Raw genomic sequence first — 55,089 nt, 5'->3', positions numbered from 1 at the left:
TCCAGGTGATGCGCATGTCGGATGTCACTGGTGCCCCTCGGCGAGGAAGGCCCGGACTTCGGCCGCGAGAGAAGTCATCTGCTCGCCGGCCTCCAGCCAGGTGGTCACCGAGGCGCCCCAGCCGCCTGCGGCCTGAGGCCATGGCCGCACGGCCCAGGTCAGCCCGACGTGGCCGCCGGACCGGAAGACCGCCGACACCGTCAGGTCGCGGTCGTGGGTATGCCAGCTCCGTTCGCCGGCCCATCCTCGGTAGTCGGCGGCGAGCTCGTCCAGGAAGATGGTGAGATCGCTGTCCCAGATCCAGGCGACGACCTCGTTGACGCGAGCGGTCAGACCGGGGGCCTGCAGCTCGACGGCATAGTGCACGGAGTCTGCGTCGAAGCTGAACCGGTCGCAGAACGTCACGCCGACGGACGCGTTGTCCTGGCAGCGGATGGTCACGTCGGCCTCATCGTCAGTGCCGACGTCTGGTGTGGTCATGGGCGGAACGCTAGGTCAGCAGCCCGTTCGACGTCACTTGGATTCGCTGTCGGTGGGATGGAGAACGGCTGCGGCGATTGCACGGACGCGCTCCATAGTGATGCCGGTCCGCTGTTCGATTGCGAGAGGGTGGTCGGTCGGCTCCAGCTCGATGAAGGGACGCTGTCCGATGGGGCGGGTGTGGACGCGGGTCTTCAAGTTGATGGTGCTGGGCGAGTAGAGGAAGAGGTCGGTGGACAGCCACCCGAAGTACGGTTCCTCGGTTTCCCGTCCCGCGGTGTCCCAAAGGTCTGCGGATCGGGAGAAGTTGTCCCGGCTGAGGGAGACCCATGCGGCCCAGGAGAACACCTCGTCGCTGCCGATGATCGGTATCTCGACCAGACCCTTGACGAAGTAGTGCTGTGCCTGGATCACGCACTGATCCGATGAGAGAAGGCAGTCCGCAGAGTCGGCGAAGCTCGGTTCCCAGACGTATGGGGCGACAGCCGAGTAGTTCATCGGTAGCTCGGCGTGGTGGCTGCCGCAGCCTGAGCAGGCGAATCCGAGGTTGTTGGTCATGAGCGGAGCCTAATTCGGCTCCGATGCAGCTGTCGTCAGTCCCGTCTCAGTGAGGGCAGAGGCAGTTCACCGTGCGTGTGCTGGGGAACGCTTCAAGATCCTTCGGATGAGAAGGGGAGGGAACTGGTCGTGCGGGTGGGTGGTTACGAGTCCGTCGAGGCTGGCCTCATGGTGGCGGACGGCCTCGTCGACCCGTTGGGCAAGCCGCACGATCTCTTCTTGGAGCCAGGGGATGGCGGTTGTCCTCAGCTGCCGCTCCGCGGGTAGTCGCCTGTCGAACTCTCTGCGGAAGCGCTGAACCTCTCCCGGGCTTCCGAGCGCTTGTTTTCGCCAGTAGAACGAGGCGAAGAGAATGGCGACCTGTACGACCTTGAGCTGCCCCGAGTCTCGTAGAGTCCGGTGATCTTGTTTCAGGCGGACTGCGGGGCCTGCTCCTGGCTTCGCCAGAAGGCTTGCTCGTACTCGGCCGGCGGTACGTAGTCGAGGGCGGAGTGGAGGCGTTCTTCGTTGTACCACGTGACCCACTGGAAGATCGCCCGCTCGACTTGGTCGACGTCCTTCCAGGGGCCCTGCATCTCGATGAGCTCGGCCTTGAAGGTGCCGTTCAGGGCCTCGGCCATCGCGTTGTCATAGCTGTCCGCGACGGAGCCGACCGACGCGGAGGCGCCGATGTCGGCGAGCCGGTCGGTGTACCGAATCGATACGTATTGCGACCCGCGGTCGCTGTGATGAATGAGGCCGGAGTCCTTCTTGATCCTCCGTCTCCACAACGCCATCTCCAGTGTGTCCAAGGGGAGTTCGGTCCGCATGTGGTTCGCGACCTGCCAGCCGACGATCATCCGCGAGTACACGTCCAGGACGAACGCCACGTATGCCCACCCGGACCAGGTGCGCACATACGTCATGTCCGCCACCCACAGCTGGTCGGGGCGGGATGCGGTGAAATCGCGGTCGACCAGGTCCGGCGGGCGGGGCGCCGACGGCTCCGGCACGGTGGTCCTGCGGCGTTGACCACGGATGACGCCCTCCAGGCCCAGCTCGCGCATCAGCCGTTCGGCGGTGCAGCGGGCCACGTCGACGCCCTTACGCCTGAGCGCGCGGGTGATCCGGCGGGCGCCATAGGTGCCGCCCGACTCGGCGTGGACCTGCTCGATCAGGGGCATGAGCTGCTCGTCCCGCAGTCGGCGGGCCGATTTCGGCCGCTTCTTGCGGGCGTAGTAGGCCGACTCGGACCAGCCGAGCACCCGGCATACGGGCCCGACCCCGAAGCCGCTGTCCTTCAGGCTGTCGATCACCTGGTCGGCCTCGTCCGGGGACGGTCGAGCTCCTGGGCAAAAAGCGCACTCGCCGCTTTGAGGATCTCGTTCGCCCGCCTCAACTCCGCTACTTCTTTGCGGAGTTGTTTCAGCTCCTCACGCTCGACGCTGGTCAGCCGGTCGTCGCGCTCGCCGCTGTCCGCCTCGGCTTGGCGGACCCAGCCGCGCAGGGCTTCCTTGTGGATGCCCAGGTCCTTGGCGACGTGCGCAATCGGACGGCCCGTCGTGCGGACCTCTCGGACGGCCCGCTCACGGAGCTCGTCCGGGTATTTACGTGGTGCTGGCACTGCTCGTGGTTCTCCTTCGGGCCAGGATCATAAGCCTGGCTTCAGGGACTCCACGAGACCGGGGTCAGCTCACAGAATGACTTGAGGCGCTCGTCGTGCGGGGTGAGACTGGCGATCTTTCCGAGTTGCTGGTCGATCCGCCCTCGTGTGATCAGAACTGCCGGTGTGTGCGTGGCGCGAAGTCCGGCGCGTCGGATACTTTCCGGGCCGTCCTCGGCGGTGGCGCGGGCCTGAATGCAGAAATGTGACAGGAGGCGCAGGGTGTTGGACTGCTCCTCAGTCGAGAGGCCCTCGAACCACTCGATTCCCTGTGGCATCGGCCGAAGCTCTTGGGCGAGTTCGTTGAGAATGATGTACGGATCAGCCATTCTCACAACCTCGTTGCGCTCGATTCACAGACTTTCCCGGTCATCCAAGCAGACCCTGGGGTGCCTAGAAAGGCAGTTCGTCGGCTTCCAACGGCTCTGAGTACCCACGTACCCAGTGTCCGGGGAGGGTGGCGCAGAGCGACTCCAGGTCGGCGAACGTACTTCCCCGAACGTGCAGCCAGCTGTGGTCACTCAGTCCGTCGAGTCGCAAGAGCTTCCCCGGCGCGGAAAACCAGCACACGGGTGACTCTTCCTTCCCCGTCCACATCGGGTACTCGGGAAACTCCACCGGCGCGAACCGACTAGGCAGCTCTCGAATCAGGCTGGCGGGAAGTTCGCAGGCGTTGTAGAGCCGTCCTTCGCTGCCAAGCAGCGTCTCGCTGAGTACGAGCTCGACACAGGCCAGGGAGACCCGCTCCAGGTAGCGGACCCAACCATCCCGTGACTGGACGAACACCGGCGGATCGTCCTGACCGAGGTCCCGCAGCCGCACTCCCCAGAAAGCGCATCCCTGGTTCTCGCTGCGGAAGACGAGCACTCCACCGAACTCGTCGTGTACGAACAGCTCGGAAGGGCGAAGCAGCGGGTCCTGGTTGCCGGTGAGGTCGTGACGCGTACCGAGAAGCGAATACGCCTCGCGCAACGCGGTCGGCAGCGCGAGCCCCAGCATTTCCTCGGCTCGCTCCAGCTCCTCCGCTCGCGTACCCGCGCCGTCGGCGAGCGGCTCAGCCCATGCTGCGGCAAAGTCCCGAACGAAGGCCCAGGCTCCCGCCCTGTCGGGTATCCCGCCGCGCAGAGCTTGAGCCACATCGAACGCGTCAACCATGCGGTGGACCGTACAGGCCGGCCAGCTTCTCCCGGACTCCGCCAGGTCGTTTGCCAGAACCACTGGGACTCGCCACATCTACTGAGAACGGACAGGAGTGGAGGGGGCCGGGTGCTGCCGTACGGGTGGCGTGGCGCACTCTTGCAAGCAGATGCTTGCAATAGTTAGCGCTGCGCGGCATGGTGGACGTATGGCATCGCTCAACGTCGGCAACCTCGGTGAGTATCTGCGCGAACAGCGGCGCAACGCGCAGCTGTCGCTCAGGCAGCTCGCCGACGCCGCCGGGGTGTCCAATCCGTATCTGAGCCAGATCGAGCGCGGGCTGCGCAAGCCGAGCGCGGAGGTGCTGCAGCAGGTCGCCAAGGCGCTGCGGATCTCTGCCGAGACGCTGTACGTGCGGGCCGGGATCCTCGACGCCGAACGGGACAGGGACGAGGTGGAGACGCGCGCCGTCATCCTCGCCGATCCCACGCTGAACGAGCGGCAGAAGCAGGTGCTGCTCCAGGTCTACGAGTCGTTCCGCAAGGAGAACGGCTTCGAGGCCGGCAGGCCCGGCGCGACGCGGGACGGTGACCGCGCCGACGGCGGAGACCTCGGCGATCTCGGCGGCCCCGGAGACCTCGGCGGTCTCGGCGGCACAAGAGACGGCGACGGCAGCGGCGACGGCGCCGCACGCGACCCCCGCGTTGCCGACGACGGCGACGCCGACCCGCAGCAGCGATCCGCCGGTTGAGCGGGCGGACGCGGCGGGACCCTCGAACCCTCACAGAAAGCCACCGGGAGGACCAGCACCATGGCCATCACCGACGACCTGCGCAAGACCCTCACCGACCCGCGGCCGCTCTACTTCGCCGCCGGCACCGCCGACCTGGCTTTCCAGCAGGCCAAGAAGGTGCCCGGCCTGGTCGAGCACCTGCGCGCCGAGGCGCCGGCCCGTATCGAGGCCGTTCGCAACACCGACCCCAAGGCCGTCCAGGAGAAGGCCACCGCCCGCGTCAGGGAGACGCAGGAGAACGTCCAGAGCAAGGTCAACGAGTTCATCGGCTCCCTCGACTCCGACCTGAAGAAGCTGGGTGAGACCGCCCAGGACCTCGCCCTGCGCGGTGTCGGCGTGGCCGCCGAGTACGCCGTGAAGGCCCGTGAGGCCTACGAGAAGGTCGCCGAGCACGGCGAGCAGGCCGTGCGGACCTGGCGGGGCGAGGCGGCCGAGGAGATCGAGGAGCTGGCCATCGCCGTCGAGCCGGACAGCAAGTCCGCCGAGGCCAAGCAGGACAAGCCGGCCGCGGCGTCGACCGGGGCCGGGTCCGCCCCGGCGAGCAAGCCGGTGGCGAAGAAGGCTCCGGCCGCTCGCAAGGCGACCCCGGCGAAGAAGACGACGCCGCCGGTCAAGTGACACCGCATGGCGGACCGTCCGCGGTCGCGCCGCGTGACACGAACGGGTGATCAGTAACGGGTCGGGCACTCCTGGGGTGCCCGGCCCGTTCTTCGGGTAGCGGGCAGGCGGTTGCGGGTACGGTGGCCGCGTAGGGACTAGCCGATACGGGTGGTGGACGTTGTGCTGATGCAGGGATTCGTCGGGTTCATGTGGCTGCTGAGCATGGCCCTGATCCTTTTCAGCGGCTTCGCTCTGATCGACGCCGCCACCCGCCGTGAGGACGCCTACCGCGCGGCCGACAAGCAGACCAAGCCGTTCTGGCTGATCATCCTCGGGCTCGCCTTCGTGGTGAACCTGATCTTCAACATCCTGTCGTTCCTGCCGATCATCGGCCTCATCGCGACGATCGTGTACATGGTCGACGTACGTCCGGCCCTGCGCGGCCTCCCGGGCGGCGGCCGCGCCCGCCGCGGTTCCAGCAGCGACGGCCCGTACGGGCCGTACAACGGCGGACGGTGAGCAGCCGCCGACGGTAGACACGGGCGCCGACGCTCAGGCCGAGGTGCCCCCCGACCACCTCGCCGTGCGGCACTCAGCCCTGCGGCGCCGCCGGTGCCTTCAGTACCGCCAACGCCGATGGCGCCTTCGGTACCGCCAACGCCGATGGCGCCTTCGGTACCGCCAACGCCGATGGCGCCTTCGGTACCTCCCGGGTGCTGCTTCCGGTGCCGCTGCTGCCTCCGGTACCGCCAAGCGCCGCTACGGCATCCGGTCCAGCAGCAGCACGGCCACATCGTCGGTCAGCTCGCCGCCGTTGAGCTCGCGGACCTCGTGGACAGCCGCCCGCAGCAGCTGTTCGCCGCGCAGCCCCTCCGCCAGCTGGCGGCTGATCATCTCCACCATGCCGTCCTGGCCGAGCCGCTCGCCGCCCTCGCCGATCCGTCCCTCGATCAGGCCGTCGGTGTAGAGCATCAGGCTCCACTCCCGGCCCAGCTCCACCTGCATCCGCGGCCAGCGGGCGCCCGGCAGCAGGCCGAGGGCGGGGCCGTTGTTGTCGTACGGCAGCAGGCGCGGCGCGCGGCTGGGCCGGGCGATCAGTGGCGCCGGGTGCCCGGCCAGGCACAGGCCCGCCCGGCGGCCGTCCGGCGCGATGTCGACCGTGCACAGGGTCGCGAAGATCTCGTCGTCGGACCGTTCGTGCTCCAGCACCTGCTGGAGGGTGTTCAGCAGCTCGTCGCCGCACAGGCCCGCCAGCGTCAGCGCGCGCCACGCGATGCGCAGCTCCACGCCGAGCGCCGCCTCGTCGGGCCCGTGCCCGCAGACGTCGCCGATCATGGCGTGCACGGTGCCGTCCGGGGTGCGCACGACGTCGTAGAAGTCGCCGCCGAGCAGGGCACGCGAGCGGCCGGGGCGGTAGCGGGCGGCGAAGCGCAACGGGGAGCCGTGCAGGAGCGGCGTGGGCAGCAGGCCGCGCTCCAGCCGGCGGTTCTCCTGGGCGCGCAGCCGGCCCTCGGCGAGTCGCCGCTCGGCCGTGTCGGAACGTTTCCGCTCCACGGCGTAACGGATGGCGCGGCTCAGCAGCCGGCCGTCCAGCTCGTCGCGGAACAGGTAGTCCTGGGCGCCCACGCGCACGGCCTCGGCGCCGCGCTCGGCGTCCCCGGACGCGGTGAGGGCGAGGACGGCGTGCCGTGGCGCGAGCTCCAGCACGTGCCGCAGGACGGACAGCTCGTCGTCGCTGTCGTCGGCCCGGCCGGGGGCGGGCAGCGCGAGGTCCAGCAGGATGCAGTGGACGTCGTCGGTCAGCAGCCGCTCGGCCTCGGTGAGGTTGCGCGCGGTGCGGATCCGGATCGGCTTGCCGGCCTGGTCGAGCAGTTCGGGCACGATCGGGGAGCCGCCGGGATCGTCCTCGATCAGCAGCAGCGTGAGGTTGGTGTCGGTGGCAGTGCCGGTGGTGGACGTCTGGGCCTTCTCTTCCCTGTGCGCTTCCCTGCGCGGAGCCTCAGTACCGGGATCACCGGACGCACCGGAGAGGCCGCGGACTGCGGGCGCGGCCGGCGCCTGACCACTCTCCACGGCCGGGATCGCTCTCTGCCGCGGTACGGGTACGGGCATTGTCCTGGGTTCCTTCCCTCCCCCCGAGGGCATGGCGGGTGCGAGGGACCTCGCCCCACCGACCGGGACCTTAGCGGGTGTCGGCGCCGCAGCGGAATGGTGTGAGGCACGCCGCTCGGTGATCGGCCACTGTCATATGCCGCGTTAGGTAACGCAGTTGGACAGGACGCCGCTCGGTACGGAATGACGAAGGTCACGTCCTCGGCGGGTTTGGCGAAGAAGGTGCGTGGGGTGGGTCACGTGGCCCACGTCACCGCGGTTGCGCGGATGGTGCGGTGAGCGTTTCTCAGCCCGTTGCCGGGCGTACGACGCCGAGGATCGGCATCGAACCCGCGCCCGCGATCGTGATCGTCCGCCCCGGCCGCGGGGCGTGCACCATCGCGCCGTCGCCGACGTACATCCCGACGTGGCTGGCGTCGTCGAAGTAGATGATGAGGTCACCGGGGCGCATGTCCTCGACCGGGACGCGCCTCAGCTGCTTCCACTGTTCCTGCGAGGTGCGCGGGATGGCGCTGCCGGCCGCCGCCCAGGCCTGCGAGGTCAGCCCGGAGCAGTCGTACGCCTTCGGGCCCTCGGCGCCCCACTCGTACGGCTTGCCGATCTGTCCGGTCGCGAAGCTGACGGCCTTCTTGCCCCCTGCGGTGGCCGCGCCGTCGAGCTCGTCGAGGATGCCGGAGCCCAGCCAGGCATTCTGTGCCCGCTGGGCGGCCTCCCTCTCCAGCCTGGCCAGGCGCTCCTTCTCCTCCTTCTCCAGCTGGGACTCCAGCTTCTCCGCCGCCGCGATCCGCTTCTCGATCTGCTTCTGGGCGGCGGCCTTCGCCTTGCGGTTGGCCTCCAGCTTCTTCCACTGGGTGGAGGCGTCCCGCGCGTACTGCTCCAAGTCCTGCTGGGTGCGGGTCATTTCCGCCAGCAGATGCCGGGTGGCGCGCTCGCCCTGGCGGACGCGGCCGGTGCCGTCGAGGAACTCGCCGGGGTCGTCGCTGAGCATCAGATGGGCCTCGGGCGGGAGGCCGCCGGTGCGGTACTGGGCGGCCGCGGCGGCGCCGGCGCGCCGCCGCAACTCGGCGAGTTTCTCGCGTCCTTCGGTGATCCGCTTCGCCAGCGCGACGATCTCGGCGGACTGGTGCTCGGCCTTCTCCTCCGCGGCGTTGTAGGCGTCGGTGGCCGAGGCGGCCTCGCGGTAGAGCGTGTCGAGTTGCTCGCGGACGGCTTCCAGCTCCTCGTTCGTGGCGGGAGCCGAGCCGGGCGTGCCCGGGGTCGTGGAGGGGGTGGGGGTGGGTGCGGGCGCCGCGAACGCCGTGCCGGGCGCCGCCAGAACGGTGACCGCGCAGACCACGGTCACGGCCGCCGCGATCAGACCGCGCTTGCCCCTGGCCATACCCCTGCCCCCCAGCTGATTGCCCGTCAGTAACATCGCACGCCCGGGTGATCGTGCCACGCCGTGGCGCAAAACGACAGAGGCAGTGACTCCCTCCCCCATTCCGGCCGTCGTACGGCGATCCCCCCGCCTTTGTGACGAACGACTCACCGAGATCGTTCCCCGCTCACCGGCTTCCCGGGGAAACCAGGGGCGAACGGCGAACGTCCCGGTCACCAACGCAGTTGGGCGTGCCGCCTGTGCGGCCGACTGTGTCACCTGAGCCGCATGTGCCATATGTGCCGCCTGTGTCGGCGGCTTGTCTCCTGAGCCACATGTGGCACGTGTGCCACCTGTGTCGGCGGCTTGTCGCCCGAGCCACGTGTGCCGCGTGTGCCGCCCGCGCCATGCTTGCCGCGTGCCGCCTGTGCCGCCTGTGCCGCCTGTGCCGCCTGTGCCGCCTGTGCCGCCTGTGCCGCCTGTGCCGTCGCGCCGCCCGCGTCGTTCACGCGCCCGGTGCCAACGCCTCCCACCGCAGCGTCACTTCGCCCTGCCGCCACCGTGTCGGGCCGTCCGTCACCGGCCAGTCGGCCGTCAGGTCCCGTACGGCCCGCATCCAGCGCTGGCGGGCGCCGTAGGACGCGTAGGGCGCGGCGGCGGCCCAGGCGCGGTCGAAGTCGCGCAGGAAGGCATGCACCGCCTCGCCGGGGACGTTGCGGTGGATCAGCGCCTTGGGCAGGCGTTCCGCCAGGTCCGAGGGCCGTGCCAGCGAGCCCAGCCGGGTCGCGAAGGTCACCGTGCGCGGGCCCTCCGGGCCGAGTGCGACCCACACGTGCCGCCGCCCGATCTCGTCGCAGGTCCCCTCGACCAGCAGTCCGCCCCGCGAGCCCCGTGCCGGATCGGCCGGCGCGAGCCGCGCGCACAGCCGCTCCCACACGCCGGCCACCTCCGCCTCGTCGTACTGCCGCAGCACGTTGGCGGCGCGGATGAGGTGGGGCCGCCGGGGGAGCGGAACCTCGAAGCCGCCGTGCCGGAAGGTGAGCCCCTCACGCGCGTACGGCTGCGCGGCGGCCACGCGCGCGGGTTCGATCTCGACGCCGACCACGCGCGCGTGCGGCACGGTCGCGCGCAGGCGGTTGAGCAGTTCGACGGCGGTCCAGGGGGCGGCGCCGTACCCGAGGTCGACGGCGACCGGGTCGGCGGCGCGGCGCAGCTCGCGGCCGTGCACGGCCGTGATCCAGCGGTCCATGCGCCGCAGCCGGTTCGGATGGGTCGTCCCGCGCGTCACCGATCCCACGACGGGAGTCCTCCCGCTCGGGCGAGGCCGAGCGTGCGGGAGGGGCGTTGCGCGGGCTGTCATACGTACGAGGGTAGGGGCGCCCGGCGCGTGCCCGGAGCGCGCTCCCCACCCTTGTCTCACGCGCGACCCTCGAACGGTTGAGCGGACGACGGTAATGATTCGGCAAAGAACCGTCCGCCGGAAATGGAACACGCCGCTCCGGCGTTCCAGCTCCCGAGGGTTCTGCGCCCTCGGACAAGGCATGCCCGCGGCAGGGAGGAACGGCACGTGAGCCAATACGTCAGCAGGCTCGGTCGCCGTTCCCCGGCGGCCCCCTCGCGGCTCCGCCTGGTCCACCGCCGCCCGCGCCGCGTCGCCATGCTCTCCGTGCACACCTCCCCGCTGCACCAGCCCGGCACCGGCGACGCCGGCGGCATGAACGTCTACATCGTGGAGCTCGCCCAGCGCCTCGCCGCGCTCAACATCGAGGTCGAGATCTTCACCCGGGCCACCACCGCCGCCCTCCCGCCCGCCGTGGAGCTCGCCCCCGGCGTCCTCGTCCGGCACGTCGACGCGGGCCCCTACGAGGGCCTCGCCAAGGAGGATCTCCCGGCGCAGCTGTGCGCCTTCACGCACGGGGTGATGCAGGCCTGGGCCGGCCACCGTCCCGGCTACTACGACCTCGTCCACTCGCACTACTGGCTCTCCGGCCACGTCGGCTGGCTCGCCGCCCAGCGCTGGGGCGTGCCCCTGGTGCACGCCATGCACACCATGGCCAAGGTCAAGAACGCCAACCTGGCCGACGGCGACACCCCCGAGCCCGTCGCCCGGGTGATCGGCGAGACGCAGATCGTCGCCGCGGCGAACCGGCTGATCGCCAACACCGCCGAGGAGGCCGACGAACTGGTCCGGCACTACGCCGCCGACCGCGCCAAGGTCGCCGTCGTGCATCCCGGCGTCAACCTGGACCGCTTCCACCCGGCCGACGGCCGCGCCGCCGCCCGCGCCCGCCTGGGCCTGCCGCAGGACGCGCTGATCCCCCTCTTCGCGGGCCGCATACAGCCCCTGAAGGCCCCCGACGTGCTGCTGCGCGCGGTCGCCGTCCTGCTCGCCGAGCGCCCCGGCCTGCGCTCCCGGCTGGTCGTCCCGGTCGTCGGCGGCCCCAGCGGCAGCGGCCTCGCCAAGCCGGAGGGGCTGCAGAAGCTGGCCGCGCGGCTGGGGATCGCCGATGTGGTGCGGTTCCGCCCGCCCGTCGGCCAGGACCAGCTCGCGGACTGGTTCCGGGCCGCGTCCGTGCTGGTCATGCCGTCGTACAGCGAGTCGTTCGGCCTCGTCGCCATCGAGGCGCAGGCGGCCGGGACGCCGGTGCTGGCCGCCGCGGTCGGCGGTCTCCCGGTCGCCGTGCGGGACGGACGGACCGGTTTCCTCGTCCAGGGGCACGATCCGGCGGAGTACGCGCGCGTACTCGGCGCCTTCGCCGACGACCCGCAGCTGTCCACCCGGCTGGGCACGGCCGCCGCCCACCACGCCCGCTCCTTCGGCTGGGACGCCTCGGCCGCCGCCACCGCGGAGGTCTACACGGCGGCCCTGCACTCCCACCGCCGCCGCTCCCGGGTCCACCACGGCTGACGTACGCTGCCGCCATGGGCGATGCAGAGCAGCGGGCCGCGCAGGTCATCGAGGACGTGTTCAAGGACGCGGAGCTGGAGTGGGAGAGCCCTGCACCCGGCCACTACGTCGTCAAACTCCCCGGCACCCGCAAACTGTCGACGACGGTCTCCCTGATCGTCGGCCGCCACTCCCTGTCGCTGAACGCCTTCGTGATCCGCCACCCCGACGAGAACGAGCCCGCCGTCCACCGCCGGCTGCTGGAGCGCAACCTCAAGCTGTACGGGGTGAGTTACGCCGTGGACCCGCTTGGCGACATCTACGTCACCGGCAGGCTCCCGCTCGCCGCCGTCACCCCGGACGAGGTCGACCGGCTGCTCGGCCAGATCCTCGAGGCCGCCGACGGCGCCTTCAACACCCTTCTGGAGATGGGGTTCGCCTCCGCGATCCGCAAGGAGTACGAGTGGCGCGTCGCGCGCGGCGAGTCGACCCGCAACCTGGACGCCTTCGCCCACCTGATTCAGCGTGAGGGGCCCGAGGGCGGCACCCCGTCCCGGTAGCGTCCGGGCGTCACCCCCACCAACCGCCGGAAGTGGCGGGTGAGATGGGCCTGGTCGTAGAACCCGGCCGCGGCCGCCGCCTCGGCCGGGCGGACGCCGGACAGCAGCAGCCGCCGGGCGCGTTCGACGCGCCGGGAGTTCAGGTACTGGTGCGGTGCGATGCCGTAGGCCCCGCTGAACGCCCGTACCAGGTGGGCGGGATGGGCCTGGAGCAGCGCGCCGGCCTCGTCCAGCGCCAGGCCGTGGACGACCCGCTCGTCGAGGAGTTCGCGCAGCCGGCGGGCGAGGGCGGGATCGGGGCGCGGGCCGGTGGCGGCGAGGCGTGGACGCAGATGGGCGCGCAGCCGGTCCCCGATGAGCGTCAGCCGGCTCTCGGCCTCCAGCTCGTCACCGGGGGCGGCGAGCGCCCCGTGCACCTGCCCGACGCGCCGCCGCAGCACCGGATCGCGCAGGTCGGGTGCGTCGACTGCGGGCCCGATCAGGTCGTCGGAGAGCAGCGCGCCGTCCAGGTACAGCACCCGTTTGCGGAAGCCGTGCGGGGTGGCGGCGGAGCCGTTGTGGGGGACGTGCGGCGGCAGCAGGGTCACCGTGTCGTGCGGGGTGCCGTGCTCGTGCCGGTCCAGGTCGTAGCGCACGGCGCCGTCGTCGACGATGAGCAGCGTCCACGCCTCGTGGACGTGCATCGGATACGCGTACTCGGTGAAGTGGGCGTGGAAGACCTCGACGACGCCCGGGACGGACGGCCGCCAGGCGGAGACCTCCCGCTGCTGGGCCATGCAAAGAACGTACAAGACGCGCGCGCACGGCCGTCGGGACGCTGGTCCCATGAACGATTCCGCACCTGTCCGCGTCGACCGCTTCGACACCAAGATCGCCGTGCTGCTCCGGGAGGACCTGGAGACCTGGCAGCGGCTGAACGTCACCGCCTTCCTGGTCAGCGGCCTCGGCCGGGAGGTCCCCGAGGTGATCGGGGAGCCGTACGAGGACGCCGACGGCGTGCCCTACCTGCCGATGTTCCGCCAGCCGGTGCTGGTCTTCGAGGGCACGAAGGAGACGCTGACCGCGGCCCACGCGCGCGTGCTCTCCCGTGCCCTGCCGCGCGCGGTGTTCACCTCGGACCTGTTCGCGACGGGCAACGACCGCGACAACCGGGCGGCGGTACGGGCCGTGCGGACGGGTGAGCTGGACCTGGTGGGCCTTGCGGTCCACGGCCCGCGCAACGCCGTGGACAAGGCCCTCAAGGGGGCGCGGATGCACCCGTGAGGGGGTCGGCGGCGCTCAGGCAGCGCGTCGTGAGGGGCCGGCGTCGCTCAGGCCGCGCTCGAGGGCTCCGGCGTCCCTGAGGCGGCTTGGGAGGTGTTCCGGCGTCCCTCCAGGCGGCTTGGGAGGTGTTCCGGCGTCCTTCCAGGCGGCTTGGGAGGTGTTCCGGCGCCCTGCAGAACGGCAGGCGGCGCGCAGGCGGCAGCCGGCAGCCGGCAGACGGCGCTTGGGGCACTCGGGCGGCGTTCGGGCTCGGTCTGAGTGTTCCCGCGTCGCTCAGACGGCGTCTGCGGCACTCGGGCGGCGCTCGGGTGGCGGCCTGACGAATCCGGCGTCGTTCAGGCGGCGCTTGAGGGGCCCGGTGTCGATCAGGCCGTGGTGACCTCGGGTGTCGCGGGGGTCGGCGTGCCGGAGGCGGTCGGTTCCCGCTTCGGCAGGCGGCGCATCAGGACGCCGTAGCCGATCGCCGCCGCCGTGCCGATCACCGCGCACAGCCCCCACAGCCACTGCGCCCCGAACCGGTCGATGACGATGCCGGACATCAGGGGCGCGACCAGGCCGGCGACGGACCAGGACAGGGTGTGCATGCCCTGGTAGCGGCCGCGGCCGTGCTCCGGGGAGAGGGCGACGACGAGGCCGGTCTGGGTGGGCGCCTGAACGATCTCGGCGAGGGTCCAGACGCAGACGGTGAGGGCGAACAGACCGACCGAACCGGCGAAGGCGGTGAGGCCGAAGCCGTACCCGGCGAGCACCGACGAGACGATCAGCAGCCGCCGGGGATCGCGGTGCTCGATGAAGCGGGTGACCGGGATCTGCAGCGCGACGATCAGGACGCCGTTGACGGCGATGGCCAGGCCGTAGTCCGCGGGCGTCAGGCCGGCCTCGCCCATGGCGATCGGCAGGCCCACGGCGCCCTGCTGGAAGATCAGCGCGACCAGGAAAGACAGCCCGACGACGCCCATGAAGCGCCCGTCGCGCAGGACGGTGCCGAGGGAGACCGCCTCCGTCCCCTTTGCCGCCTCCGTCCGGACGGGCCGGGACTCCGGCAGCTTCACGAAGACGACGATCGCGCAGGCCAGCGTCATGCCCGCCTCGATCAGGAAGCCGGCGCGGTAACTGACCTCGGCGATGAAACCGGCGGCGGTGGAGGAGATCGCGAAGCCCAGATTGATCGCCCAGTAGTTCAGGGAGAAGGCGCGGACGCGGTCCTCGGGGCGAACGATGTCGGCCATCATCGCCTGCACGGCGGGTCGCGAGGCGCTGGAGGCGGCGCCCACCAGGAAGGCGACGGCGGCGATGGCCGCCGGGTGCTGCACGAACCCGAGCAGCGCCACGGCCACCGCCGTGGACGCCTGGGCGATGAGCAGCGTCGGCCGCCGCCCGAGCCGGTCGGCCATCACGCCGCCGCCGATGGACAGGACGACGCCGCCGAGGCCGTACAGCGCCGCGACCAGTCCGGCGTACGAGGCGGAGTGGCCGCGGTCGAGCGTCAGGTACATGGCCATGAAGGTGGCCACGAACCCGCCGAGCCGGTTGATCAGCGTGCTGGTCCACAGCCACCAGAACTCGCGGGGGAGGCCGGAGACGCTCTCCCGGACGGCATGTCTCAAGGTGGCTGGTGACATCGCGGATCCCCCACAGTGGTAAGCGGCTCAAGCGGCGCCCACAACTTACGAACGGGGTCCTCGGACCCGCCACTCAATTGACGGGCAGCGTCAATCGTGACGGGTTCGTCGTGCTGCGCGCCGTCCGCTCGAAGCGGCTCGCGAACGGGTACTTCCGCTCCAGGAAGGCGTGGATGGCCGCGTGCGCGGCCGCCCGGTCCGCCGGGGCGGTGTCCACGTCGTTGAGGCAGAAGAAGTCGACGTCCTCACCGGCCTCCAGACGGGCCAGCCGCCGCCGCATGTCGGGGGTGCCCAGCTGCACGTAGCGGAAGCGGTAGTCGGCGGGGACGGCCCGGCCGGTCGCGATCGCCCAGTGGTGGTGCAGCGTGGACGCCGGGGCGACGTCGGTGATGGAGCGGAAGCGCGAGTAGGAGGTCCGTTGCAGCTCCTCGATGCCCAGGCTCTCCATCTCCCGCATCACCGACAGCAGTTGCGGGTGCGGGGTGTGCAGCGACTTGTGCGTGATCTGCCGGCCGTGGAAGCGCCGGATCACCTCGCGGGTGTTCTTCCCGGCGGAGTTCGGGGCCGGCTCCATCGGGTGCGGGTCGCCGACGCCGAGCTTCAGCGGGGACAGCGGGATCCGGGCGATGCCGTTGCCGTGGAAGAAGTGCTCGGCCCCCACGGGCCGGTTGATGAAGACGTCGTCGTTGAAGTAGAGGTAGCGCTCCGACAGGCCCGGGATGTGGTGCAGCCGGCTCTCGATGGCGTGCGAGTTGAAGACGGGGAGGGCGTCGGCCGGGAGGATGTCCCGGTGGTCGACCACCGTCAGTCCCTCCGCCTCCGGATCCAGCCAGGCGGGGACCTGCGAGTCGGTCACGAGGTAGACGTGCCGGACGAAACCGGCGTACATCTCCAACGAGCGCAGCGCGTACCGCAGTTCGTCATGGCTGGTGTAGCGGGAGGCGCCGGTCTCGCGCGGTGCGATGACGTTGTCGGAGGCCGTCTGGTGGGCGCGGCGCTTCGCCGCCATCGCCGGGTCCTCCCCGTCGACCCAGGTGTAGACGGCGTCGACGGGGAAGCACACCTCGTCGACGCCCGGCTCGGCGAACGGGGCGAACGTCGGCACGGTGCGGCCCCGGCCCTGCGCCACGGCCGGCCGCTGCGCCGACACCGGAAGCACCTCCGAGACGGGGTTGCTCCGCGGCGCGACGAGCGCCGTCGGGAAGACGTCCGGCAGCTGGACGCCGGGCACGGTGAGATGGCCGGGGTCCGTGGCCAGGTCCCGGCCGTGCCGCCAGAACTCGATGTCGCAGCCCGTCTCCAGACCGCCGAGCACCTGGCCCGCCGGGCCGAGCCGCACCTCGCCGGTGCGCAGCACCGAGGCCCGCCGCAGGGCCCGCGGCAGCCGTCCGTCGGCCCACAGCACCGCCCGGGTCACGGCGCCGTCCGGACCCACCGCGCCGACGTACCCGGCGGTGCCCGCGAAGTGCCGGGCGGCCTGCGCGAGGACCGTGCCGCGGTGCGCCTCCGCGACGCCGATCACCTGCCGCGGAGCGCCCGTCCCGGGCCCGGTGGGCACCAGGAAGTACGGGACGCCGGCCGCGTCCATCAGCGCGCAGACCTGCTCCAGATCGGTGGCGGCGGCATTGGCCGCCGTGTATCCGGTGACCGTACGCCCGTACAGGCGCGCCGGTCCGCAGGTGACCCGGCGCAGCCCGGGAACGGCGGCCCGCAGCCTCCGACGGGCCCTGGACGCGCTCAGCGCCCAGAGCCGGGCCGACAGCCAGAGCCCAAGACGCAGCACGAGGTTCCTCGCGGCCCGTAGCCCGGGGAGCGCCGCGAGGCGGTGACGGATGTCCATGGCCGTGGCCTGTCAGCTCTGGTTCTCGGAGGGAACGGTCTGCTTCCCGGTCTGCTGCGCCGGCGTCCCGGACTGCTGCGGCACCGGCTTCTGGGCCTGCTTCTCGGTGTGCTCCCCGGCCTGCCCCGCGGTCGGCTCCTGGGCCTGCTCCGCGTTCGGCTTCTCGGCCTGCTTCTCGTACGGGCTGGGGAACGGGAAGTAGTTCTCCAGGAACTGGTGCATCCGGACGCTGACCTGCTCGCGCTCCTGCGGCGGCACGTCGACGTCGTTCAGGCAGAAGAAGTCGAAGCGGCGGTTGTCGCGCAGATCGGCCAGGCGCTGGTCGGCGTCGGGGCGGCTGATGTTGACGTACCGGAAGCCGAACCGGCCCGGCACGCCCCGGCCCGTCATCAGCGCGTACTGGTAGAGCAGCGGGGCCGTCAAGGCGACGTCCGTCGGCGAGCGGAAGCGGGACGCCGTGGTGCGGGCGATGTCCTCCGCGAACAGCTCCTCCAGCGCCAGCAGCGTCTCGCGCTGCTGCGGCAGCGGCGTGTGCATGAAGTTGTTCGTCGTCATCCGCCCGAACATCTCCAGCAGCAGCCGGCGGACGTTCTTGCTGGCGGAGTTGGTGGCCGTCTCGTCGGCGTGCGGCTTGCCGATGCCGATCTTCAGCGGGGACACCGGGATCTTCATCAGGCCGCTGCCGTGGAAGAAGTGCTCGGGGGTGATCCGGCGGCCGACGAACACGTCGTCGTTGAAGTACAGGTAGTGGTCCGACAGGCCGGGGATGTGGTGCAGCCGGGTCTCGATCGCGTGCGAGTTGAAGACGGGCAGGACACCCTCGGGGAAGATGTCGCGGTGGTCGACGACCGTGATCCCCTCGGCCTCGTCGTCGAGCCAGTGCGGCTTCTGGCCGTCGGTGACGATGTAGATGTGCCGGATGAAGTCGGCGTACATCGCCAGCGAGCGCAGCGAGTACTTCAGCTCGTCGTGGCTGGTGTACCGGGAGGCGTTGATCTCCTTGTCCAGGATCTCGGCCGTGCCGCGCTCCTGGTACTGGGCCCGCTTCGCCCGCATCGCCGGCTCCTCGCCGTCGACCCAGGTGTAGACGACGTCCACGGGGAAGGTGACGCGACTCACGGTCGGCAGGGTCAGCGGGGCGAAGCTCGGCAGCTCCCGGTCGCCGACCCGGACCGTGGCGGGCTCCTGCTCGGAGGCGGGCAGGACGTCCGTGACGCCGTTGTTGCGCGGCGCGATCAGGGACTCCCGGAAGACCTCCTCGGACGCCTGCGGCTGCACCTTCGCCAGCCGCTGCTCGCCGTCCTCGGTGGCGAGCAGCTCGGCCCCGTCCTCCCAGAACTCCACGTCACAGGCCAGCTCAGGCCCGGCCAGCAGCTGACCGGCGGGACCGAGGTGGTTCTCCCCGATCCGCAGCACGGGCGCCCTGCGCAGCCCGGCCGGCAGCACGCCGTCCAGGAACATCGCGGGGTGCTTGAGCTGCCCGCCGGGCACCGGCCGACCGATGAACACGGCCTTTCCGGCGTTCATCTCCTCCAGGGCGGTGAGGAACCGCTCCCGGTCGGCGGCCTTCATACCCACCGTGTGACGGGTACGGGAGACCGGCACGAGGAAGTACGAGATCCCCTCCCGCTCCAGCGCGGCGACCACCAGGTCGAGATTGGCGGCGGCCGCCTCGGCAGCGGTGAACCGGGTCACGACCCGGCCGTAGAGCCGCTGGCCGCGCACCGCCACCGGGCGCAGTACCGGGTCGCTGACCGCTGCTCTGCGGCGCCGCCGCATGGTACGCAGCTGCCACACCTGCTCGGCGGCCTTCCGCTCGACTCGCGGTTTGATCCGCCGCGCAAAGGAACGCACGGTCACGTTCAGAGCTCCTCTTCGTGTGCCCCCACACCAGTCCTGCGATTAACAGACGGACCGGCGTGTTGAAAGGTTGCGTAGGAGTTAACCAAAAATTCAGCCGAAAAGTGGAAGCGGTGCGGGGGTGCTTCCGACCACAGCGGGTCCGGTCGACGGCTGCCCGACGGGCCGCTCGGGCCGCTCCGGGCTTAGGTAGGCTCGAAGCCATGGCCGACGCACCGTACAAGCTGATCCTCCTCCGCCACGGCGAGAGCGAGTGGAACGAGAAGAACCTGTTCACCGGCTGGGTGGACGTCAACCTCACCGCGAAGGGCGAGAAGGAGGCGACGCGCGGCGGCGAGCTGCTCAAGGACGCCGGCCTGCTGCCCGACGTGGTCCACACGTCCCTCCAGAAGCGTGCCATCCGCACGGCGCAGCTGGCCCTGGAGGCCGCCGACCGCCTCTGGATCCCGGTCCACCGTTCGTGGCGCCTGAACGAGCGGCACTACGGCGCCCTGCAGGGCAAGGACAAGGCGCAGACGCTCGCCGAGTTCGGCGAGGAGCAGTTCATGCTGTGGCGCCGGTCCTACGACACCCCGCCGCCCGCGCTCGACCGCGACGCCGAGTACTCGCAGTTCTCCGACCCGCGCTACGCGACCCTCCCGCCGGAGCTGCGGCCGCAGACGGAGTGCCTGAAGGACGTCGTCAACCGCATGCTGCCGTACTGGTTCGACAGCATCGTCCCCGACCTCCTCGCCGGCCGCACGGTCCTGATCGCCGCCCACGGCAACTCGCTGCGCGCCCTGGTCAAGCACCTGGACGGCGTCTCGGACGCGGACATCGCGGGTCTGAACATCCCGACGGGCATCCCGCTGTCCTACGAACTGGACGCCGACTTCAAGCCGGTCAACCCGGGCGGCACGTACCTCGACCCGGACGCGGCCGCGGCGGCCATCGAGGCGGTCAAGAACCAGGGCAAGAAGAAGTAGGCCTGATGCATCAGGCCTCCTACCAGGGATTTCTCCGCTGCTAGGGGGCCTGATGTCGTGTCTGGGCCGTGGTGGGGCCGTGACGCTAGATGCTCCGCCTCTTCCAGACGCGGACGCTCACTCGGAACGTGACGAGGAAGGCCCCGATGGCGACGGCCCACTCGGGAGCTCCCACCCAGATGCCGAGGGAACTGCCGGCGCCCCCGATCAACGCGAACGAAGGTTCGCGGGGGGTGATGTCGATGGTTACGCCGAAGCGTGGCACCATGGTGTTCTCCATGGGTTCCTCCTAGTTGTCGCAACGAAAAGGCACTAATGGAGATCGAAGGCCACCCATTGCCCTGGGTGGCCTTCTCGCTTCCCCACTAGCGATCTGGACGATATGGCACCGCTGTCATGTCGTGCAAATTACTGCACAGTTGCGGAACTGATGCCTCCGTATCGGCGTCTGGTCGGTCGATAGGCTTAAGCCGTCGAGCCTTCTGCTGAACCTTGTTTCCCGCCCGCCCTGTTTCCTTAAATCCGGTCGCCTATGCCGGGCTGCAGAGGTAGCCAGGTGCCCGGCCGGGCGGGTGGTCGGCCGGGCGGCCGGCCGGGCGGGCGGGAGGGCAGGTGGGTGGCCACCCACCCGGCCGGGCGGGTACGGTCGAGAATTGTGTGGCGCGACTTCGTCGAGTCGGACCAATGTTCACGGATGGTGAATTCAAATGCTGTGGTCCGCGAATTGTGTGGCGCGACTTCGTCGAGTCGGACCAATGTTCACGGATGGTGAATTCAAATGCTGTGGTCCGCGAATTGTGTGGCGCAACTTTGCCGAGCCGGACCAAAGTTCACGGACCAAAGTTCACGGACCAAAGTTCACGGACCATGTTCACGGATGAGATCCGAGGCGCAGGGGTCTGCAGGTCAAGCGAAGACGGCCGCAATCGCCTTGCGGGTGCGCTCCTGGCTGGACGGCATGAGGTGCGCGTACACGCGGAGCGTCAGGCCGGGGTCCGAGTGGCCGAGGTACTCGGCGAGGGCCTTGATGTTCTCCCCCGCGTCCAGGAGCACCGAGGCGTAGAAGTGGCGGAGGGCGTGCATGCCGTTCTCGCGAGACTCCGCGTAGGGCTCACCGGGCTTCCGGTCGGGGATCACACCAGCGCTCGCGAGTGCTGACTTCCACGCCTCCTCGTTGAGTGACGTACGCCATACATGTCCGCCGCGCGGTCCCGTAAAGAGCAGCCGCTTGGTCACGGGCGGACCGTCCGCCACCTTCCATGGCAACGTGATCTTGACGGGCGGGAACCGCGTCATGTGAACGCGGAGGGCATCCGCGACTGGCCGGGGGAGCGGGACGTCCCGGAGCTTGCCGCCCTTGGGAGGGGCGAACACGGCCTTGCTGCGGCTGAGCTTCAGTTGCTGGACCACGTGGAGCGTGTCCGACTCGAAGTCGATCGCGTCGACGGCCACGCCCAGGATCTCGCCCTGGCGCAGCCCGCAGCCGCCGCCCAGGTCGACCATGGCTTGGTAGCGCTCGGGCATGGCGGCCCGGACGGCGAAGACCCGCTCGGGCGTCCAGGGCACGATCCGCTTGCTGTCGACGGTCGGCGGACGGACGGACCGGGCCGCACACGGGTTGCGGGGAAGGTGGCCGTCGTCCACCGCCGCGCTGAGGCCGCGCGCACGTTGGAGTAGATCGTCCGGGCGTACGACCCGCGGATGCCGTTCTCCTGCAACTGTCGCACCCAGTCGCGGATGTGCGCCGGCTGGAAGGAGCCGAGCGGGCGCGAGCCGAGGTAGGGGAAGGCGTGCAGCCGCAGCTGCGACTCCATCGAGGCCTGGGTGTTCGGGTCGGCGCCCTGCGTGGTGACCCAGTGTTCGGCGTACTGCTGGAAGGTGATCCGAGCGGCGCGCGGGTCGATGTACTGCCCGCGCGCCATGTCCGCCTCGATGTGCGCCAGCCACTGATCGGCGAGCCGCTTCTGACGGTCGGGGAAGCTCTTGGACTTCTCCGTGCCGTCCGGGCCGACGTAGCGGGCGCGGTAGCGGAGGCCGGACCCGTAGCGCTCGGTCTTGACCTTGCGCACCTTCCCGTCCGGGCCAGTCTCGGTCCGGTACCAGCGATCTTGAATGTGCCCGGCCATCAGGCGGCAGCCCCTTCCCGCAGGGACTCGACCCAGGCTTGGACGTCCGCAGGGTCGTAGCGCAGGTGCCGACCGACCCGGAAGCCACGAGGACCGGTGCGCTTGCGGCGCCACTGGTAGACCGTCTCGACGCTGGGCAGGTCGAACATCGCCACCAGGTCGTCAGGAGTCAGGTACCGCGACGGCAGACCACGCGGCTCGGAGGCCGCTTCCGCGACAGCGAGGCGACGGCTACCCATGGGTGGGCTCTCCTTCCGTTCCGGGGGCGGGTTCGAGTGTTTCCGCGAGCCAGGCTTCGGCGCCGGTGAGGCCGGTTCCGGCGTAGACCCAGTGGGCGAGGACGAGGGTCGTGTCCGGGTCGGTCTCGGCCGCTTCCAGAGCTTGTGCGCGGCGCCATTCGGCGCGGGCGTCGCGGAGGGCGCCGAGGGTGGTGGAGTAGCGGCGGGACTTGGTGGAGAAGTGGCCGCGGAAGCCGAGCATGTGGGCCCAGGCGCGCAGGCGGAGGTGTTCGAGGTCCTTACGCGCGCCGAGGGTCCAGGCGGTGCGGATGAGGCGGCGGGCGTGGTCGTTGATGTCGAGCTGGGCGAGTTCGGCGAGGAACCTCAACGGCCGGTCCAGAGCTCCCGTCGCCGTCTCGGCGCCCTTGGTGGCGTACTTGGCGATGTACGCGGCGACGGCCCGTTCGGTCAGTTCCTGGCCGCCGTCGAAGTCGGCCGAGCGGATGGTGCGGACGTCGAGCTGTCGGCCGAAGGCGAAGGCGTGGGCGCGGCCGTCGATGAACGGGCCGTCCACGCGGGTGGCGGCAGCGGCGGCCCGGATGGCGTCGGTCAGCAGCTCGGCGGTGGCCCAGGCGGGCGGCGGGGTGTTGCCGCCCTCGGGGCCGTCGATGCGGATGACGGCGTGGAAGTGGACGGCCCCGCGCTTCTGGTACTCGGCGACCTTGGCGAAGGACACCCGGGCGTGCTCGCGAAAGTCCCGCTGGGTGAGTCCGGCGCGCTTGGCGACCTCCCGGCGCAGGTAGATGGAGAAGCGCCGCCACAGCGGACCGGCGTGCGCGTTCCAGAGCACGGCCGCTTCGTAGTCGTAGGTGTCCGGGTCGAGCGGGGTGGCGAGGGCGGGGTCGTCCTGGTCGTGGAGTGTGCCGCAGCGGCAGCGGCGGACCGCTCCGGCCGGGCCGGTGGGGCGGTTGTGGACCGGGCCGAAGCTGGGAGCCGTGAAGGTGGCGAAGACGCGCGGGTGGGCGGCGACGCGTTCGGGGACGCCCTTGCCGCCGCGCAGTCCGGAGGTGATCAGGTGGAAGGTGTCGCGGCGGTACACCTCGGCGCAGGCCGCGCACCGGGTGGTGCGGCGGTTGTTGCAGCGGACCAGGAGGTGACCGGCCGGGAGGCTGGAGGAGTCGAGGTGGTGGAGGACGTTGCCGATCTCGCCGGTGCGGGTGTTCACGGCGTACTCGGTGCGGTGGCCGTCGAGGCGGATCGGGTGCGTGCAGCCGCCGAGACCGGCGAGTTGGCGCAGGAGGGCGGGCATGGTGCCGAGGGCGGCCAGTTCGCCGAGTTCCTGGAGCGGGGGCGGAGTGGCGCGGGTGATGATGGCTTTCTCCTTCTGGTTCGGCTGGAGGGAGACGGTCCCCGGGGCGGCGGATGCTTGGCGGTATCGAGGCCGCCCCGGGGGTCCGGTGCGTCAGCGGCGGTGCTGGTCGCGGAGCAGCGAGCGCAGGACCACGGCGGCGACGGCCACGGAGACGGCCGTGACGGCGACGGCGGCCAGGAGCGCGGTCAGCACGACGCCGCCGACGAGGACGGCCGCGACCGCTCCGGTGCTGATGGAGATCTGAGGGGCCGGCCGCCGCGCGGGAGCCTGGTCGGCCACGGTGTGGTTGTGCGCGGGCGGCGGCGTCGGGCTGTCGGGGTACTTGGGCAGGAACACGGCGAAGCTCTCCTTGCCTACTCGTCTAGTCATATGAGCCGTTGACGATGTCCACGCCGGAGCGCGTGCCGGACTCGATGGCGGGGGCCAGGAAGGTGTCCGAGAGCCAGAAGCCGAAGAGGGCGATCAGGACGACGATCCACGTGCGGACGCCGAGGAACTTGACCGCTCCCCAGGCGAAGAAGCCGAGGAGGACGACGAGCGGGAGGCTGACGGTCACGGTGTGCGGGTCCTTTCAGCGGATGGGGCAACGGTGGGTTCGGGCGGCCAGCTCGGCGGCGGCGCGGCTGTCGTAGTCGGCGGAGAAGCCGCAGCGCGGGGCCGTGCAGGCGGCGGTGTGCTTCTCCCGGCCGCGGCCGTCGTAGGACGTGCCGACCTGGACGGGTCCGATGCGGGTGACGGAGCGGAAGCGCTTTGGTGCGGGCATGGATGTCAGTCCTCCTGCCGCTCGCTTGGGTCAGAGAATTCGCGCAGGATCCGAACGGCTTCCCCGGGGTCCGACGTGCGGTCGGCAGCTTCTTCGGCGAGGAGCCGAGCGAGCGCCCGCCGACCGCTTACGGCCATCTCGCGGGCCGCTTCGAGGTAGTCGGCGGCCGTGTTGAAGCAGAGAGGCATGGTTCTCCTTTGTCGGTCAGGTGAGCTGGGCGGCGATGGCGTCGGCCATGGGCGGAGGGACGCCGAGGCGGGCGCGCAGGGTCGGGGTGTCGATGGCCGTTCCGGTGCGGGCGTGGTGCTCGGCGGCGACTTTGCGGGCGTGCTCGACCAGGGCGGCCGGGACGGCGACCGGCGGCGAGATCGGAGGTGGAGCCGGTGCCGACTCGATTGCCGGAGGCGCCGGGGGTTCCGGTGCGGGATCGGGCGCGTCCTCCTGGTCCCCGATGTCCTCGGGCGTCTCCTGACCCACGGCGTCACTGGTCTCGTCGTGCGTGGTCGGTGTCGAGTGGGCGAGGAGGGTTCCGCCGAGGAAGGCGACCGCGGGCCAGCCCGCGACGAGGATGCGGAGCCAGGCCGGCACGTCGTCCAGGTCGAGCAGCCCGGCGGTAGCGACGTTGGCCCCCAGGGAAGCGGCGAGGGCGATCAGGAACCAGCACCATCCGGCCGCTTTCGCCTCCCCTGAGCGCAGTCGGCGCCAGGCGGCGACGAGCAGCAGGTCGACGGAGACGGGATAGGCCCACGCCTTCCACCCGTCCTGTCCGGCCGCCAAGGCGACGTCGTGCAGGTGGGCGAAGGACAGCGCGGCGGCGATGACCGCTTGGACGAGCACCGCGTCGACACGGGCCAGGTGGGCGCGCATGCTGCGGCTCCTTCCGGATTCGGGCATGGGAGGGGTAGGGACATGGCGTGAGGCGGTCACGCCGACTGGGGATGCGTGACGAAGCGGGTCAGTCGGTCACCGGGCGGACGCGCACGACCGGGCCCGGTGTCTCGACGGGCGGCCGTACGGGCACGTCGGGCCGGAAGGGCTTGAGCGCGGGCAGGTCGGGGACCAGGTGGGCCGACTCGCGGCAGGTCTCGGCGGCGTCGCCGAGGGATAGGTACGGCGTGCGGATGCGGGACCAGCCGCCGGAGGTGTCACCGGCCACGGCGAGGCCGGGCCGTTCGGGGGCGATGGCGCAGGCTGCGGAGACCGCCTCGGGGGCGATGTCGCCGAGCGTCATCTTGGCGGAGGCTTCGTCGTTGACGCGGTGGCAGACGCGGCCGGTCAGCTGGGCGCGCAGCATGGTCGCGCCCTTGCCCAGCTCGGCGCCGAAGCGCTGGCCGCAGACCTCCAGGTAGATACCGGCAGCACGGCCGAGCTGAGCGAGCCGGAGGAGCTGGGTGACCATCTCGTCCCGGCGTTCCTCGTCCTTCTTCGTGGCGACGAGGAAGAGTTCGGCCACCTCGTCGACGAACAGCACGACGGGTACCGGGCGTTCATGCTCGGGCAGGCCCCAGATGTCGGAGGTGATCTCCTCGTCCGGCGTGATCGGCGCGATGCCCTGCCGGGCCTTGATCAGGTCGTACCGGTCCTCCATCTCCTTGATGAGCACGGGCAGCAGTTCGGCGGCCTGCTCCGGGTCGGTGGCGAGCGCCGACAGGCGCGGGGCGAAGGGCGCCAGTTCCACGCCCCGCTTGCAGTCGATGCCGACCAGGGCGACGGGTTGGCGGGCGAGGCCGGCGACGAGGTGCCGTAGGTACATGGACTTGCCGGACAGCGTGGCACCGAGGGTGAGTTGGTGCGGCACGGTGCGGTAGTCGCGTATGAACGGAGTGGCGTCCTCGCGCAGCGCGACCGGCACCTGGAGCAGGTACGGGCGGAGTTTGCGCGGCATGCGCACCCGCCGCAGCACGTCGAAGCCGACGAGCCGCAGTTCGACCACGCCCGGCTTGATCGTGGTCACGTAGACGGCGTGGACGCCCCAGGCGTGCCGCAGCCGTTCGGCGGAGGCGGCCACGTCGGCGGGTTCCTGCCCCGGGGCGAGCCGCAGGCGGACCCGCAGCCCCGTCGTGGTCGGCCGGATGATCCCCCGGCGCGGCGGGACGGGCCGGACTTCACGGCGAGTGGTGGCCTTGACCGCCAGGACCCGCAGCCGGGAGGGGGCCACGGTCAGACCGCACGCCTCCATGACGGAGCCGTAGGAGCTGAGCAGCCGGACCGTGGACACCGGTAAGCCGACCGTGGACCAGTAGACGCCGGGGTGTCGCGCCCGGGCGTAGGCGGCCCCACCGCCGAGCGCGGCGACGGGACCACCCACCTCCAGAAGCGTTGCCAGATCAGTCATCAGGCCGTGGCCCCCATGGCGGCCGGGAAGGCGGCCGGAGTGACGGCGGCGGCCCGGTAGGCAATGCCGTGGCGCTGCTGGCCGTTGAACACGCTCTCCCACGGCCGGGCGACCAGGCCCGGCAGGGAGACCGGGGCACCGAGGGCGAGCCCTTCCGACACCCCGCTCTCCGGAACGGTCACCTTGATCAGGGACGACTCCCCCTCCTCGATGTACACGACGCCGATCGTCATCAGCGCCTCACCGCTGACGGCGTCCTTCGCGATCTCGCCCGACTGCCGGTCGCGGACCTTGGGCTCGGGCGCCTCGGTCAGCAGGATCGTCGCGGCCGAGGTCTCCACACGGATGGTGCGCAAGGCTTCTTCCCATCTACTCGTCTAGACAAGATGCATCTTTCGAACCCGACAGCGTCGGGAACGGGATCACCTTGCCACACAGCTTGCCCACTCGTCTATACGAGTATGCATGCCGGTGTGTACGAGTCCGGGGAAGTGGCCTCGCGCACCGCCGATCAGGTCGCCGGAAGCTGGTAGGAGAGGACGTACGCGTCGGCCGCCATCACCGTGTCGCAGACCTCCACAGCCCGCCCCGAGGTGTCGAAGGCGGTACGGATCAGGTGGATCACCGGCACACCGGACGCCAGTTGCAGCGTCTTGACCTCGGACGGCGAAGGCATCCGGGCCCGGATCTCCTCCTCGAAGTGGTCGAGTTGGTGGCCCAGTTCCTCGAGCCGGGCGTAGATGCCGCCGGGGCCCGGGTTGGGCTCGGCGATCTGCGTACCGCGGGCGATGTCGAGCGGGAGGTACGACGTGGCGAACTCGACCGGCCGGCCGTCGAGCAGGTACCGGCGCCGCCGGGCGAGCACGCGCCGCACGGAGCCGAGTCGGGTGGAGACGTCCTGGCCGGCCTTCTCCTCCTTCACCTCTAGGCTGTCCACGGTGGGGTGACTGCCAGCGGCGTCGGCCTCCACGATGAACGCGGACTTGCCCTGCTCGCGGTGGCGTCGGGCGAACCGGTCGGAGGCGAGGCGGCGCACCGGAGGCCGGGGCCGGACGAAGACGCCCCGACCGTGCTCGGCGTGCACCAGGCCCTCGCCCTGGAGGATCGAGAAGGAGTTCCGGACCGTCATCCGGGAAACCCCGTAGTGCTCGACCAGCTCAGCCTCGGAAGGCAGCTTCTCCCCTTCCTTGAATCGCCCACGGTCGATGGCCTCGCGCAGCTGGTCGGCGATCTGCCGGAAGACGGCACGATCACTGGTCGGGTCGAGGCCGCCGAGAATGCTCGGTAGAGACGCCATGCGTACTCCTTTAGGTATCTAGACGAGTGGGCGAGTCTTGTTGCTACCGTGGAGAGCCTAGTCAGCCGAGAGGGCCGAGGAACGTGAGCACAGAACGCCCGCACTCCGTGAGCGTCGCCGGGGTCATCGTCGATGACCAAGGCCGGGCCCTCCTGATCAAGCGCCGCGACAACGGCCACTGGGAACCTCCGGGTGGAGTCCTCGAACGCGAGGAGACCATCGCCGAAGCTCTTCAGCGCGAAGTCCTCGAAGAGACCGGCATCAAGATCGAGCTTCCCGCGACCCTGACCGGCGTCTACAAGAACATGACGGGCTTGATCGTCTCCCTCGTCTTCCGCTGCCAGGCGGCCGACGGTACTCCCACCACTGGGGACGAGACCCGCGCACTGCGCTGGGCCACCCGCGAAGAAGTCATCGAACTCGCCGACGAGGCGTACGCGATCCGTGTGCTCGACGCACTCGACGCGGCCTCCCCGCCGGCCGTCCGCGCCCACGACGGCGTGAAACTCGTCTAGCCCGAACCCGCTGCACATGGCGGCCTACCAGCACGAAGGAACTTGTATGCACGAGTATACGAGTACGGCCCGGGTCTGGGGGCTCACTCGCTATGTGTTGCTTGCCTACCCGGCGGGAGCGACCTCATGAACGGGCCCACCCGCGGCTACTGGTGCGAATGCTGGACCGAGGAAGTCTCCAGCACAGAAGGGCCGGCGCGCTTGGCATCGTTCGACGCGTACTCGGCCCCCCAAGCAGACCGATGGGTCGCCATCGCTCTCCGCACCATCTCACCGGCACTCGACTCCGACGCGTCGGACGAAGCGTGGACGTGGTTGCACGAAGAGCGCGCCGAGACCCGCAGAGCCCTGATGCGCTCCGAGCCCTGCACGGTGACCATCACCCATGCCGACGTCCGCATCACCTGGACGATTCGACCAGTGCTCTTCCTGCCCCTCGCACACCGGCAGAACGCTGAACTCCCAGCCTGTGCACACAGCTTCAAGCCCCACTGCGCAGTGTCTAGTCCCAGCTGATGGCCGACGTTCTGATCCCAGGTGATGGTTGACGGTAGGCCTAGACAACATCGGAAACCTTGTAGGGCTTGTTCGCCTTAACGTGGCGGACGGGAATGTCGGTGGTGCGCTGGATGACGCGGACCTGGCCGTCCAGCTCGACGGTGATCGTCGATTCCGCCACGTGCACGGTCACGGTCCGGCCTGCGTAGGGGCGGCCGAGGGAGACGGTCTGGCGGCAGACCATGATCGTGCCCACCGCGCTGATCCGCCGCTGGACACGCACCGGCTCCGCCCTGGGACGGGGCGGCGGGCCCGCCGGCCGCAGCCCACGAAGACGCTGCACCTCGTCGGGGGTGAGCGGGTTGGGCCGCACCCGCAGCAGCTCCCGCGAGGACGGCTCGAAGAACGACAGCGTCTCGTCGTCGATCCGGATGCCCACCTGTCGGCCGCCCAGGATCTCCGCCGCCAGCACCTGGCGCCCGCCCAGACCCACCAGCCCACTGTTGTTCACGGTCCGGTCCACCTCGAACGCCTCGCCGTCCCCGGTCGGCAGCGGCGACGGCCCCGCCGCACGCCCACCCTGAGCCGCCAGCCGGGACAGGTCCGCCACCGACAGGTGCGAGCGCACCGTCTTGATCCGCGTCCCGGCGATCAGCACATGGATCACCGAGGTGTCTGCCCAGAACGTCACCGTCAGGCCGGAGCGGGCCGGGCCGAGCCAGAACTGCTTGCCCGCGACCTGCAGATTCCCGCTCGCAGGCACCACTCGCTCGAACTCCACCGGCCCACCGTGCTCCACCGCCGCCGATGGCGGGACCTCCTCAGACGGGCCGACGGGAACAGGCATTGCCTCAGCCGGATCCGGCTCCGCAGGGGCAGTCCGCTGCTGCGGCACCAGCGCGAGCACCCCGGGCACCCTCAGGCTCAGTACGTCCCGCTCCTGCTCGGGAACCGGGGTGAACCGGTCCGCCGGAGACTGCATGTCCAGCGCCTGATGCGGCCGGACAGAGTTGTACTCCTCCACCCACGCATCCAGCGCCGTCTGAGCGGCCTCGATGCTCTCGAACGCGCCGCAGTCGTCGAGGAGTTCACGCCGCAGGGTCTGATGGAACCGCTCAACCTTGCCCGTCGTGGTCGGCGACGCCGGCTGGGTGAGCCGGTGCGCGATCCCGTTCTCCCGGCAGACCCGGTCGAACAGCACCTCACCACCCTGGCCGAACCGGTCGGTGAACTGCTTGCCGTTGTCCGTCAGCACCTCTTCCGGCACTCCGAACCTCTGCAGGGCCCGGGCGAACGCCGCGCAGACCGCCCGTCCCGTCGCCCGCTCAACCACCGACGCGATCACGCAATACCGGGAATGGTCATCCACACCCGTCACGACCTTCGCCTCGGTCAGCTCACCAGTCACCGGGTTGACCAGCATCACCCCGCCGACGATGTCCATCTGCCACAACTGCATCGGCCTATCCCGCTGCCAGCGCTTGTAATCCGACCGCTTCCGGCGCCGCACCCCAGGCTCCACCAGACCATGCCGGACCAGGATCCGATACACCGTCATCCGCGACGGCACCGGCGTGACAGTCCCGGACCGCTCCAACACGTGAGCGATCCGCCGAGGACCCCACCGAGGGTGTTTGCGCCGCAGCTCACACACTGCCGTCTCCACCTCGGCAGACGCCTGATGCGGACACGAGGCCGGCCTGCGCGACCGATCCACCAGCCCGGCCAGCCCCGCGGCCTCATACCGGGACTTCCACCCGCTCACCGTCTGCCGGGACACCCTCAGCGACGCGGCGACCTCCGTCACCGTCGAACCCGCCAGCACCGCCAAGACAGCCCGGTATCTCTGCTCGACAACCGACAACTCCACCAGCGCCAATCCCGGCCTCCCCACACGCACCGCAACGACGCGCACAGAAAAGCCGAACACGGCCACTGTCAACCATCAGCTGGGACCGAAGTGTCAAGCATCTACCGGGACCGGACAAGCCCCACTGCGCAGACTGAGTTACAACTTTCTCTACGGGTTCAAGGCGGCTCGCTCCGCTCACCGCGCGCGGGCCGGCCCCCGGCCGGGCCTGCGCTCCTGTCTCCGCCCCGCTCCAGCCCGGCCGGCTTCCGGCCCGCGCACATAGAGCAGCGAGCCAAGTAGCGGCCACGGTCAGAACGATGCCTCCGGCGGGGGATCGGCCGGCACCGGGATGGAGGGGCACCGTTCCTGGAGCGGGTCCGTAGGGGCTTACGTGGGGTGCTCCCATCCCGTACGCCATCGACCCAGGCAGAGCCGAGCAGACGCGGCCCATGGCGTCCAGGTCGTTCGTACAGTGGCGCGCTCCACCTGGACGCCATGAACCACGCCCGCTCCACGATGTGTGGGTCGACGGCGTGCGGGATGGGAGCTGAGGCTGCTGGTGGGCAGAGGCAGAGAGCGGTCGCGCCCTGTGAGCTGAGCTCCACCGCGTGATAAGCTGCCGCGCAGGAAATCTGGGGTCTAGCCCCCGATGGTTCACGACCAGGACTTCCGCAGAATAGTGGAGACCCGGGTTCGAGTCCCGGCTCCGACCTCGTCGGATGTAGCTCAATAGGAAGAGCCCCTATTTTCCTCTCCCACTTTGAGGGAATGCTTATTTCCAAGTGGCCAGGGTCCAATAGCCCAGTTTTTTAGCCGCTCTTTCGAGGTCCACCTCTGACAAATTAGCGACTAGATAGTTTTTTCGCACGTATCCTACCAAACCGCGGCGCCAACCTGATGAATTTTTAGTCCTCGTTGTGCCACCTTGGTAGTCCTGTACGGCTATTCGAGCCCAGGATGAGGCAGGGATCACTGAGGCCAAAGCTGCGTTTATTTCCCTTCCCAGGCCCTTCGTGACAGCGAATGCCGTGAAAATGTGTGGCGCAATCAGAGTTACCTGGCCGGACTTGATGACGTCGCTTGGGGGCTGGCCATTGAGGCGCTGCCACTCCGTAATGGCACCTCCACTCATCGCCGCGAGGCGTGTCATGAGATCTGGCTGAACCTTGCCACCTGCATGAATCGTACAGTTCCTCATTTCACGCAGAAGATGGAAACTATCAAGCAAGACGCGCGGGATGGTGTAGCTAGATGACCTAAAAAGCACCTCATGCATATTCCATGCCTTGATGCGCTTCCCTCCGGTCCTAATTGAGATTCCTTCCTGCCGCAATAGGCTAATGTTCGACATTACAAAATCTTCATGCGTAGCCAACGCGTAGGGCAGGGCAACTGAAGCCAAGTGATGATCTGCGTCATGGAGAAGGGAACGAGCGGCGTCGCTGCGCAGGTTGAAGCGCCTGATGTGCTCAACAGCTGGAAACAGTTCTCCAAGAGTTCGCTGCGAACCCGCCGTCAGCTGCAGAGTATGTCCTGCGAGTCTAGAACCTGCCAACAACGCCATCATGGCATTGTTTACGACGGTTCTGGTCTCTGAGTAATTCCGATACTCCGGATAAAGAAGCTCGCCCATTGGCCCTCCCGACGACGCTGCGGTGCAACTGCGTGATCACACCATAGTGCCCGACTGACCAAGTTTTGGGCGCACCTGACTAACACCGAGCGGTTGTACAGCATCGGCGACCCGCAAGCAAAACAGGCTCCGTGCCTGCTGGGTACCTACGGAACACTGCGGCTCCACGGCTCCCACATAGCAGTGCTTCACTGCGCTCTGCGGTGCCTGACTGCGCTCATTGGTATAGAGACCTCGGTGGTGTCATCCAGGGCCGCTCAATGCCACTCAGCGGCGAACTTTGGTCTCTGCTGACGGCAGTGAGACTGACCGCCCTAGCTAGGCCCGCGGTCTCCGCTCCGAGGCGTTCGTACAGGACCGCGCAGTCCGACGCCGCCAGCTCCCGATGATGGTGACAGCCGGCACCAGTTGTCTTGACTTGCCGTTGAGCATCCTGGATTCGGCAGCACCTCCTATCCGAGCCGGGCTAAAAGCCCGGAAGGATGCCCTCTTTACTGCCGAAATCCTTAGGGTAACGCGGCTTGCGGTCCTTTGCTGAACTGGGCCACACCACACCAATTCTGCGCATATAAGCCTTGGTAGCCACAGGCGCATCCATGATCTCGTCTAGCAAGTCCACTTGACTCTTCTGCAACTCGACCAACCGTGTCAGGACCGTGAGGAGGTCATTTAGTTCACGGGTCCAATCGAGAGGCCATGCATCCAAGTGCTCGCCATCGAGAGGACTGCTTTTGCGCCCTCCCGGCTCCTTCTTGCGATAGTCAAACCAAGATTTGATCACAGAACGTGAACCAACCTGGTAAGCCCACACTTCAGGCTCGACCGGCCCCCAAATGCCGCTCCCGAGATGAAGCTTGCCAGATGACCTCTCGACCGATCTCGACGGATTTCTCCCACAAGTTTCGATCGAGAGTAAGGGGTACTCTTATACCGGGGGTTGTAAGTTCGTCCGCAAATCGGCCGGTGTACCCCGGGTGAGAGACCACGCCCGCCAAGTAGGCTACCAATTCCTCTCCGGTGACTTTTACATCACGCTCTAGCACTGCCTCGGCCCACGATCGAGCGAAGCCCGGAGCTTGGTTATATGTGCCATCCGGGTGCAACATCGGCAGGGCACGTCCACCACGGTTATTAAAGTGATGCATGTCAGGAATCAGATGCGTGAAGACAACACCTGGACCTGAAGAGATTTCGTGAGCGTTTTGCTCAATCACATAAACTTGACCGGGTTGGCGTGCAGCCCACAAAGTCGGGCTCTCGCGATGCAACAGACGACGGTCAGGGATGATCCATTGGCGGTCGAAGGAGCGGAATCCTACGCGTACCGGAGATGGCGAATCGCCAGTTTCATCGACGAAAGCGCCGCTGTACTCGTACACATCCTTTCCAGGCAAGGGTGACTTCTCTTTTTCGAGGTATGCGCTGGATGACTCCTTGAACAGCTCTCGCTTCCGTTCTACGTCTTCCTCGTTCGTAATGACGCGCCACCTCTTATCGAGGATGGAGGGATGTGGAGCATAGACCCAAGTCCTGTTCGGCTTCACACCTGGAGCGTGCCACGGCAGTAGGTCATCTAGCCTCGCGCTTTCACGAGGTGGGGTTGTCCGAGGCTTCATCAAATAAGCGGAGAGTGCTCCTGACCTGCAACGATGGGACTTGTCTAGGGTCCTGTTGGCTGCACGGAAAGAAGCACTCTCCAGGTGAAGAAGCGTATCGGGTCGTACCCGCGCATGCGTATCGAGGGCGGCGGCCGGGCGGTGGTCTCGCAGGCCGGGGGCATGCTGCTGGTCGAGACCGTCCGCAAGGCCGGCCTGGACACCGCGATATCCGCGGCGCTGTCCCCGTGGCGGAAGGCCCGGGCGGTGCACGATCCGGGCAAGATCCTGCTGGACGTGGCCCTCGCGGTCGCGCTGGGTGGGGACTGCCTCGCGGATGTCGCCATGCTGCGGGCCGAGCCGGCCGTGTTCGGGCCGGTCGCCTCCGACCCGACGGTCTCCCGCCTCATCGACACCCTCGCAGCCTCCGGAGAGAAGACCCTGGCGGCCATACGTGCCGCGCGGGCCGAAGTCCGTCAACATGTCTGGCGGTTGGCCGGCCGGGAAGCGCCCGATGCGGGCGGGACGGTGACCGTGGACCTCGACGGGGTGCTGGTGATCGCGCACTCCGACAAGGAGGACGCCGCACCCACCTGGAAGCGGACCTACGGCCACCACCCGCTGATCGGGTTCGTCGACCACGGACCGGGCGGCACCGGTGAACCGGTCGCGGGCCTGCTCAGACCAGGCAACGCGGGATCGAACACGGCCACCGACCACATCACCGCCGCCCAACTGGCCTTGGCTCAGCTGCCGAAGAAGTACCGGCGCGGGCGGCGGACCCTGATCCGCACCGACTCCGCGGGCGGCACCCACGACTTCGTCGCCTGGCTCGCTCAGCGGGGACGGTGGCTGTCCTACTCGGTCGGCATGGTGATCACCGAGCAGGTCCACCAGCATGTACTGAAGGTGCCGGCATCGGCCTGGACGGTGGCCGTCGAGGCGGACGGCGAGATCCGCGACGGCGCCTGGGTCGCCGAACTCACCGGCGACATCCTGGACGGCTGGCCCAAGGGCATGCGGCTGATCGTCAGGAAGGAACGACCGCACCCCGGGGCCCAGTTGCGGCTCACGGACGCGGACGGCATGCGGCTGACCTGTTTCGCCACCAACAGCTCGGGCCGGCCGATCGCCGAGCTCGAGCTCCGTCACCGGCAGCGGGCGAGGGCCGAAGACCGTATCCGAGCCGCCCGGGCCACCGGCCTGCGCAACCTGCCCCTGCACCGGACAGCTCAGAACAGGGTCTGGCTGGAGATCGTCCAGATCGCTCTCGACCTGCTGGCCTGGCTGCCCATGCTCGCCCTCACCGGCACTACCCGGCTCTGGGAACCCCGCCGCCTGCGATTCCGCCTGTTCTCCGCGGCCGCCCAGCTCGTCACCACCGGCCGCCGCAAGATCCTCCGCCTCGCCAAGCATTGGCCCTGGACCGGCGAGATCACAGGCGCCCTCGAACGACTCGCGCTCCTGCCAAACCCCGGCTGACCAGCAACGTCCACCGTCCCGACGACAACATCACCCGCCCCGGGCAGTGGAACCCGGCGCCCACCCGACGCGACAGCCGGGCCACCGGCCTGCCCACCATCAGCTCCAGAAAGCGAAAGGGCCCACCGACTCCGTCGGCGGACCCTCACGAAAGATCGAGGCTAATAGCGGCCTGGATGGCGACGAGCGCGACGCATGGAACAAGGGTTGCATCACCGGCATGGCTCTCGGTGTGCCGGACGTCGCGACATACGGGGCCGATCCTCAGAAGTGAGCCTCAGGACAGTCTTGTTGGCTGGCCAGTTCGGGGCCGGACGGCTACGGCAAGGCGTCCCCTGTCGGCTCTTCTTGGCAGGCGTTCCGGAGACGCTCGTCCATTTCAGCCGTCAGTTCAGTCAGCCGCGCGTACAGCGCCTGTTCTTGCTTGGACAGGTTTCCGGACTTCATCCTCGCCAACAACTCTTCCGTGGCATCGGACAGGACACCCAGGCAGATCTGAGCCGCCCCGTTGAAGCCGCGATCGTACATACTGAAGTAATAAGCGCGTGCACTCTCCTCGGCCCCCTCTCGTACCGCATGGCCGAGCTTGCGCAACGTCTGCTTGCCCCTCGACATGCTGCCCCTCCCCTTCCCCGTACTCGACACCGAGTTACTGAAGGTACCGCCCGGCTGGCCCAGTTGGCGATCACAACCGCTTACGCCCGGTTAGCGGCTGCCTACCTCCGCTGCGGGGCCTTCACCGGGCGACCCTGATGCGCCGTGACCACCATCGGGCGCTAGGCCGCCAGCGCGAACGTTTGCGGACCATCAGCGCAGGTGAGGGGCGTCACGGACCAAGGCAGCACCCTCACCCAGGTTGTTTCGGGACGAAGAGGCCATCACGCTAGCTAGGCGCGACCCATCGCATCCGCCGTCGAGACTTGCTCTGGTTGACGGTGGACAGCGTGGCTTAGGTCGGTAGGGGTACAACGAGGCACACGCGCGCCGGCGCGGTCGGCTGACCCACCATCGCGGCGGACTGTCGTCGGCTGAGGCTCAGACGCTCCTGGGCCCAACTCCGCCAAGGGACGTTCGCGGCGAAGGCCCCGTGCCATTCGCGTGCCAGATCCTGCGGGGAATCACGGGAAACAGCGGGAACTCGCCCCGGGTGCGACCAGGACTCCAGCACCACTCCGCCGCAGATCAGCGCAGCAACCACCGACAAGAAACCCAAGCTTCCCAAGCTGAGGTTCCCTCGTGAAGACGGGTCTTGCTGTCAGACCTGCGCTGTACGGTCCGCTCCATGGCAGAGAGACCGACGACGAACTGGCGCAGGGGCATAGCCAAGGAGGCCGCGGAGCTTGCCGCCGGCACCCTGGATCCCAACTGCGCGTGCATGGTCGAGTTGTTCCCCCAAGAGCTCTTGCTGGAGACTGATGCCGTCCTCGACGTGTTCGAGGCCGAGTTGCCCACGCTCACCGAAGGAGACGACGCACGGATCTTCGCCGCAGTGGAGCGCGTCGTCCTGGCCCTGAACGCCGTGAACGAGGCTCACGACGAGTGCGCCTTCGAAACCGATGAGCGCGAGCAGTTGTGCGCCTACATCGATGAGGCGCTCACCGAGCAGGGAGTCGACGTCGCGGCCCTGACCGCCAGGCACGGGCTCGGCCGGCACGAGTTCACGGACCGGTGGCGGGACTGGTGAGCAACCCCTCGTCGTGAGAGATCAGGTCGACTGTCGCCCGCAAGAGGAGTGTCTACGATCGCGCGATGAGCTACGACATCTACTTCTTGAGCCGACGCGACGGGCAGTCCTGGGATGAGGTCCTGGAGGCGATGGAAGACGCGGCCGAGCACAGCGAGCCGATCCCTGCCCGCCTCCTTGAAGCTTGGGAACGCATAGTCCCGCAGGCCCGGCTTCTGCTGGGCGATGTGGACATCACGGAGTACGAACAGGAGTCGCGAGACCTCAGCCACTCGGGTACCGGCATCGACCTGTCCGTCTTCGGTGACGAGGTAAGCATCACCGTGCCCTACTGGCATGCAGGGGAAGATGCTGCGGTCGTGCTCGGCAAGGTCTTCGCCCTTTCAGCCATCGTCGAGAAGGAAATGGGGCTGACTGCCTATGACCCCCAGACGGAACGTCCGCTGGCGGAGATACAACCGCAAGGCGCGATAGGACTGATGTCGAGGATCACCGAGGATTTGCGTAGCCGCTACGGTGGTTGACCAACCGCCGACGGAGGCGTGGCGGAGGCCGGTGGGGGTGCCACGAGGCACACGCGCGCCTGATCGGTCGGCGAACCCGCCATCGTGGCGGACTGTCGTCGGCTCAGGTACAGGCCCCAACGATTCTCCGGTTCTGTTCAGTGTGAAGGCGTGAAGCCGCCGGACAGGTCGAGGTGGAACGCGGGGCCCGGAACCGTCGGAGTCCAACCCTCGTGCAGGGCACGCCGAACCGCTGCGGCAACACCGGAGGGCAGCACAGGTTCAGCTTCGATACCGATCCAGTTGCTCGGATGTGGCTGGTCGGTGGTGACCACCAGCGTCGCACCTGGGGTGTCCGCATGCTCGACCGCGAACGTGCACGGCGACCATGCCAGGCCCTGGAAGGACGTCGGCCTACCTCGCAGCCGCCAGCGGTAGACCATGCCGTCGACCACGATCCGTCGTGATCCCTTGCGGACCAGTCCCATGCCCCCTCCTCGACACCGCGGATGCTAGCGAGCCCGGCCCCGCCGTCCGTCTCAGTTTCCGTCTCATTCGGCGCCGTACACGGCCGTTCAGACGGGACGGAGCCGGTGGCCCGCTCCCACGGTCGGTCGCCCATGAATGAGGGTGAACGGCTCCGTCCTAGTCGCTCAGGACCACCACCACAGTTGGAAAGCGTGTTGGTGGGTGTGCCCATCCCGGGCACCTGGACTTGCAGCACACCGCCTGAGACTCTGACGGGTTGCTGCCAATGCCGGCGAATAGGCTCACCACAGCCTCTCGCTGCGCTAGAAGTCTTCCGTGCGTAGTCTCCTGCAAAGGCTCGTCGATAGCCGCGCGTGGCGGGTAGCTCGGGTGCTGGCCTACTCCCTAGCAGGCCTTATCGGCGTAGGAGTCTTCGTTGTCCTCCCGGTCACAGCCCAACTCAGTGGGTGGAACGACGATGACAAGGGTCCGCCCGTCAGTTCCGGAACACCATCCGCCACGTACACGCCAGTTCACTGGACGTATCAGGGCTACGAGTGCGCAGACGGATGGCCATCAAACTCCATCGGCCGCCAGGGAGCCTGCAGTCATCACGGAGGCGTTGTCTCCGTATTTGAAGGAGACGACGGAACAGTCCTCAGATGCGGAGACGACGAGCACGCACCTCGCCCAGACGAACAACAGCAGCAGATCGAAGACTATGGGCGCGTCGTCTGCGTGTTCAGGTGACATCGGGTTCCAACGCGGGTGATCACGGCCGCACCACAAGCGCACCAGATGGAGCGGGGAACAGCGGGGAACCACGGTGAAAGCCGCCGAGACCGACGGGGCGGCGCCCAGGCTGTTCGCCCAGGTCAGCGCGCAAACGGGCCGCAAATGATCGCAGCTTCCCAAGCTGAGGGCGCAAGTCGCCTGCCTTCAGGCTTCCCAAGCCTCTTCACCACCAGGGCCAACGCTGACGGCATGGATGCCGGTTCCGACGAGGTGCCATGACTCGAACTGCGGGTCCGGATCGATACGCAGGCCGGCGCCGTCATGGAAGTCGATGGTCAACGTACCGAGGCCCTGGACGTCTACGGCCGCGACCGATTGGCCGAAGAGGCCGAGTACCGGCGCAAGGGCGACGCCCGTACCGGGCTCCAGGTCATGCCACTGGCCCGACGAGTCGCGGAACAGAAACCGGGTTTCCAGGATCAACTCGGCTTCGACGCCATGCCCACTGTCACCCTTGGAACTCAGCACCAGGCGGACCTGATGATCGAAGACCGTACGGTCCACCCTGGTACCTGTCAGGCCCCGGGGGACCTTCATTCCTGTTCGCATGTGGCCCAACTTGCCACAGCGGGACGCCCGATGAGGCAGGGGTTCTGGGCCGTCTCTGGGCCGTCCGAGGGTACTCGGTAGTGCCCGACAGCGACCAATAGCGACCGCTCACACCGGAGCGACCAGCGCCTTGACCAGCGAAAACGCTGGTCGCCGAGATCGGTAGCAAGACCCAGGGCAAGAAGAAGTAAGCGCCCACGCGGAAGCCCCCTGCCTGCGGATTTCCCGTCAGGAGGGGGCGCCGTTCCCGGCTGCGGGTGCGTAGTGGTTACGTGGGGAGCTTCCATCCCGCACACCGCCGCCCCAGCGAGCCGGGCAGACGTGGCCCAGGGCGTCAAGGTCGTTCGTACAGCGGCGCGCCACCTCGACGCCGGGATGGGAGCCGGGGTGAGTGGTGGCTCGGGCAGTGTCCAGCGGATCTTGACCGCTCAGCGGTCACACTCCGATGAAGCTCACCGTCTCCGTCATGTCCGCCCGCCCGGTACGCAGCCGTGGCACGCCTTCCTTCTCGTATCCCACCGAGACGCCGCAGAAGAGCACGAGCCCGTCAGCGGCTCCGACTGTCTGGCTGACAGTCTTGCGGTACATGGTCCACATCACCTGGGGGCAACTGTGCAGCCCTTCCGCCCTCAACAACAGCATCACCGTCTGCAAATACATCCCCGCGTCCCCCCATTGCCCGGGCCCCATCGTCCGGTCGAGGTAGCAGAAGAGGACGACCGGCGCCCCGAATGCCTCCGAGTTCAAGACGGCGATCTTCTTGGGCCTATCAGGGTCGTCGCGCTCGATTCCCAGCGCTTCGTACCGCTGGGTGGCCGCGGCGGAGAAGCGGTCCAGATACGGCGAGGCCAGTTCCGCCGGGTACATCGGATACTCCCGTTCATCACCCAGGTCTCCCGCCAGTGCCCTGGCCGTCGCGCGTCTTTTCAGTTCGGCCAAGGGCTCGCCGGTCACGACGTACACACGCCACGGCTGGAGGTTCCCACTCGACGGAGCCCGCGTCGCTGCGGTCAGCACTCGTTCGAGTTTCTCCTTGAGTACGGGCTCATCACTGAACGCCCGCACAGCCCGGCGACTGTCCACGGCCTCATACACGTCCACGTCTTCGTGTCCTCTCACCTCAACCGGCCCCTGACACCGTATTCAGCGGCCGACACAGGCCGGCGTCCTGACGATCAGTCCAGTCGTTGATGCAGCGGCCCGGCCCGTCAAAGGGGGTCCTTCGGCCGGCGGACTGGCCGCATGCCGTGGCACTTCGGGCGGGGCGGGGCGTGATGAGGGGGCGTACGAAAGGGTGGCTGATCGGGGGTTGGCTCGTGCTGGTCGTCGTCAGCTGGTCGTTCACGGAGTCGATCAACGAGGGGATCGAGCCGACGTCGGGTCCCCTGCCGAAGCCGTCGTCATCGAGTTCTTCGCCGGAGTGCTCGGCGCCGACACCGTTGGCCGACGCGGAGCCCGACGCGATCGCCTCCGCCGACGCGGAGCCCGACGCGATCGCCTCCGCCGACGCGGAGCCCGACGCGATCGCCTCCGCCGACGCGGAGCCCGATTTCGTCGCCACAGCGGTCGTCTGCAAGACGTCTGACTGACGTCATGATCCCGATTCCGGTGACCACCGCGCCATGAGTCGTGGAATCGCCCCGGGGGAGGGGAAATGTCCTCTCCGACGATCACATGGACGCCGCACCATCACGGTTGGGCCTTCGTCAGGGTGGCCGATGAGCACGGCGAGGCGGAGGCCGTCGCCTCCTACCTCACGAACGCGCCCGAGCAGTTCCTCCAGGCCGTTGCCCGGCTGATTCTCGGGGGCCAGGACACGCGCGCGGAGTTCGAGGGAGAACCACGGGTGTGCCGGTGGTTGTTCCACCGGGACGGATCTGCGGTCCATGCCCGCCTGGGGCCTGGCCGACGACGCCCAGGCACCGGACGGCTCAGGGGCGGTTCTCTGGTCCGGCCGCCACACCGTCACCGCACTCGCGCGGTCCGCCGTCCGGGCCTTCGACCGGATCGCTCACGAGCAGGGCGAGGAGTCCTCCGAGTCCCAGTGGGGCCGGCCGTTTCCCCGAACCGAACTCGAAGCTCTGCGCACCGCGATGCGGGCGCACCGGAGAGCCGCAGCGGCCGGGGGACGCCGCCTGCCGGGCTGCCCGGTGAGCTGGAGAAGGGAACGCTCCTTGCCTGCGCGGCTCGTCCGTCAGGAAGCGGCTTCTTCGTGTGTCGCCGACGGCCTTCTCGCCTCGGTCCGTGCGCACGCCGCGCGTACGTCCGCGACCGCTGCCTCGGCCTGCTCCTGGGGCACGCCGTCGAGGATCGTGGCGAGGGTCCGCCTCGCCAGGACCTTCGTCGGGCCACGGGCGTCGAAAAGCCCCCTGCCCGCAGGCGTCGCCCCGGCAGGGAGCTTTCCCTCCGGGTCGGTGTCAGACGGTCAGCGGCACCGGATGGACCTCGTCCGCCTTGTGCCCCGCGCGCTCGTGGATGCGCTGGACGGCCTCCGCCGAAGGCGCCTCGGACAGGCAGTAGACGATGCCGGACTCCGGGTCCGCCCAGGCCTGCTTGAAGTGCACGCGCTCTTCCTTCTCTATGGCGAGATCGGCCTGGTGGGCCTCGCGTAGCTGCTCCTCGGTGATGCCCCGCATGCCCCGGTGGACGTCCATGAACTGGGTCATGGCCTCGCACCTCCTTCCCGTGCTGCCGGGCCGGTCACCCCCTCCTCCATGCTGCGCCCCGAACCTCCCTCCCGGCGACGCGTGGAGCCCCCGCCCTCCTCCCTGGCAACGGGAAGGGCCCCTGCACCGCGCCGGCGACCCGAAGCAACCGGCACCCACCTCAGCGACACGAAGCACCCCGACACCCACCCCGGCAACGCGAAGGGCCCCCGGCAACCGTGCCGGGGGCCCTTCACCGTCGTGGCGGATGCGGGGCGGACGTACGGCTCAGCCGCACTGGCAGGGATTTCCCTGCTGGCACCCGCACGTGCACCCCGAACCGCAGCCGCACGCGCCGATCAGCGTCAGGCTCCTGATGTCGGCGGGCTGCTCGGTGGGACGTTCCTGCGCGGGGTCGGACGTGGTCGTACCGGGCGTGCTGGGGGATTCGGCCATGGGTCCCTCCTCAAGGCACTGTGCCTGTGCCCATTCCATGCCCCGTTCTCCGGGCGCATCAACGGCGCACGGAGGCGGAAAACGCGCCCCCCAGGGACCGCGCAGGCCCCCTCGCAAGACCCCGGGAGCCCTGCTCAGGCCCCCTCGACCCCCGGTACGACGTCCGTCTGGAGCTCATCGGCGTGCTCGCCGGTCACCAGGAACACCACGCGCTTGGCCACCGCCACCGCGTGGTCCGCGAACCGCTCGTAGTAGCGGCCGAGCAGCGTCACGTCGACGGCCGTCTCGATGCCGTGCTTCCAGCGGTCGTCCATCAGGTGCTGGAAGAGGGTGCGGTGCAGCAGGTCCATCTCGTCGTCGTCCTGCTCCAGCTGCAGCGCCAGGTCGACGTCCTTGGTCACGATGACCTCGGCCGCCTTCGCCATCAGGCGCTGCGCGAGCTGGCCCATCTCCAGGATCGTCGCGTGCAGGTCGTGCGGGACCGCGCGCTCGGGGAAGCGCAGGCGGGTCAGCTTGGCGACGTGCTGGGCGAGGTCGCCGGAACGCTCCAGGTCGGCGCTCATCCGCAGCGAGGTGACCACGATGCGCAGGTCCGTCGCCACCGGCTGCTGACGGGCCAGCAGGGCTATCGCCCGGGCCTCCAGGTCGTGCTGAAGGTCGTCGACCTTCTTGTCACCCTCGATGACACTTTCGGCCAGTTTCAGGTCGGCGTCGAGCATGGCCGTCGTGGCGCGTCCGATCGCCGACCCGACCAGCCGGGCCATCTCGACCAGGCCGTCGCCGATCGAGTCAAGTTCCTCGTGGTACGCGTCCCGCATCAGGTTCCCTCTCGTGCGATGTCTTCGGGGATTCAGGTGGTTCATCGGGGCAGCCCGGAGCGCCGCGCGCGTCCGCCCGGACCCCGTCGAACCGGGCTTCACGAACCCCACGCTCCCACGTTCCGGGCCCTACGCGTCCGTTTCGGCCACCCCGAATGAATCGCCACTGGCTCCAAGGTGAACTCTGGGCGACGAGTGTTCGAGGTCGCACTCGGACGGCTGTGGGCAAGGGGGAGCGCATGCCTAACCTGGACGCATGGACGTGAACGCGGCGGTCGCCGCAGCGGCAGCGATCGCCGGTGTGCTCACCGGCGTCATCGCCATGCTGGCGTTCCGCTGGAGCGAACGCGACCTGAAGCGACCCACCCGGACCTCCCTCCACACCGACCCCGTGCTGCCGCCGGGCGTCGACACGGTGCTGTCCGTGCTGCGCTCCTCGGCGGTCGTCCTCGACGAGGCCGACGCCGTCGTCAAGGCCAGCTCCGCCGCCTACGCCCTGGGACTGGTGCGCGGCGGCAGGCTCGCGGTCGACCCCATGCTCCAGATGGCCCGCGACACTCGGCGCGACGGCGAGATACGCCAGGTCGAGCTGGACCTGCCCCGCCGGGGCAGCGGCCGCGGCGAGGCCCTCGCGGTCTCCGCCCGGGTCGCGCCGCTCGGCTCCCGGCTGGTGCTGCTGCTGGTCGAGGACCTCACCGAGGCCCGCCGCATAGAGGCGGTACGACGCGACTTCGTCGCCAACGTCAGCCACGAGCTCAAGACCCCTGTCGGCGCGCTCTCCCTCCTCTCCGAGGCCGTCATGGACGCCTCGGACGACCCGGAGGCGGTGCAGCGCTTCGCCGGGCGGATGCAGATCGAGGCGACCCGGCTGACCAATCTGGTGCAGGAGCTCATCGACCTGTCCCGGGTGCAGAACGACGACCCGCTGGAGGACGCCGAGCCGGTCCGGGTCGACGAACTGGTCGCCGAGGCCATCGACCGCTGCCGGCACCAGGCGGGCGCCAAGCAGATCACCATGGCCGCCGGCGGCACCGCCGACCTGCACGTCTGGGGTAATCGCAGCCAGCTGGCCGCGGCCCTCGGCAACCTGGTGGAGAACGCCGTCAACTACTCGCCCGCCCGCACCCGCGTCGGCATCGCCGCCCGCCGGGTCAGCGGTTCCGGCGGGGACATCATCGAGGTGGCCGTGACCGACCAGGGCATCGGCATCTCCGACAAGGACAAGGAGCGCATCTTCGAGCGCTTCTACCGCGTCGACCCCGCCCGCTCCCGTGCCACCGGAGGCACGGGCCTCGGGCTCGCCATCGTCAAGCACGTGGCCGCCTCGCACGGCGGGGAGGTCACGGTGTGGAGCTCCGAGGGACAGGGCTCCACCTTCACGCTGAGGCTGCCGGAGGCGGGTCCGGCCCGCGACCGGGCGCACCAGCACCCCGCCCTCGACGACGAGGCCGAGGCCGGGCAGTCCGCCGACTCGTCCCGCGCAACACCCCCGTACGAATCGCTTCCCGCCCCGGAGGTCCTTCCGTGACCCGTGTGCTCGTCGTCGAGGACGAGGAGTCCTTCTCCGACGCCCTGTCGTACATGCTCCGCAAGGAGGGCTTCGAGGTCGCCGTCGCGACCACCGGGCCCGACGGACTCGACGAGTTCGAGCGCAACGGCGCCGACCTCGTCCTCCTCGACCTGATGCTGCCCGGCCTGCCGGGCACCGAGGTCTGCCGCCAGCTGCGCGGCCGCTCCAACGTCCCCGTCATCATGGTGACCGCCAAGGACAGTGAGATCGACAAGGTTGTCGGGCTGGAAATAGGAGCCGACGACTACGTCACCAAGCCGTTCTCCTCGCGCGAGCTGGTCGCCCGCATCCGGGCCGTCCTGCGCCGCCGCGGCGAGCCGGAGGAGGTGGCCCCGGCGGCCCTGGAGGCCGGCCCGGTCCGCATGGACGTCGACCGCCACGTGGTCACCGTCGGCGGCTCCAAGGTCGATCTCCCGCTGAAGGAGTTCGACCTCCTGGAGATGCTGCTGCGCAACGCCGGCCGCGTCCTCACCCGCATGCAGCTGATCGACCGCGTCTGGGGCGCCGACTACGTCGGTGACACCAAGACCCTGGACGTCCACGTCAAGCGCCTGCGCGCCAAGATCGAGCCGGACCCGGGCGCGCCGCGCTACCTGGTCACGGTGCGCGGCCTCGGCTACAAGTTCGAGCCGTAAACCGATCGCGGGCAAGCATGGAAGGGCGGGACCTCCTGGTGAGGTCCCGCCCTTCTGTGTACGACGGTCGGTGAGCCGCCTGGGTACGCCGTTCAGTGACCGGCGGTGTCGCCCGCCTCGGACTCGGTGGCCGACGCGGACGCCGGGTCGGTCGGCGTGCCGGAGGCCGCCCCGCTCTCGGTGCCCTCCGGGTCGGCGGCCGCGCCCTCGCCGCCGGCCTCACCGGTTTCACCGGCCTCACCGGTCTCCGTCGCGGTCGGGGAGGGGGAGGCGTCGGCCGCCGGGGAGCCGCTCGGGCCCCACGGTGCGTAGTAGCCCTCGGCCGGCACGATGAACGCCTGCATGGTCACGTCGCCGGTGTCGCTGAACGAGAAGGTGACCTTGTGGGCGTCGCCGTCGGTGAGGGACTCCGCGTTCTGCAGGACCGCCGACGCGTTGCCCTTGCCGCCGATGATGACGGAGCCGCCGGCCGGGATGCTCAGCTCGCCCTGGCCGGACGCGGGAGTGAGCTCGACCTTCTCGGCGCCGTCGAGGCTGATCGACTCGAGCTTCTGCGCGCGGTCGCCGGAGTTGAAGACGGTGGCGGAGACCACGGCCGGGCCGGACGCCTCCGGGTCGGCCTGGGTGATGACCACCGCGTTCTGGATCTCAATGTCACCGACGCTGGTGGCCGCGTTGTCCGGCTTGATCTCCAGCGTCTGTGCGTTGTTGCCGGCGCCGCAGGCGGCGAGCGAGGCGATCGAGAACGCGATGGCGGTGGCGGCGAGGGCGCCGCGTCGAAGGCTGCTGCTCACGGCGGCGGCAACTCCTTGAACGCAGGGGCAGCTGTCGTGGTAAAGCCGCCCTAAGTGGCTGTCAGCGACCTCAGGTTACCGAGCCGTTCCCGGACGCCCGCACCCGACCCTCCTCCGGGGCGGTCCGGCTTCCCCCACCAGGGGGGTACGGAGACTTCCCTGTTCGGGCGTGTCGGGCGCTCGTAGGGCATTCACATAAGCCTTCGCGAAATGTGCGTGAAGGAATGCGCGGCCGACCCGGGAATTGATCACCGCGGGGCCGGCCCGGAGTGTCGTGATCAATTCCGGAAACGTCTCGTACCGGCCGCCGGGCGCCGAACGGAGTAGCGGAAGTCGAGCGTTTGGAACCGGACATTTGGGGACGTTCGTCCGCTTGGCGGGGTCGCCGGATGTGCGTAACGTGCACGTTTCACTCGGCCCGGAGAGCCGCTCCGACCTGCGAATACCTCGTCCCGACGGTTGGCTGAAGCACGCTCCTGTTGCTGTTGTCAAGCCCCGAGATATGCCCTGACCTGCGAAAACGCCATTCAGAACCCGCCGTTTCCGTGTTACCCTGGATAGCCACGGAAGGGGTACCTGTCACATGACGTTCAAGGTTGGCGACACCGTGGTCTATCCCCATCACGGGGCCGCGCTGATCGAGGCCATCGAAACTCGCCAGATCAAAGGCGTGGACAAGACCTACTTGGTGCTGAAGGTCGCCCAGGGTGACCTGACGGTGCGTGTGCCAGCGGACAATGCGGAGTTCGTCGGCGTGCGTGATGTGGTCGGTCAGGACGGGCTGGACCGGGTCTTCGAGGTGCTGCGCGCGCCGTACGCCGAGGAGCCCACGAACTGGTCGCGTCGTTACAAGGCAAACCTGGAGAAGCTCGCCTCGGGCGATGTCATCAAGGTCGCGGAAGTCGTGCGTGACCTGTGGCGTCGTGAGCGCGAGCGTGGACTCTCCGCCGGTGAGAAGCGCATGCTCGCCAAGGCCCGCCAGATCCTGGTGAGCGAGCTCGCCCTCGCGGAGAACACGAACGAGGACAAGGCCGAGGCTCTGCTCGACGAGGTGCTCGCCTCCTGACAACAGGCAGGCCCGCTCCGCTCAGCACATCGAAATGCCGCGGTGCCCGATGACACATCCCAGTCGCCGGGCGCTGCGGCATGTTCGTACCCGAACCGCGTTTTCCTACCCGAACCGAGGGTCGTGTTCCAGCCATCCCCGCGTCCCTGGGGTGGCCGCCCTTACGTCCGCCGTACGCCCCGGAGAACTCCCCCCGGTACTGTGCGTGCCGTGCCCGGGCGGCCGGCTCGACCAGGGTCACGGAAGGGTCCGGTCGAAGCGGTGCGCGCCCGCTCGCTTGCACGCTGAGGCCATACCCACGTAGGCCGAGCACACAAACCTGACAGGAACCGATGTCTGACGTTTCGCGCCCTTCGCCCGCAGGAGTCCGTACCGCCGCGGTCATCCCGGCCGCCGGCCGGGGCGTACGCCTCGGTCCCGGCGCCCCCAAGGCGCTCCGCGCGCTGAACGGCACGCCCATGCTGATCCACGCCGTGCGCGCGCTGGCCGCGTCCCGTGCCGTCTCGCTCGTGGTCGTCGTCGCCCCGCCCGACGGAGCCGCCGAGGTCAAGTCGCTGCTCGACGCGCACTCCCTGCCCGAGCGCACCGACTTCCTGGTCGTCCCCGGGGGCGAGTCGCGGCAGGAGTCGGTCAGGCTCGGCCTGGGCGCGCTGCCGCCCGGCTACGACATCGTGCTGGTGCACGACGCCGCCCGCCCGCTCGTTCCCGTCGAGACCGTGGACGCGGTGATCGAGGCCGTCCGCGACGGCGCGCCCGCCGTGGTGCCGGCGCTGCCGCTCGCGGACACCGTCAAGGAGGTCGAGCCCGCTCGGGTGCCGGGCGAGCCGGAGCCCGTGCTCGCCACGCCGGAGCGGGCGCGGCTGCGCGCCGTGCAGACCCCGCAGGGTTTCGACCGCGCGACCCTGCTGCGCGCGCACGAGACCGTCACCGACAACGTCACCGACGACGCCAGCATGGTCGAACAGCTGGGCGAACGGGTCGTCGTCGTGCCCGGGCACGAGGAGGCCTTCAAGGTCACCCGCCCCCTGGACCTGGTGCTCGCCGAGGCGGTCCTGGCCCGCAGGAGGCTCAACGATGGCTTCTGAGACGTCGCTTCCGCAGGTCGGCATCGGCACCGACATCCACGCCTTCGAGGAGGGCCGCGAGCTGTGGTGCGCCGGCCTGAAGTGGGAGGGCGAGGGGCCCGGGCTGGCCGGGCACTCCGACGCGGACGTCGTGGCGCACGCCGCGTGCAACGCGCTGTTCTCCGCCGCCGGGCTCGGTGACCTGGGACAGCACTTCGGCACCGGGCGGCCGGAGTGGTCCGGCGCGTCGGGCGTGGCGCTGCTGACCGAGGCCGCCCGCATCGTGCGCGAGGCGGGATTCCGTATCGGCAACGTCGCCGTACAGGTCGTCGGGCCGCGCCCGAAGATCGGCAAGCGCCGTGACGAGGCCCAGAAGGTCCTGTCCGAGGCCGCCGGGGCCCCGGTCTCCGTCTCCGGCGCGACCACGGACGGGCTCGGCTTCCCCGGACGCGAGGAAGGCCTGATGGCGGTCGCCACGGCGCTGGTGGTGCGGGTCGGCTGACCGCGTCCCGGCCGGGACGTCACGAAGAGGCGCACCTTGTCCACAAGGGGCACGAGGCATCGCTCGCGGCCCACTACCCTGGAGTGGTGACTATTCGCCTGTACGACACCAGCGCCCGGCAGACTCGTGACTTCTCCCCGCTCAAGCCGGGTTGTGTCTCGATCTACCTGTGTGGTGCCACCGTGCAGGCGGCCCCGCACATCGGGCACATCCGGTCCGGCCTGAACTTCGACATCCTGCGCCGCTGGTTCGAGTACCGCGGCTACGACGTGACGTTCGTGCGGAACGTCACGGACATCGACGACAAGATCATCGGCAAGGCGGGCGAGCAGGACCGCCCCTGGTGGTCCATCGGGTACGAGAACGAGCGCGCGTTCAACGACGGTTACCGCGCCCTCGGCTGCCTGCCGCCCACGTACGAGCCGCGTGCGACCGGCCACATCACCGAGATGGTCGAGATGATGCGCGGCCTCATCGAGCGCGGGCACGCCTACGAGGCCGACGGCAGCGTCTACTTCGACGTGCGGTCCTGGCCCGCCTACCTGGAGCTGTCCCGGCAGGACCTCGAGGACCTGCGCCAGCCGCCCGAGGAGGGCATCACCGGCAAGCGCGACCCGCGCGACTTCGCCATGTGGAAGGCCACCAAGCCCGGCGAGCCCGACTGGGAGACCCCGTGGGGCCGCGGGCGTCCCGGCTGGCACCTGGAGTGCTCGGCCATGGCCCACAAGTACCTGGGCAGTGCCTTCGACATCCACGGCGGCGGCCTGGACCTGGTCTTCCCCCACCACGAGAACGAGATCGCCCAGGCCAAGGCTTACGGCGACGACTTCGCCCGGTACTGGCTGCACAACGCCTGGGTCACCATGAGCGGCGAGAAGATGTCCAAGTCGCTGGGCAACTCGGTGCTGGTGTCGGAGATGGTCAAGCAGTGGCGGCCGATCGTCCTGCGCTACTACCTGGGCACGCCGCACTACCGCTCGACCATCGAGTACAGCGTGGAGGCCCTGCGCGAGGCCGAGTCCGCGTTCGCGCGGATCGAGGGGTTCGTGCAGCGCGTGGTGGAGCTGGCCGGCGGTCCGGTCGAGCCCGCCCCCGAGGTGCCGCCCGCGTTCGCCGAGGCGATGGACGACGACCTGGGCGTGCCGCAGGCGTTGGCGGTCGTGCACAACACCGTCCGGCAGGGCAACAGCGCCCTGGCCGCCGACGACAAGGAGAGCGCGGTCGCCCGCCTCGCCGAGGTGCGGGCCATGCTCGGCGTCCTCGGACTGGACCCGCTGGATCAGCACTGGGCCGGTGAAGACGAGCGCAGCGAGGATCTGCACGGGGTGGTCGACAGCCTCGTACGCCTCGTCCTGGACCAGCGGGAGGCGGCCCGCGCGCGGAAGGACTGGGCCACCGCGGACGCCATCCGCGACCAGCTCAAGCAGTCCGGGCTCGTCATCGAGGACAGCCCGCACGGGCCGCGCTGGAGCCTCGGCCCGCGCTGAGGGCCACCGGCTCGATCACTGTGCCGCTCGCCTTCCTGGACGGCACACTTCATAGACGTACGTACTCACCACAGACAGGTAGATCATGGCCGCGAACAACCGCCGCATGTCCGGCAAGAAGGGCGCGCAGGTCGGCAGCGGCGGCAAGCGGCGCCGGTCCCTCGAGGGCAAGGGGCCGACGCCCCCCGCCGAGATGCGCAAGGGCCACGCCAAGCAGCGTGCCGCCGCCGCGAAGTCGCGGCGCGCGCAGGGGCGTCCGCAGCAGCGGCGCGCCGGGGGCAAGGGGACGTCCGAGCTGGTCGTCGGGCGCAACCCGGTCGTCGAGGCGCTACGCGAGGGCGTGCCCGCGTCGACGCTGTACGTCCAGCAGTTCATCGACAGCGACGAGCGGGTCCGCGAGGCGCTCCAGCTCGCCGCCGAGCGCGGCGGCATCAACCTCATGGAGGCGCCGCGCCCCGAACTCGACCGCATGACGAACGGGCTCAACCACCAGGGGCTGGTGCTCCAGGTGCCGCCCTACGAGTACGCCCACCCCGAGGACCTCGCCGACGCCGCCGCCGACGAGGGCGAGGACCCGCTGATCGTCGCCCTGGACGGCGTGACCGACCCGCGCAACCTGGGTGCCGTCGTCCGGTCCGTCTCCGCGTTCGGCGGCCACGGTGTCGTCGTCCCGGAGCGGCGCGCGGCCGGGATGACCGCCGGCGCGTGGAAGACGTCCGCCGGTACGGCCGCCCGTACGCCGGTCGCGCGCGCCACCAACCTGACGCGCGCGTTGGAGGCCTACAAGAAGGCCGGGATCGTCGTGGTCGGGCTCGCCGCCGACGGCGAGGTCGAACTCGGGGAACTGGAGGCCCTCGAGGGGCCGGTCGTCGTCGTGGTCGGCAGCGAGGGCAAGGGGCTGTCCCGGCTGGTCGGGGAGACCTGTGACTTCCGGGTGCGGATTCCGATGCCGGGCGGGGCGGAGTCGCTCAACGCCGGTGTGGCGGCGGGGATCGTGCTGTACGAGGCGGCGCGGCGACGGGCGTGACGGTGCGCGGGGAGCGCCGGCGAGCCTGAACAGGTATTCCCCGTAGTCACCCGCGAGGGGTATTTCGGGCGGTCCGGGCGAGCTTGACGCGGTCCGGACAGATCCGGCGGGTCAAAGCAGTGTCCTAAACAGACGTCACTCGGTTAGATGAGTGTGGACACCAGAACACCCCGCACACCCACGGGGGACCGCTCGTCGGGATTCGACGACGCTCCCGCGCTGAGCATGGTGAAGGTGCCGAGCGACCCGGCGCAGATCATCGTCAATCACGCCAGCTTCCGCGTGCAGTTGGGCGCCTCGTCGCGCCGCGCCCAGTCGCCGCGGGTCGCACGGCACTTGAGCGCCACCGAGGACACCGCCCGCGTGCCGGTCGTCGGTACGGCGGGCAGAGCGGCCCAGCCCGGCGAACCCCGCCGCCGCCCGGTCGTGTGGAGCGGCCGGTCCGCCCCCGACGACACCGGCGCCCACCGCCTGCTCCAGGCCGTGCGCAGTGCGGGAGTCCGCCATCCGGAGGAACCGTCCGCCGACACCGGAGCCACCCAGGTCATCCCGCGCGTCGACGTCGCCGCCGGCTACGGCGGCCGCGACGGCTACGGCGGGCGTGAAGGCTATCGCGGGCGTGAAGGCTACGGCGGCCGTGAAGGCTATGGCGGGCGTGACGGCTACGACGACTACAGCGACTACAGCGAATACAACGACTACGGCGACTACGGCGACCTCGACCAGACCGTCGAGACCCCGCTCGTCGGCGCCCAGCGCACCCCCCACGACGGCGCCGGTACCCGGCTGCTGCCGGCCATGCGGAGCGTCGAGGGCGCGTACGACGAACCCGCCTACGCCAGGGAGCGGTTCGACGGCGGTTACGACGACGATGACGACATCGACGACATCGACGACATCGACGACGTCGAGGCGGCCGACCCGGGCGGCGAGCGCGCCGGGGCCCGCTCCCGGCGGCACGGCGAGGACCCCGCGCGGCACGCCTACTACCCCGGCCGCCGGATGAACCTGGGCGTCGTCCTGCTCCCGCTGCGCGTCTTCCTCGGCGCCATCTCCATCTACGCCGGCATGGGCAAGCTCTGCGACCCCGTCTTCTTCGACGGCGGCGACCGCGGGTCCATGGTCAAGTGGCTCAACACCCTGCACCCCTGGGAAGTCGCCGAGCCGCTCCGCCAGTTCGCGCTGCAGCATCCGGTCGGGTCCGGCCTGCTGATCGCCTTCGCGCAGGTCGTCGTGGGCGTGCTCACGGTCCTGGGCTGCTGGCAGCGGGTCGCCGCGGTGGGCGGCGCGCTGCTCTCCGCCGCGCTGCTCGTCACCGTCAGCTGGAAGAGCGTCCCCGCCTACGACGCCCCCGACATCATCTACCTCGCCGCCTGGTCGCCGCTGATCATCGCGGGGGCGCCCGTCTACTCCGTCGACGGGCGGCTGGCCGGACTTGCCTGGCGGCGGCTCGGCCCGCGCGCCGACATCTGGGAGCTGCGGCGGTACGTGCTGCGCCGGGGCGCCCTCGTCACCGCGATCGTCACCGGGCTCACGCTGCTCGTCGGGTCGCTGCTCGGCGGTGCCGTGCGGGACTCGGACCGGGTGGTCGTCCCCGGTCCCGGCGAAGCGCCGCGCAACGAACTGCCCGGCTCGCCGCTGCCGTCCAAGGCCGGTGAGCGGCGGCAGAGCACCACGCCGTCGGCCGCGGCCACCTCGCCCACGCAGGGCGCGACCTCGGCCGCGCCCACCGCGGGCGCGGCGACGACGCCGGGTGCGACCCAGGACAGCGGCACGGTCACCGGCGGCTCGCCGAGCCAGACGCAGGGGACGGCGGGGCAGGCGCCGCCGCAGCAGTCGGCGCCGGCGGAGGAGGTCCCGAGCACCAGTGCCGGTCCCACGTCCGGGGGCGGCGCAGGCAGCAGCTCGACGGGCGGTACGGGGTCCACGGGCGGTACCGGGTCCGGCGACGGGGAGTCGTCGGCCGGGCAGCCGGGGCTCGTGGGGGGTCTGCTGGGCTAGCGCTCGAACGGTCACGAGGACGGGGTCCCGCGCGATGAGGCGCGGGACCCCGTCGTCGTACCGGTGCGCGCTCGTTGTGGAGGGTGCCCGTCAACGGCCCAGCGCGGCCAGCTCCTTCGCGGCCTCGGTGAGGTCCTTCGCGGTGTCGATGGCACGCCAGTACGCGCCCTGGGGGATCGGGAAGCCGGCCAGGCGGTGCTCGCGGGCCAGGTGCGGGAACGTGGTGCGCTCGTGGTCGCCGCGCTCGGGGAGCAGCGCGGCGAACTCGGGGGAGAAGACGTAGACGCCCGCATTGACCTCGTACGTCGTCGGCGGGGCCTCGATGAAGTCCGTGATGTGACCGAAGCCGTCCGTCTGCACGGCGCCCCAGGGGATGCGGGGGCGGGCCAGGGCGAGGGTCGCTATGGCGTCGCGTTCGGTGTGGAAGTCGGCCATGTCGCGCAGCGAGAAGCGGGTCCAGATGTCGCCGTTGGTGGCGTACCAGGAGCGGTTCGGGTGGGGGAGGCGCGCGGCGGCGTGCTTGAGGCCGCCGCCCCGGCCGAGGGGTTCCTTCTCGACGACGGTGGTGACGCGGACTGGCAGGTCGGCGGAGTCCAGCCACTCCTGCAGGACCTCGGCGAGGTGGCCGCAGCTGACCACGACGTCGGTGACGCCCTCCTCGGCGAGCCAGGTGAGCTGGTGGCCGATGATCGGCGTGCCCGTGCCGGGGATCTCGACCATCGGCTTGGGACGGTCGTCGGTGTAGGGGCGCAGCCGCGAGCCCTGGCCTCCGGCCAGGATGACGGCCTGGACGGGGCGGGAGGCGGCGTTCGGATCGGTCATGCCCGGCACTTTACGTGGGCGTGGGGCGGTGCTGGTGGGGCCGGGTGGGGTTCGTGGCGGGGCTTTGCGGCGGGGCTTGCGGGCGGGCGGCCGAACTGCGCCGGAAACGTGCCGTAGGCCGTCTACGGTGGTGATCTGAGCGCGCCGGCCACCGGCGGATCACCCGTTCGTGGGTTCTTCTGATGATTCGCGGCGGGGTGCCCACAGCCAGTGGGCAGCGGCGCTCCTTGCCGGACTCCTGCGCCTCGGCTTTCTCGCCAGTTTCATCGCCGAGCCCGGGGAGCAGTGCTGTGGGGAGGTGCGTGGCCCCGCCCTGGCCTTCGGCCTCGGCGGGGCTGCGCGTGGGTGGTGCCTCAGCCGTGGGCCGCCAGGACTCCTGAGGCGAACGACGTGTCGCAGACGGGGCGGGAGTAGGACTGGGCGCGGGTCGGGCCGTAGATGCGGACGGCGGCGCGGCCGAGCGATCGGGCGATGGAGGCGCAGTGGCGGGCCAGGGCCGGACGCTCGTCCACCGCCTGCTGGAGGTGGGTGAGGGCGGTGCCCGGGTCGGTCTCCTGGAGCTCGGTCAGCAGTTGGTCGCGGAGCACCTCGTGCGGGGCACGGGGCGCGGTGCGGGCGCCCGGGCCGGAGACCGAGACGTCCGCCGCGGTGAGCACCGAGCTCTCGGGGTTTCCGGACCAGTTGACCCGCGTGACCGCGAGAGTCCCGGAGAGCACCAGGACGACGGGCAGAACGAGGGCGAGTGAGCGGCCGATCCGGCGGGCGGGGCCCTGGCCGCGTCGCGTCTGAGAGGTGGTGGAGTGCTTCACGCGAGTGAGGGTAGCGCCCGGTAATGATTTGG

The 55,089-nt window shown here is 69.7% G+C and carries 57 protein-coding genes and 2 pseudogenes (1 of these 59 running past the window's edge); 21 read left to right on the top strand and 38 right to left on the bottom strand.

All coding sequences use genetic code 11. The features are described from left to right. From IPT68_RS16945 to IPT68_RS16920, 6 genes are all read right to left on the bottom strand, one after another. A protein-coding gene (locus IPT68_RS16945; protein ID WP_189701836.1) for a hypothetical protein crosses the window boundary here: on the bottom strand, positions 1-28 show its 5' portion. The gene continues 467 nt to the left of window position 1, outside the view; only the first 28 of its 495 coding nucleotides appear in the window; the start codon lies at positions 26-28; its stop codon lies beyond the left edge, outside the window. After that, a complete protein-coding gene (locus IPT68_RS16940; RefSeq protein WP_189701837.1) occupies positions 25-480 on the bottom strand; it encodes a DUF6228 family protein in 456 nt (151 codons plus the stop codon). The genes IPT68_RS16945 and IPT68_RS16940 overlap by 4 nt, the downstream gene beginning before the upstream one ends. Positions 481-513: 33 nt before the next feature. Continuing rightward, complete coding sequence (locus IPT68_RS16935; protein ID WP_229818513.1) at positions 514-978, bottom strand: DUF2199 domain-containing protein; 465 nt, start codon at positions 976-978, stop codon at positions 514-516. A gap of 470 nt (positions 979-1,448) precedes the next feature. Continuing rightward, a protein-coding gene (locus IPT68_RS16930) for an IS3 family transposase (RefSeq protein ID WP_407699452.1) occupies positions 1,449-2,641 on the bottom strand; the annotation gives its coding sequence in 2 pieces (ribosomal slippage) (positions 1,449-2,377 and positions 2,377-2,641; 1,194 coding nt in all). Positions 2,642-2,682: 41 nt separating this feature from the next. Continuing rightward, positions 2,683-3,009, bottom strand: a complete 327-nt coding sequence (locus IPT68_RS16925) for a DUF5958 family protein (protein ID WP_189702341.1) — start codon at positions 3,007-3,009, stop codon at positions 2,683-2,685. A 64-nt stretch (positions 3,010-3,073) separates the two neighbouring features. After that, a complete protein-coding gene (locus IPT68_RS16920; protein WP_189702340.1) occupies positions 3,074-3,835 on the bottom strand; it encodes an SMI1/KNR4 family protein in 762 nt (253 codons plus the stop codon). Positions 3,836-4,025: 190 nt separating this feature from the next. On the opposite strand from IPT68_RS16920, the gene IPT68_RS16915 reads away from it, so the two are divergent. The 3 genes from IPT68_RS16915 to IPT68_RS16905 all read left to right on the top strand — a co-directional run bounded on the left by IPT68_RS16915 (position 4,026) and on the right by IPT68_RS16905 (position 5,729). Continuing rightward, positions 4,026-4,568: a helix-turn-helix domain-containing protein gene (locus tag IPT68_RS16915; RefSeq protein WP_189702339.1), complete on the top strand. Its 543-nt coding sequence runs from the start codon at positions 4,026-4,028 to the stop codon at positions 4,566-4,568. Positions 4,569-4,628: 60 nt separating this feature from the next. Then, complete coding sequence (locus tag IPT68_RS16910) at positions 4,629-5,228, top strand: hypothetical protein (RefSeq protein ID WP_189702338.1); 600 nt, start codon at positions 4,629-4,631, stop codon at positions 5,226-5,228. A gap of 168 nt (positions 5,229-5,396) precedes the next feature. Next, positions 5,397-5,729 (top strand): DUF2516 family protein, encoded by a 333-nt coding sequence (locus IPT68_RS16905; protein WP_174864723.1) that lies wholly within the window; start codon positions 5,397-5,399, stop codon positions 5,727-5,729. A gap of 240 nt (positions 5,730-5,969) precedes the next feature. On the opposite strand, the gene IPT68_RS16900 is transcribed toward IPT68_RS16905, so the two are convergent. The 3 genes from IPT68_RS16900 to IPT68_RS16890 all read right to left on the bottom strand — a co-directional run bounded on the left by IPT68_RS16900 (position 5,970) and on the right by IPT68_RS16890 (position 9,976). After that, positions 5,970-7,322 carry a PP2C family protein-serine/threonine phosphatase gene (locus tag IPT68_RS16900; protein ID WP_189702337.1) on the bottom strand — a complete coding sequence of 451 codons (1,353 nt, stop codon included), beginning with the start codon at positions 7,320-7,322 and terminating at the stop codon, positions 5,970-5,972. A gap of 286 nt (positions 7,323-7,608) precedes the next feature. Then, entirely contained in the window at positions 7,609-8,700 is a 1,092-nt protein-coding gene (locus tag IPT68_RS16895; RefSeq protein ID WP_189702336.1) for a C40 family peptidase, read from the bottom strand. A 484-nt stretch (positions 8,701-9,184) separates the two neighbouring features. Further along, positions 9,185-9,976 (bottom strand): class I SAM-dependent methyltransferase, encoded by a 792-nt coding sequence (locus tag IPT68_RS16890; protein ID WP_189702335.1) that lies wholly within the window; start codon positions 9,974-9,976, stop codon positions 9,185-9,187. Between the two features lie 270 nt (positions 9,977-10,246). Here IPT68_RS16890 and mshA point away from each other — a divergent pair, with 270 nt between their 5' ends. Both mshA and IPT68_RS16880 read left to right on the top strand, forming a co-directional pair. Continuing rightward, complete coding sequence (gene mshA / locus IPT68_RS16885; protein ID WP_189702334.1) at positions 10,247-11,587, top strand: D-inositol-3-phosphate glycosyltransferase; 1,341 nt, start codon at positions 10,247-10,249, stop codon at positions 11,585-11,587. Between the two features lie 14 nt (positions 11,588-11,601). Then, entirely contained in the window at positions 11,602-12,126 is a 525-nt protein-coding gene (locus IPT68_RS16880; RefSeq protein WP_189702333.1) for a type III secretion system chaperone family protein, read from the top strand. On the opposite strand, the gene IPT68_RS16875 is transcribed toward IPT68_RS16880, so the two are convergent. Beyond that, positions 12,087-12,902, bottom strand: a complete 816-nt coding sequence (locus IPT68_RS16875; protein WP_189702332.1) for an AraC family transcriptional regulator — start codon at positions 12,900-12,902, stop codon at positions 12,087-12,089. The genes IPT68_RS16880 and IPT68_RS16875 overlap by 40 nt on opposite strands. 49 nt (positions 12,903-12,951) lie before the next feature. Between IPT68_RS16875 and IPT68_RS16870 the strand changes: the two genes are divergently transcribed. Then, entirely contained in the window at positions 12,952-13,389 is a 438-nt protein-coding gene (locus IPT68_RS16870; RefSeq protein WP_189702331.1) for a DUF2000 domain-containing protein, read from the top strand. Between the two features lie 365 nt (positions 13,390-13,754). Here the strand turns inward: IPT68_RS16870 and IPT68_RS16865 are convergent, their stop codons facing one another. The 3 genes from IPT68_RS16865 to IPT68_RS16855 all read right to left on the bottom strand — a co-directional run bounded on the left by IPT68_RS16865 (position 13,755) and on the right by IPT68_RS16855 (position 18,711). Then, a complete protein-coding gene (locus tag IPT68_RS16865) occupies positions 13,755-15,011 on the bottom strand; it encodes an MDR family MFS transporter (protein WP_189702330.1) in 1,257 nt (418 codons plus the stop codon). A 73-nt stretch (positions 15,012-15,084) separates the two neighbouring features. Further along, the gene (locus IPT68_RS16860; protein WP_189702329.1) at positions 15,085-16,851 is read right to left on the bottom strand and encodes a stealth conserved region 3 domain-containing protein; all 1,767 of its coding nucleotides are present in this window, start codon (positions 16,849-16,851) and stop codon (positions 15,085-15,087) included. Between the two features lie 12 nt (positions 16,852-16,863). After that, complete coding sequence (locus IPT68_RS16855) at positions 16,864-18,711, bottom strand: stealth family protein (RefSeq protein ID WP_189702328.1); 1,848 nt, start codon at positions 18,709-18,711, stop codon at positions 16,864-16,866. 203 nt (positions 18,712-18,914) lie between these two features. On the opposite strand from IPT68_RS16855, the gene IPT68_RS16850 reads away from it, so the two are divergent. After that, entirely contained in the window at positions 18,915-19,676 is a 762-nt protein-coding gene (locus tag IPT68_RS16850; RefSeq protein WP_189702327.1) for a phosphoglyceromutase, read from the top strand. Positions 19,677-19,761: 85 nt separating this feature from the next. Here the strand turns inward: IPT68_RS16850 and IPT68_RS16845 are convergent, their stop codons facing one another. The 12 genes and pseudogenes from IPT68_RS16845 to IPT68_RS16790 form a co-directional block, all read right to left on the bottom strand. After that, positions 19,762-19,956 (bottom strand): hypothetical protein, encoded by a 195-nt coding sequence (locus tag IPT68_RS16845; RefSeq protein WP_189702326.1) that lies wholly within the window; start codon positions 19,954-19,956, stop codon positions 19,762-19,764. 626 nt (positions 19,957-20,582) lie between these two features. Continuing rightward, positions 20,583-21,802 (bottom strand): annotated as a pseudogene (locus IPT68_RS16840) (tyrosine-type recombinase/integrase). Next, the gene (locus tag IPT68_RS16835) at positions 21,802-22,041 is read right to left on the bottom strand and encodes a helix-turn-helix transcriptional regulator (RefSeq protein ID WP_073934353.1); all 240 of its coding nucleotides are present in this window, start codon (positions 22,039-22,041) and stop codon (positions 21,802-21,804) included. The pseudogene IPT68_RS16840 and the gene IPT68_RS16835 overlap by 1 nt, the downstream one beginning before the upstream one ends. Then, entirely contained in the window at positions 22,034-23,329 is a 1,296-nt protein-coding gene (locus tag IPT68_RS16830) for a replication initiator (protein WP_189702325.1), read from the bottom strand. Before IPT68_RS16830 ends, IPT68_RS16835 begins: the two co-directional genes overlap by 8 nt. A gap of 153 nt (positions 23,330-23,482) precedes the next feature. Continuing rightward, positions 23,483-23,728: a SpdD protein gene (locus tag IPT68_RS16825; RefSeq protein WP_189702343.1), complete on the bottom strand. Its 246-nt coding sequence runs from the start codon at positions 23,726-23,728 to the stop codon at positions 23,483-23,485. Positions 23,729-23,753: 25 nt separating this feature from the next. Next, positions 23,754-23,948, bottom strand: coding sequence for a hypothetical protein (locus IPT68_RS16820; protein WP_189702324.1), 195 nt, complete (start codon positions 23,946-23,948; stop codon positions 23,754-23,756). Positions 23,949-23,963: 15 nt separating this feature from the next. After that, entirely contained in the window at positions 23,964-24,155 is a 192-nt protein-coding gene (locus tag IPT68_RS16815) for a mobile element transfer protein (RefSeq protein WP_189702323.1), read from the bottom strand. Positions 24,156-24,160: 5 nt separating this feature from the next. Then, positions 24,161-24,343 (bottom strand): hypothetical protein, encoded by a 183-nt coding sequence (locus IPT68_RS16810; protein ID WP_189702322.1) that lies wholly within the window; start codon positions 24,341-24,343, stop codon positions 24,161-24,163. Between the two features lie 16 nt (positions 24,344-24,359). Then, complete coding sequence (locus IPT68_RS16805; RefSeq protein WP_189702321.1) at positions 24,360-25,022, bottom strand: DUF2637 domain-containing protein; 663 nt, start codon at positions 25,020-25,022, stop codon at positions 24,360-24,362. A gap of 88 nt (positions 25,023-25,110) precedes the next feature. Continuing rightward, complete coding sequence (locus tag IPT68_RS16800) at positions 25,111-26,490, bottom strand: FtsK/SpoIIIE domain-containing protein (protein ID WP_189702320.1); 1,380 nt, start codon at positions 26,488-26,490, stop codon at positions 25,111-25,113. Then, entirely contained in the window at positions 26,490-26,846 is a 357-nt protein-coding gene (locus IPT68_RS16795) for an SCO3933 family regulatory protein (protein ID WP_189702319.1), read from the bottom strand. Before IPT68_RS16795 ends, IPT68_RS16800 begins: the two co-directional genes overlap by 1 nt. Before the next feature lie 155 nt (positions 26,847-27,001). Next, complete coding sequence (locus IPT68_RS16790) at positions 27,002-27,787, bottom strand: GntR family transcriptional regulator (RefSeq protein WP_189702318.1); 786 nt, start codon at positions 27,785-27,787, stop codon at positions 27,002-27,004. A 107-nt stretch (positions 27,788-27,894) separates the two neighbouring features. Here IPT68_RS16790 and IPT68_RS16785 point away from each other — a divergent pair, with 107 nt between their 5' ends. Both IPT68_RS16785 and IPT68_RS34085 read left to right on the top strand, forming a co-directional pair. Next, the gene (locus IPT68_RS16785) at positions 27,895-28,302 is read left to right on the top strand and encodes an NUDIX hydrolase (protein ID WP_189702342.1); all 408 of its coding nucleotides are present in this window, start codon (positions 27,895-27,897) and stop codon (positions 28,300-28,302) included. Between the two features lie 126 nt (positions 28,303-28,428). Next, positions 28,429-28,818 (top strand): hypothetical protein, encoded by a 390-nt coding sequence (locus IPT68_RS34085; protein ID WP_228039729.1) that lies wholly within the window; start codon positions 28,429-28,431, stop codon positions 28,816-28,818. A 40-nt stretch (positions 28,819-28,858) separates the two neighbouring features. Here IPT68_RS34085 and IPT68_RS16780 read toward each other — a convergent pair whose 3' ends face one another. The 3 genes and pseudogenes from IPT68_RS16780 to IPT68_RS16765 all read right to left on the bottom strand — a co-directional run bounded on the left by IPT68_RS16780 (position 28,859) and on the right by IPT68_RS16765 (position 33,901). Continuing rightward, complete coding sequence (locus IPT68_RS16780) at positions 28,859-30,664, bottom strand: IS481 family transposase (protein ID WP_407699465.1); 1,806 nt, start codon at positions 30,662-30,664, stop codon at positions 28,859-28,861. 760 nt (positions 30,665-31,424) lie between these two features. Beyond that, positions 31,425-32,285: a hypothetical protein gene (locus IPT68_RS16775; protein WP_189702442.1), complete on the bottom strand. Its 861-nt coding sequence runs from the start codon at positions 32,283-32,285 to the stop codon at positions 31,425-31,427. A gap of 466 nt (positions 32,286-32,751) precedes the next feature. Further along, a pseudogene (locus IPT68_RS16765) lies at positions 32,752-33,901 on the bottom strand (type ISP restriction/modification enzyme). Between the two features lie 84 nt (positions 33,902-33,985). Here IPT68_RS16765 and IPT68_RS16760 point away from each other — a divergent pair. Beyond that, positions 33,986-35,362: an IS1380 family transposase gene (locus IPT68_RS16760; protein WP_189702454.1), complete on the top strand. Its 1,377-nt coding sequence runs from the start codon at positions 33,986-33,988 to the stop codon at positions 35,360-35,362. Positions 35,363-35,680: 318 nt separating this feature from the next. On the opposite strand, the gene IPT68_RS16755 is transcribed toward IPT68_RS16760, so the two are convergent. Beyond that, positions 35,681-35,977, bottom strand: coding sequence for a hypothetical protein (locus tag IPT68_RS16755; RefSeq protein WP_189700343.1), 297 nt, complete (start codon positions 35,975-35,977; stop codon positions 35,681-35,683). Positions 35,978-36,644: 667 nt separating this feature from the next. Here IPT68_RS16755 and IPT68_RS16750 point away from each other — a divergent pair. Together IPT68_RS16750 and IPT68_RS16745 are read left to right on the top strand one after the other, a co-directional pair. After that, positions 36,645-37,046, top strand: coding sequence for a hypothetical protein (locus IPT68_RS16750; protein ID WP_189700342.1), 402 nt, complete (start codon positions 36,645-36,647; stop codon positions 37,044-37,046). A gap of 65 nt (positions 37,047-37,111) precedes the next feature. After that, positions 37,112-37,570, top strand: a complete 459-nt coding sequence (locus IPT68_RS16745) for a hypothetical protein (RefSeq protein ID WP_189700341.1) — start codon at positions 37,112-37,114, stop codon at positions 37,568-37,570. Between the two features lie 137 nt (positions 37,571-37,707). Here IPT68_RS16745 and IPT68_RS16740 read toward each other — a convergent pair whose 3' ends face one another. From IPT68_RS16740 to IPT68_RS16730, 3 genes are all read right to left on the bottom strand, one after another. Next, positions 37,708-38,037, bottom strand: a complete 330-nt coding sequence (locus IPT68_RS16740; RefSeq protein WP_189700340.1) for a hypothetical protein — start codon at positions 38,035-38,037, stop codon at positions 37,708-37,710. A 919-nt stretch (positions 38,038-38,956) separates the two neighbouring features. Then, positions 38,957-39,316, bottom strand: a complete 360-nt coding sequence (locus IPT68_RS16735; RefSeq protein ID WP_229818464.1) for a DUF6188 family protein — start codon at positions 39,314-39,316, stop codon at positions 38,957-38,959. A 480-nt stretch (positions 39,317-39,796) separates the two neighbouring features. Then, the gene (locus IPT68_RS16730; RefSeq protein WP_189700339.1) at positions 39,797-40,462 is read right to left on the bottom strand and encodes a nitroreductase; all 666 of its coding nucleotides are present in this window, start codon (positions 40,460-40,462) and stop codon (positions 39,797-39,799) included. A 215-nt stretch (positions 40,463-40,677) separates the two neighbouring features. Here IPT68_RS16730 and IPT68_RS16725 point away from each other — a divergent pair, with 215 nt between their 5' ends. Next, complete coding sequence (locus tag IPT68_RS16725) at positions 40,678-40,950, top strand: hypothetical protein (RefSeq protein WP_189700338.1); 273 nt, start codon at positions 40,678-40,680, stop codon at positions 40,948-40,950. An 828-nt stretch (positions 40,951-41,778) separates the two neighbouring features. On the opposite strand, the gene IPT68_RS16720 is transcribed toward IPT68_RS16725, so the two are convergent. The 3 genes from IPT68_RS16720 to phoU form a co-directional block, all read right to left on the bottom strand. Next, complete coding sequence (locus IPT68_RS16720; RefSeq protein ID WP_189700337.1) at positions 41,779-42,027, bottom strand: SCO4226 family nickel-binding protein; 249 nt, start codon at positions 42,025-42,027, stop codon at positions 41,779-41,781. Positions 42,028-42,294: 267 nt separating this feature from the next. Next, positions 42,295-42,462, bottom strand: a complete 168-nt coding sequence (locus IPT68_RS16715; RefSeq protein ID WP_189700336.1) for a hypothetical protein — start codon at positions 42,460-42,462, stop codon at positions 42,295-42,297. A gap of 134 nt (positions 42,463-42,596) precedes the next feature. After that, complete coding sequence (gene phoU, locus IPT68_RS16710) at positions 42,597-43,280, bottom strand: phosphate signaling complex protein PhoU (protein WP_189700335.1); 684 nt, start codon at positions 43,278-43,280, stop codon at positions 42,597-42,599. A 256-nt stretch (positions 43,281-43,536) separates the two neighbouring features. Here phoU and IPT68_RS16705 point away from each other — a divergent pair, with 256 nt between their 5' ends. Both IPT68_RS16705 and IPT68_RS16700 read left to right on the top strand, forming a co-directional pair. Then, entirely contained in the window at positions 43,537-44,808 is a 1,272-nt protein-coding gene (locus IPT68_RS16705; RefSeq protein WP_189700334.1) for a sensor histidine kinase, read from the top strand. Beyond that, complete coding sequence (locus tag IPT68_RS16700) at positions 44,805-45,485, top strand: response regulator transcription factor (protein ID WP_043502011.1); 681 nt, start codon at positions 44,805-44,807, stop codon at positions 45,483-45,485. Before IPT68_RS16705 ends, IPT68_RS16700 begins: the two co-directional genes overlap by 4 nt. Before the next feature lie 92 nt (positions 45,486-45,577). Here IPT68_RS16700 and IPT68_RS16695 read toward each other — a convergent pair whose 3' ends face one another. Beyond that, positions 45,578-46,279, bottom strand: a complete 702-nt coding sequence (locus IPT68_RS16695) for a copper chaperone PCu(A)C (protein ID WP_189700333.1) — start codon at positions 46,277-46,279, stop codon at positions 45,578-45,580. 583 nt (positions 46,280-46,862) lie between these two features. On the opposite strand from IPT68_RS16695, the gene IPT68_RS16690 reads away from it, so the two are divergent. The 6 genes from IPT68_RS16690 to IPT68_RS16665 all read left to right on the top strand — a co-directional run bounded on the left by IPT68_RS16690 (position 46,863) and on the right by IPT68_RS16665 (position 53,426). Further along, entirely contained in the window at positions 46,863-47,345 is a 483-nt protein-coding gene (locus IPT68_RS16690) for a CarD family transcriptional regulator (RefSeq protein ID WP_003953493.1), read from the top strand. Between the two features lie 332 nt (positions 47,346-47,677). Beyond that, positions 47,678-48,430, top strand: a complete 753-nt coding sequence (gene ispD / locus IPT68_RS16685; RefSeq protein WP_189700332.1) for a 2-C-methyl-D-erythritol 4-phosphate cytidylyltransferase — start codon at positions 47,678-47,680, stop codon at positions 48,428-48,430. After that, a complete protein-coding gene (gene ispF / locus IPT68_RS16680) occupies positions 48,420-48,911 on the top strand; it encodes a 2-C-methyl-D-erythritol 2,4-cyclodiphosphate synthase (protein ID WP_189700331.1) in 492 nt (163 codons plus the stop codon). Before ispD ends, ispF begins: the two co-directional genes overlap by 11 nt. 86 nt (positions 48,912-48,997) lie before the next feature. Further along, a complete protein-coding gene (gene cysS / locus IPT68_RS16675; protein WP_189700330.1) occupies positions 48,998-50,398 on the top strand; it encodes a cysteine--tRNA ligase in 1,401 nt (466 codons plus the stop codon). 85 nt (positions 50,399-50,483) lie between these two features. Further along, entirely contained in the window at positions 50,484-51,425 is a 942-nt protein-coding gene (gene rlmB, locus IPT68_RS16670) for a 23S rRNA (guanosine(2251)-2'-O)-methyltransferase RlmB (protein ID WP_189700329.1), read from the top strand. A gap of 147 nt (positions 51,426-51,572) precedes the next feature. Continuing rightward, entirely contained in the window at positions 51,573-53,426 is a 1,854-nt protein-coding gene (locus IPT68_RS16665; protein WP_189700328.1) for a DoxX family membrane protein, read from the top strand. 90 nt (positions 53,427-53,516) lie between these two features. Here IPT68_RS16665 and IPT68_RS16660 read toward each other — a convergent pair whose 3' ends face one another. Together IPT68_RS16660 and IPT68_RS16655 are read right to left on the bottom strand one after the other, a co-directional pair. Beyond that, the gene (locus tag IPT68_RS16660; RefSeq protein WP_189700327.1) at positions 53,517-54,248 is read right to left on the bottom strand and encodes a nucleotidyltransferase family protein; all 732 of its coding nucleotides are present in this window, start codon (positions 54,246-54,248) and stop codon (positions 53,517-53,519) included. A gap of 353 nt (positions 54,249-54,601) precedes the next feature. Continuing rightward, positions 54,602-55,057 carry a hypothetical protein gene (locus tag IPT68_RS16655; protein ID WP_189700326.1) on the bottom strand — a complete coding sequence of 152 codons (456 nt, stop codon included), beginning with the start codon at positions 55,055-55,057 and terminating at the stop codon, positions 54,602-54,604. Positions 55,058-55,089 lie beyond the last annotated feature (32 nt).

It is taken from the genome of Streptomyces chromofuscus (assembly GCF_015160875.1).
GTDB lineage: Bacteria > Actinomycetota > Actinomycetes > Streptomycetales > Streptomycetaceae > Streptomyces > Streptomyces chromofuscus.
This window is presented reverse-complemented; position numbering and strand designations above follow the sequence as displayed.

Bases quoted from the DNA above. Each gene is read 5' to 3' on its own strand.
- IPT68_RS16940 (WP_189701837.1), bottom strand. From the start codon at position 480: ATGACCACACCAGACGTCGGCACTGACGATGAGGCCGACGTGACCATC.
- IPT68_RS16935 (WP_229818513.1), bottom strand. From the start codon at position 978: ATGAACTACTCGGCTGTCGCCCCATACGTCTGGGAACCGAGCTTCGCC.
- IPT68_RS16925 (WP_189702341.1), bottom strand. From the start codon at position 3,009: ATGGCTGATCCGTACATCATTCTCAACGAACTCGCCCAAGAGCTTCGG.
- IPT68_RS16920 (WP_189702340.1), bottom strand. From the start codon at position 3,835: ATGGTTGACGCGTTCGATGTGGCTCAAGCTCTGCGCGGCGGGATACCC.
- IPT68_RS16915 (WP_189702339.1), top strand. From the start codon at position 4,026: ATGGCATCGCTCAACGTCGGCAACCTCGGTGAGTATCTGCGCGAACAG.
- IPT68_RS16910 (WP_189702338.1), top strand. From the start codon at position 4,629: ATGGCCATCACCGACGACCTGCGCAAGACCCTCACCGACCCGCGGCCG.
- IPT68_RS16905 (WP_174864723.1), top strand. From the start codon at position 5,397: ATGCAGGGATTCGTCGGGTTCATGTGGCTGCTGAGCATGGCCCTGATC.
- IPT68_RS16900 (WP_189702337.1), bottom strand. From the start codon at position 7,322: ATGCCCGTACCCGTACCGCGGCAGAGAGCGATCCCGGCCGTGGAGAGT.
- IPT68_RS16895 (WP_189702336.1), bottom strand. From the start codon at position 8,700: ATGGCCAGGGGCAAGCGCGGTCTGATCGCGGCGGCCGTGACCGTGGTC.
- IPT68_RS16880 (WP_189702333.1), top strand. From the start codon at position 11,602: ATGGGCGATGCAGAGCAGCGGGCCGCGCAGGTCATCGAGGACGTGTTC.
- IPT68_RS16875 (WP_189702332.1), bottom strand. From the start codon at position 12,902: ATGGCCCAGCAGCGGGAGGTCTCCGCCTGGCGGCCGTCCGTCCCGGGC.
- IPT68_RS16870 (WP_189702331.1), top strand. From the start codon at position 12,952: ATGAACGATTCCGCACCTGTCCGCGTCGACCGCTTCGACACCAAGATC.
- IPT68_RS16865 (WP_189702330.1), bottom strand. From the start codon at position 15,011: ATGTCACCAGCCACCTTGAGACATGCCGTCCGGGAGAGCGTCTCCGGC.
- IPT68_RS16860 (WP_189702329.1), bottom strand. From the start codon at position 16,851: ATGGACATCCGTCACCGCCTCGCGGCGCTCCCCGGGCTACGGGCCGCG.
- IPT68_RS16850 (WP_189702327.1), top strand. From the start codon at position 18,915: ATGGCCGACGCACCGTACAAGCTGATCCTCCTCCGCCACGGCGAGAGC.
- IPT68_RS16845 (WP_189702326.1), bottom strand. From the start codon at position 19,956: ATGGAGAACACCATGGTGCCACGCTTCGGCGTAACCATCGACATCACC.
- IPT68_RS16835 (WP_073934353.1), bottom strand. From the start codon at position 22,041: ATGGGTAGCCGTCGCCTCGCTGTCGCGGAAGCGGCCTCCGAGCCGCGT.
- IPT68_RS16830 (WP_189702325.1), bottom strand. From the start codon at position 23,329: ATGCCCGCCCTCCTGCGCCAACTCGCCGGTCTCGGCGGCTGCACGCAC.
- IPT68_RS16815 (WP_189702323.1), bottom strand. From the start codon at position 24,155: ATGCCCGCACCAAAGCGCTTCCGCTCCGTCACCCGCATCGGACCCGTC.
- IPT68_RS16810 (WP_189702322.1), bottom strand. From the start codon at position 24,343: ATGCCTCTCTGCTTCAACACGGCCGCCGACTACCTCGAAGCGGCCCGC.
- IPT68_RS16805 (WP_189702321.1), bottom strand. From the start codon at position 25,022: ATGCGCGCCCACCTGGCCCGTGTCGACGCGGTGCTCGTCCAAGCGGTC.
- IPT68_RS16800 (WP_189702320.1), bottom strand. From the start codon at position 26,490: ATGACTGATCTGGCAACGCTTCTGGAGGTGGGTGGTCCCGTCGCCGCG.
- IPT68_RS16790 (WP_189702318.1), bottom strand. From the start codon at position 27,787: ATGGCGTCTCTACCGAGCATTCTCGGCGGCCTCGACCCGACCAGTGAT.
- IPT68_RS34085 (WP_228039729.1), top strand. From the start codon at position 28,429: ATGAACGGGCCCACCCGCGGCTACTGGTGCGAATGCTGGACCGAGGAA.
- IPT68_RS16775 (WP_189702442.1), bottom strand. From the start codon at position 32,285: ATGGGCGAGCTTCTTTATCCGGAGTATCGGAATTACTCAGAGACCAGA.
- IPT68_RS16755 (WP_189700343.1), bottom strand. From the start codon at position 35,977: ATGTCGAGGGGCAAGCAGACGTTGCGCAAGCTCGGCCATGCGGTACGA.
- IPT68_RS16750 (WP_189700342.1), top strand. From the start codon at position 36,645: ATGGCAGAGAGACCGACGACGAACTGGCGCAGGGGCATAGCCAAGGAG.
- IPT68_RS16745 (WP_189700341.1), top strand. From the start codon at position 37,112: ATGAGCTACGACATCTACTTCTTGAGCCGACGCGACGGGCAGTCCTGG.
- IPT68_RS16740 (WP_189700340.1), bottom strand. From the start codon at position 38,037: ATGGGACTGGTCCGCAAGGGATCACGACGGATCGTGGTCGACGGCATG.
- IPT68_RS16720 (WP_189700337.1), bottom strand. From the start codon at position 42,027: ATGACCCAGTTCATGGACGTCCACCGGGGCATGCGGGGCATCACCGAG.
- IPT68_RS16715 (WP_189700336.1), bottom strand. From the start codon at position 42,462: ATGGCCGAATCCCCCAGCACGCCCGGTACGACCACGTCCGACCCCGCG.
- phoU (WP_189700335.1), bottom strand. From the start codon at position 43,280: ATGCGGGACGCGTACCACGAGGAACTTGACTCGATCGGCGACGGCCTG.
- IPT68_RS16705 (WP_189700334.1), top strand. From the start codon at position 43,537: ATGGACGTGAACGCGGCGGTCGCCGCAGCGGCAGCGATCGCCGGTGTG.
- IPT68_RS16690 (WP_003953493.1), top strand. From the start codon at position 46,863: ATGACGTTCAAGGTTGGCGACACCGTGGTCTATCCCCATCACGGGGCC.
- ispD (WP_189700332.1), top strand. From the start codon at position 47,678: ATGTCTGACGTTTCGCGCCCTTCGCCCGCAGGAGTCCGTACCGCCGCG.
- ispF (WP_189700331.1), top strand. From the start codon at position 48,420: ATGGCTTCTGAGACGTCGCTTCCGCAGGTCGGCATCGGCACCGACATC.
- rlmB (WP_189700329.1), top strand. From the start codon at position 50,484: ATGGCCGCGAACAACCGCCGCATGTCCGGCAAGAAGGGCGCGCAGGTC.
- IPT68_RS16665 (WP_189700328.1), top strand. From the start codon at position 51,573: ATGAGTGTGGACACCAGAACACCCCGCACACCCACGGGGGACCGCTCG.
- IPT68_RS16660 (WP_189700327.1), bottom strand. From the start codon at position 54,248: ATGACCGATCCGAACGCCGCCTCCCGCCCCGTCCAGGCCGTCATCCTG.